The sequence below is a fragment of the Burkholderia sp. AU45274 genome (genome assembly GCF_030482505.1).
Classification (GTDB): domain Bacteria; phylum Pseudomonadota; class Gammaproteobacteria; order Burkholderiales; family Burkholderiaceae; genus Burkholderia.
Map to the genome: position 1 here is coordinate 167783 of NZ_JAUJQE010000009.1, position 56419 is coordinate 224201.

The window sequence follows — 56419 nt, forward strand, 5'->3', positions numbered from 1 at the left end:
TCATCCCGTCGGGGCCCGTCATCCCCCACTCGGTGCGCACGCGGTCGTACAGGCCGACCGACGGATGCGTGGCCGCGTCCGCATCGAACGGCGTGTTGAAGACCGTGCCGGCGTCGTCGAGCAGCGAACTATGCGCCTGCGGCTGCAGCGTGTTGCGCAGCGTCGCGTAGTTCGCGAGCGTGCCGTAGCCGCCCGCGCTCATCCCGTACACGAGCAGCCGGTTCGGCTTGCCGAAGCCGTGCGACGTCAGCCACTGCGCGACGGCCTGGATGTTCTTCAGCCCGCTGTAGTGCTGCAATCGCCAGTCGCCGCTCGGCGACGTGTAGTTGCGCACCGCGCTGCCCATGTGGATATCTCCGGTGCAATAGGGCACGAAAACCTGTGTCCACTGCTGCGTCTCGACCTTCGGTTCGCCGACGAGAATATGCGCGAGATCCATCCGCGTGAGCAGCGGCGACAGGAACGACGACAACAGGCTCTGGTTCGCGGTGCCGTTCATGTAGTTGTGCGGGATGCCGTCCGGGTTGAAGCCGCCGAGGCCGGCCTCGGCGCCGGTCGACGTCTGCGTGCAGGTGCCGTAGTCCCAGCACGCGCCGCCCGGCTCCATCATGTACAGCAGGTTGTCCGACTGCGCGCGATTGACGTAGAAGCGCATCGGCGTGCCGTTGCCGCACGATGCACCGGTGCTCTCCGGCAACGTCACTTCGTACCACGAATAATAGGGAATCGCCGGATCCGGCATCGTCGTATCGGCGGCGTGACCGTTCAGTGCCGCGCAACCGAGCAGCGTGGCAACGGCCGCGCGCAGCAAGCTTCGTGCTGTGGACATCTCCCCTCCTTGTCGATGGACATGACGCGGCCGCCGGGCTTCGCCTCGGCGTCGCGGATTCGGCGCTCAGTGCACGCCGGACGATGAAGCGCCGTCGAACAGCTGGACCCGCAACGCCTGCAGGCGCTGCGCGATTGCGGCTTGTTGCTGGTCGGGATCGGGAATGCTCGCCTGAACCTGCCGGACGACGTCGCGGCTCTGCTGTTCGTACGAGAGATAGCGCGGGTCCTGCGCCGGCGACGGGCCGACCGTCTGCCGCGCATAGGCGTCCCATTGCGCTCGCATCGACCGGATCGCCGCGCCGCGCGTCGCGGGATCGGCTTCGGTATCGGTGAGCAGCGCCGCGCTCAGCGCCTCGGCCTGCACCGGCACGATCTCGTTGCGCGCGACATGGTCGGGGAGTTCGTCGAGAATCCGGTGCGCGAGCGCGGCGCGCTCGGCTTGCGGCATGCTGTTGCGGCGATTCCCATACGCGGCAACCTCGTCGCGAAAGCGCGCGAACGCGACGATGCGCTGCACTTCGGCATCCGCGTCGGGGCGCCTCGCGAGGCTGCGGCGCAGCGCGTCGACGTCGAGCCGCCGCTCCTCGGGGCCGGGCGCCGCAGCACCGCTGCCGAACGTATCGGCTGTGGCTGGCTGCGCGCTCGCCATCGTGGTCGCTGCTGTGCCGGACGACGCGGCTTGCGCCGGTGTCGCCGCTTCATATCGCCAGACTGCAACGACGACCACGCCGATCGCCGCGATCGCGCCCGTGTGCCGCCAGCGTGCCCTGTTCTTCTTCACGTCGCCTCCTCGTCACGTCATGCCGTTCTTCGCCGGTGCATCCGCGAGTAGGTTCTAGGTCGAATCCGGCATCCCGTCAAAAGCGGCACTAGAACGCCGGCACTAAACCTGCTCGCAGCGGCCACGTCCCGCCAGACGTTTGAAACGCATTACGTGGTCGCTCGACCAAGCGCGCCATGTCGCGCGTCACGCCCGTCCGGCGGCGGTTCGGGCCGATACGTACCGTGTGCGCCGCGACACCAAGCAAGCGGCGATCCAGCCGCACGGCGCGCGGTGGTCACACATCGGCGTGACCGATACGGATGGCCGGATAAGACCCGTCGAACGACCCGCTGAGCGCTTGGTCGTGATTTTGGCCAGTCCTATGCTGGTTTCCGACACGCGCCGAACGGTCGGCGCGACGCCCACCCCACCCAGCCGAGCCCGTTCCATGAGCCGTGCAGACCTTCCGCATCGCGCACCCGCCGCCGTCCACGACTATCCGACCTATCGCGACGCGCTCGCGGGCCGCCGGCTACCTGCCGCCTTCGTCGACCTCGACTGCCTCGACGCGAACCTCGCCGACCTGAAGCGCCGCGCACGCGGCCTGCCGATCCGGCTTGCGACGAAGTCGGTGCGCTCGCGCGAACTGATCGGCGCGGTGCTCGCCGCCGGCCCGTTCATGCAGGGGCTGCTGTGCTACTCGGCCGCGGAAGCCGCGTGGCTCGCGGACGGTGGGTTCGACGACATCGTCGTCGCGTATCCGGCCGTCGAGCCCGACGACCTGCGCGCGGTGGCCGCCCAGCTCCGGCGCGGCCGCTCGATCACGCTGATGGTCGACGCCGCCGTACAGGTCGACGCGATCGACCGCGTCGCCCACGACGAACGCGTGACGATCCCGCTCGCGATCGATCTCGACATGTCGTCCGCGTATCCGGGCCTGTACTTCGGCATGTACCGCTCGCCGGTGCGCGACGCGGCCGGCGCACTCGCGCTCGCGAACCACATCGGCGAGCGACAGCACGTGCGGCTCGACGGGCTGATGGGCTACGAAGGACAGATCGCCGGCGTGGCCGACACGGCGCCTGGCAGCAGCGCCCGCAACGCGCTGGTGCGGCACCTGAAGCGCCGCTCGGCGCGCGAGATCAACGCGCGCCGCCAGGCGGCCGTGCAAGCGCTCGCGGCGGCGGGCCACGCGCTGCGCTTCGTGAACGGCGGCGGCACCGGCAGCATCGAGAGCACGCTCGGCGACGCGTCGGTCACCGAGCTTGCGGCCGGCTCCGGCCTCTACGCGCCGGCGCTGTTCGATCACTACGCGGCGTTTCGCGCGCAGCCGGCCGCCGGCTTCGCGCTGCCGGTCGTGCGGATTCCGCAACCGGGCATCGTGACCTGTTCGGGCGGCGGCTATGTCGCATCGGGGCCGGCCGGCAAGAGCCGCCTGCCGCGGCCGTGGCTGCCGGCCGGCTGCACACTGATCGACAACGAAGGCGCGGGCGAGGTGCAGACGCCCGTGCGCGTGCCGCGCGGCGTCGCACCGGCGATCGGCGATCCGATCCTGTTCCGACACGCGAAGGCCGGTGAACTGTGCGAGCGCTTCAACACGCTGCTGCTGATCCGCGGCGGCCGCGTGGTCGGCGAGGCGCTCACTTATCGCGGCGAAGGCAAGAGCTTTTTCTAGCGGGCCGCGCGGCCCGTCGTTCAAAACCGGTCAACCCGTTCAATCCATTCAAACGACAACCACGGAGACAAAGCCATGTGGCGCAACTGGTCGGGATATGTCTGCAGTCCTGATGCAACCGTGTCGACGCCTGCGTCGCCCGCCGGGCTCGCGGCCGTGCTGCGCGACGCGGCGGCCGCCGGCGCCACCGTGCGCGCGGCCGGTGCCGGTCATTCGTTCTCGCCGCTCGTGCAGACCGACGACGTGATCCTGTCGCTCGACGCGATGCAGGGCGTGATCGACGTCGACCGCGACCGGCGCGTCGCGCGCGTGCAGGCCGGCACGCGGCTGTGGGCGCTGGGCCCGACGCTCGCCGCGCACGGCCTCGCGATGGAGAACCTCGGCGACATCAACGTGCAGTCGATCGCCGGCGCGACCAGCACCGGCACGCACGGCACCGGCATCACGCTCGGCAACCTGTCGACGCAGATCGACAGCCTGACCTTCATGTGCGCGGACGGCAGCGAGATCCGCGCGAGCGCCGACACGCATCCCGACCTGTTCGCCGGCGGCCGGATCGGGCTCGGCGCGCTCGGCGTGCTGACGGAGATCGGCCTGCGCCTCGTGCCCGCGTTCAAGCTGCGCCTCGAGCGCGGCGGGATGCAGCTCGACGACTGCCTCGCGCAAGCGGATGCGCTGATCGCGAAGCATCGCTCGTTCGAGTTCTACTGGTTCCCGCATACGGACACCGTGCTGACCAAGGCGTGGGACATGACCGACGAGCCGGCCGACGCGGTGCACTGGGCAAGCCGCGCATCCGAGTCGTTCCTCGAGAACACGGTGTTCGGCGCGCTGTGCGGGCTCGGCCGGCGCGTGCCGTCGCTGTGCCCGGCGCTGAGCCGGCTGTGCGCATCGACGGTGTCGGCCGGCCGCCACGTGGATGCGAGCTACGCGATGCTGTCGACGGTGCGCCGCGTGCGCTTCAACGAAATGGAGTGGTCGGTGCCGGCCGAACGCGGCGCCGATGCGCTGCGCGAGATCCGCGCGTTCATCGCGCGCCGCAGCTTCCCGCTGATGTTCCCGCTCGAATACCGCTGGGTGCGCGGCGACGATATCTGGCTGAGCCCGGACTACGGCCGCGACAGCGTGCGCATCTCGGTGCACCAGTATCGCGGGATGCCGTTCGACGCGTACTTCTCGGGCGTGCAGGCGATCTGCCGCAATCACGGCGGGCGGCCGCACTGGGGCAAGGTGCATGCGATGAAGGCCGCCGAGCTGGCGGCGTGCTATCCGCACTGGGACGATTTCCTCGCATTGCGCGAACGGATGGACCCGCACGGCCGCTTCCTGACGCCGTACCTGCGCACGCTGTTCGGCCTGCCGCAACGCGCAAGCGCCAGTGCGAGCGCAGCCTCAGCCGCTCGCGCCACGCCGGCCCGCCGAGGGACACACCCGATGCCCGAAACGGCCGGCATCGTACAAGATCGGCCGCGATCCAACCAGGAGGCCTCGTGAGCACCGCCACCCTGCATGCCGCCGCACAGTCGCGCCCCGATCCGTCGACCGGCGCCGTCGTCCGCCTTGCGTTCGCGTTCGCCGCGGCCACCAACGGCCTGATCCTGTCGCCGTTCCTCGTCGCGGCCGTGATGACGCGCTTCCGGCTCGACGAAGGCACCGCGACCGCGCTCGTCAGCGCCGAGATCCTCGGCATCGCGATCAGTTGCGCGCTGCTGTCGCACCGGATCGCGCGCGCCGCGCGGCCGTTCACGCTGGCCGGCCTGGTCGGCACGATCGCCGGGCAGGCGCTCAGCGCGGTCGCGCCCGGCATCGTGTCCGCGGCGCTCGCGCGCGGGATGACGGGGCTGTTCGAAGGGATGCTGTTCGTCGTCGTCGCGTCCGGCGTGTCGCAGCGCGCGTCGACCGACCGCCTGTGGGGGCAAATCAACCTGCTCGCGGGCGTCATCAACGGCGGCATCCTCGTGCTGATCTCCGCGTTGCCGGCCACCTGGCTCGGGCGCGGGGTGTTCGCGCTGCTGGCGGCCGTCGTCGCCGTGCTGGCGCCCGCGATCCGCGGCATCGACGCATTCGCGAGCGCCTCCGCGCAGACCCACGTGCGGGCCGGCACGCTGCCGTGGCGGCCGGTGATCGCGATCTGGGTCGTGACCGCGCTCATCTACGGCGTGCAGGCGTCGCAATGGGCGATCGCCGGCTTCGTCGGCGAGCGTGCCGGGCTGTCGCCGACGACGATCGGCGTGCTGCTGTCGGTGTCGTCGCTGCTCGGCTTCGTCGGCGCGGCGATTCCGTCGCATCCGGCCAGCCACAAGCACCGCCTCGCGCTGATCTGGGCCGCGCAGCTCGCGATGATCGCGTCGATCGAATGGTTCTTCAGCGCGCGCGGCGGCAGCGCGTACTTCCTGAGCCAGTTCGTGCTGAACAGCGCGTTCTTCGTGATCGTGCCGTTCCTCACCGGGATGCTGTCCGACGTCGACCCGGACGGCTCGCTGGTCGCGCGCACGCTCGTCGTCACGTTCTTCGCGGCCGGCATCGGCACCGCGCTGTCGGGCGCGCTGCTCGGCCGCTTCGGCGGCGCGCGCGTCGCCCACGTGCTGTGCGTGGCCGTGCTGGCCGCCGCCCCGTTCGTGCGGCTCGCGCTGCGCCGCGCGGCGCCCGGCGCGGTGGCGCGCGCGTCGCCGTCGCCCTGACCGCAGTGCGACATGGCGTGGCCGCGACGCACCATGCGAATGGCCGCCGCGGCCGTGGCCCGTGCAAATTTGGCTTTCACCATTCGTTTCCGGCGGTCCGAGCCGCCACCCCTTTTCGATGCGGAGTCCAGAACAATGAATCGTCACGATAGCGTTCGCGCCGCGTGCTGCGCGATGATGATCCTGGCCAGTACCGGTGCGCACGCGCAAAGCAACATGACGCTGTACGGCGTGATCGATGCGGGCATCCGCTACGAAACCCACGGCGTGTCCTACGGCGCCGACGGCGCGCCGGTGTCGACGGGCCGCAAGATCTCGATGGCCGACGGCGGCGGCCTGACGGAAAGCTACTGGGGCCTCAAGGGGCAGGAGGATCTCGGCGGCGGGCTGTCCGCGCAGTTCAACGTGGAAAGCCACTTCGGCCCGAACAGCGGCGCGATCGTGCCGGCCGGCGCGCCGAACTTCTTCGAGGTCGCGTACGTGGGGTTGACGTCGACGTCGCTCGGCCAGCTCGCGCTCGGCCGCCAGTACAACGTGCCGTTCGAGATGGTGTCGCTGACTTACGGCTCGAACCTGTGGGCCGGCCCGCAGGATCCGTACTTCAACCTGTTCAAGCCCGAGCAGACGATGCTCGCGGGCTCGCGCACCAGCAACATGATCCAGTACGGCGCGCAGCTCGGCGGCCTGTACCTGCTCGCGCAGTACGCGCCGGGCGGCCATGCGGGCGGAGGCGTGCTCGGCGGCCAGGCCGGTGCGGCGGTCGCGTATGCGCCGGACAAGGGGCCGTTCACGGTCGGCGCATCGTTCATGCGCAGCTGGGACGACGTCACGCACGCGAAATTCGACATCTACGGCGGCGGCGGCTCCGTCACGCTCGGCAATGCGACCGTCAACGCCGGCTATATCGAGAACGCGCGCGACAACGACTTCACGTCGTTCGGGAACGGCCCGTTCAGCTCGACCGATCTCGCCGCGCTCGGCATCATCTCGCCCGCGCAGGTGGTCGATCCGTCGACGCCCGGCGGGTTCCGGCGCCGCAAGATGGCGCTCGCGGGGCTGACCTACCGGTTCACGTCGGCGTTCACGGCCGCCGTCAACGCATGGTGGACCACGCAGTCGGGCTACACGCCGGACTTCGACGGCCGCGCGCGCCAGTTCCAGGTGATCGCCGGCTACAGCCTGTCAAAGCGCAGCATGCTCTATGCGGAAGTCGACTACGCGATCTATCGCGGCGGCCTGGTCGGCGCGCAGCTGGTCGGCATCAATGGGCAGTCGCCGAGCACGAGCACCACGCAGCTCGGCGCGACGGTCGGCCTGCGCCACTATTTCTGACGCGGAGCCGCGCGGGATGTGGGCAATCGCGGCCGGGGCGGCACCGGGTTTCCGGCCGGGCGGGACGAGTACAATCCATGGAAAAAAATACGGAGCATCCATGGACGAACCCGACCGTTATACGACGGCGAATCTGCCGGTCCATCTGTTGCGGTGCCTCGCGGAGACAAGCAAGGAACTGGGCATCGACCCCACGCGGCTGTGCCTCGGGCTCGGCTTCGACGTCGCGGACCTGTCGAATCCGTCTTGCCGGATTTCCTTGCGCCAGGCGAGCACGATGATCCGCCGCGCGCTCGAGATGGCGCCGGGGCGGGCGCTCGGCCTCGAACTCGGCACGAGCGAGACGATCGCGTCGATCGGCCTGGTCGGCTACGCGATGCTGACGAGCCCGACGCTGAAGGACGCAATCGCGGTCGGGATGGAACTGCAGCGCCACACGGGGCCGCTGTTGCGCTTCGACGTGACGTCGGATGCACGCACGCTGTCGATCCGCGCGACCAACGTCTTCCTCGAACCCGACATCGAGGCGTTCCTCGTCGAGGAAGCGTTCGGCAGCTTCATGAAGATCGGGCGCTCGCTCGTCGGCCCCGCGTTCCAGCCGAAGGGCGTCGATCTCAGCTACCCGCCGCCGGCCTATGCGGAGCAATACGCGCGTGTGTTCCCGTGCCCGGTGCGGTTCGAACAGGAGCAGAACCTGTTCTCGTGCGACGCGGCGCTCGGCAACCGCCCGATCGCGACCCACGATCCGCTCGCGCATCGCCAGACGCTCGAATTCCTGCAGGACGCGCTGCCGCCCGAACCCGAAGGCACCGAATTTCTCGAATCGATCGAACGGATCATGCGGCGCGACCTGCGGCATGCACCGTCGCTCGCGGCGATCGCCGCGCAGCTGTGCATGAGCGAGCGCACACTCCGGCGGCGGCTTGCCGATCAGGGCGTGTCGTATCAGACGGTGATCGACACGATCCGCCGCAAGCGCGCATTCACGCTGCTGAGCAACCCGCGGCTGTCGATCGAGGACGTCGCGCACGAAGTCGGGTTCAGCGACGCGCACAACTTCCGGCGCGCGTTCAAGCGGTGGACGGGGCATGGGCCGAGAGAGGGACAGCGCACGCCCGCTTGAACGTCACGCGTGGCTGCGCGGGCCCCCTCCGATCGTTCTGTATCGGAGCGGCCCGCACCGATCACGGCATCTGCTCACCCAGGCGAAGCTGGTTCGTCACCTGCGTCACCCCGTCGACTTGCCGGGCCGCCTCCACGGCCATCGCGGCCTGCTGACCGTCGCTCACGCCACCGCGCAGCGTCACGACGCCGCTCCGGACGCGCACCATGATGCGCGTCGCATTCAGCCCGCGCGTGCGAGCGAGTGCGGCGCTGACACGACGCGTCAGGCGCCGGTCTTCGGCCCGCCGCGCGTTGTCCGCCGATACCCCGCTGGCAACGGTTGTCGACGCCGGATCCGATGCCGCTCGCGCGGCGCCGGCGACGGCCACGATGCCGAGTGCCACGACGATCGCGCCCCATCCACGTTGCAATGCTTTCATTGAGTCTCCCTTCACATACGGAAAATGACGGCGACCGACGCTCAGAACTTCGTCATCAGGCCAATCGATGCCCCCGTCATCCCGCTGCCGCCCGACCGCAAGCCGATGGCCGCGATATTGGTCGGATCGGTGCGGTACGCACCGGAGAAGCCGTTTCGATCGAACTCCGCATAGATCTCGGTGCGCTTCGACAGGAAGTATTCGACGACTGCGTACGTGGTGAGCTTGTGCCCGTCCGCGTCGCGCCGGTTGCCGAGATTGCTGCCGATGTCGTCGTACATGCCGGCCGTGAACTGCAGGAACGGTGTGGCCTGATAGACGACACCCAGCGCGGGAATCTTGTCGCGGCGATGCGGCCGATTCGCGTTCGCGCTCGATACGTCGAGGGCCGAGTAGCTCGCATAGAGCCGGCCGGCACCGATCTGCCAGGTCCCGCCCGCCATCCAGGTCTGCGCGTACTGCGTCGCGTCGGCGCTGTACGTCTTCGCGTAGGACGCGCCGCCGAGCACCGTCTGGTACTGGTACATCGCCGCAGCAGAAAAATTGGTTCCGGCGCGCATATTGCCCGCGACGCCGCCGGGCGAATAGCTCGCCGCGACACGCAGGCCGCCCAGTTCGCCGATGTACTTGATCGTGTTGTTGAAGCGGGAATCGAGCGTGAACGGATTGCCGCTCCACAGCACGCCGGGCTCGATGGCAAGCGACTGGCCGCGCCCGCCCGCCGGATCCACAATGATCCCGAAGTCGGTCGCCGCGTTGAACTGGCGCCCGAACGTCAGGCGCCCGAAGCCGCCCGTCACGCCCACGTACGCCGCCTGCGAAAACAGCGTGCCGGACGTCTTCAGTGCGCCGGTGCCGCTGCTGAAGGAACCATCGAGCACGAACAGCGCCTTGAACCCGCCGCCCAGGTCCTCCCTTCCCCGGATGCCGAAATCGTTGCCCGCGATCAGGTTGTTGTTGTACCCCACGGCGCCCCCGCCTTGCATGCCGTTGGTCCATCGAATCCCGCCGCCGATCTGCCCGTAGAGGGTCACGCTCGACTGCGCCATGCCGATGCCCGGCAATGCGCCGAGCAATGCCACCCATGCGAATGTCCTCATCCGTCTCCTCCTGCCAGTGCCTGGCTTTATGTGTTCGTCACCGCCTCACTTCATCATTCGCATACCGAAACGATTCACCGACAGCCACCGCGGGTTGCTACCGGTTACTGCCGGGATCGGCGTTCCGCACGTTCGCCGATTCCCGTCTTCCTGGATTACTCGGCGAGCTGCCCGACGTTCTGCACGAGCGAGCTGACGTATCCCGGCCCGCCCGCGCCGTCGTGCTCGACCTCGACATACCACGCGAGGTTGCAGCCCGCCCGCAGGTTCAGCGCGGCGTGCCACGCGCCGTCGCGCACCGCCATCGGCGTCGATTGCCACGTGGCGCTGCGCCAGTCCTGCGACACCGGATGAGACGCGTGGAACAGCCTGACACCCGACACCTGCTCCGGCTCGACGCGTGCGGCCACGTCCAGCCTTTCACCGGCAATCTCATGCCGGACCACCGGCGTGCCGGGAACGCGACGGCCGGCAAAGGTGCGGGCGAGCCACATCCGCCACGCCGCCAGATGCTTCGTGGAGACCCACGAATGACGCACGTTGTCGATGGCGAGATAGGCCTTGTCGCCCGCCATGTCGGTCATCATGCTGTTGGGCGCGCCGAGCGCGAAGAACTCGTCGTTCGTGCCGAGCGCGACGAGGTACGCAGCCTTGATCCGGTCGCGCCACAGATACGGATCGAAATGCATCAGCATCTGGAAGCCGACCGGATTGTTGAGTGCACGCAGCATCGTCTCCGCCCCCTGGAAGCCAGGCCCGGCACGTGACTCCGACGGCCCGGCGACGTACGGCCCGAACTCGGCAAACTTCGTCGCAAGGTGATACAGGTTGTTTCCGCCGTGGTAGCCGCACACCATCACGCCTGCCACCCGGTCCGGATCCGCGCCCGACGCAATGGCCACGCCGACCCCGCGTTTCGAATGGCCGAGCAGGACGGCCCGCTTCGTCCCGATGCCCGCGAGCGAATGCAGCAGCGTGATGGCGCGCAGATATGCCTTGGCGATCGGGTAGTACCCGTTCCAGGTCAGGTCGCCGGTCTCCAGCATCTTCTTCAGCGCATAGCCGGTGAAATCCGATTCGTCGAGGCCGAACGGGCAATCGGCCGGATTCGCGAAGATCATGACCGGCATCCCGAAATCGAGCGCGGTGCCTTCCGCGTATTCGCCCTCGGTATCGAGCGTCGAGCCGGGAATGACGCGCCGCGCCCACTCCCCGGGCTCGAAGGTCTGGCGTTCCGTGCCGATGATGCCCGCCGCGCCGTCGCCGTCGTAACCGTCAGGCACATAGATGCGGGCGGGATGCCGCCAGACGAGCCCATGCCATTGCTGGCTGGTGAAGGTCAGCTCGATGACGCGAACCCGGCGCCCGGCGCGATGCCGGCTCTCGCGCACGTCATCCGAGACGATCTCGGGCTGCAGCGTCGATTCGTCGAGCAATTCGGCTTGGTCGAAGAAGGGGGCCGGCCCCAGCACCGGCTTCGTGGCCGTGAAGGTCTGATTCATGAGCGTAGTTCCTGGTTGATGAGTGCCGCTTCGACGGCCTTGGGGCGGATGACGCAGGCGAACAGCAGCACCACGGCGACGAGCGCGAGCGCGACGAGATAGAGCGCCGGGTCGAGGCTGCCTGCCCGCACGCGAATCGCGCCGAACAGCGCGGAACTCACGCCGGATGCCGCGCCCATGCTCGAGATCAGCGCGACGCCGGCGGCGGCGGCGTCGCGCGGCAACAGGCGCGTCGCGATCGCCCAGAGCACCGGATAGGCGGACGCGATGCCGCAGGTCGCGACGATGGCGCCGGCCATGACGCCGGGCAGCGCACCGTGCGAGACGGCCATCGTGCACAGTCCGGCAATGCCCGCGCCGACCGCGACGATGAAATGCACGTGACGCTCGCGGCGCCGGTCCGAACGACGGCCGTACCAGACCATCGCGATCGTGCCGGTCAGGTTCGGGATCACGACATACAGGCCGACGTGCTGCAGGTTCGTGACGCCGGTCGCCTCGATGATGGACGGCAGCCAGAAAATCAGCAAGTTGGTCGCGCACCCGAGCGAGAACGTCGTGAAGCCCAGCAGATAGACGCACGGCTCCCGCAGCGCGGCGCGCAATGGATGACCGGCGGCATGCGGACCCTCGGGCGCACCCAGTGCCTGCTGCACGATGCGGCGCTCGTCAGGCGACAGCCAGCGGGCCTGTTCGGGGCCTTCGGGCAGCACCCGGTACGCGAGCACGCCGAGCACGACGCTCGGCACGCCTTCCAGCAGCATCAGCCATTGCCAGCCGCCGAGGCCGGCCACGCCACCCATCGAGTTCAATACCCAGCCCGACACCGGCCCGGTCACGAGCCCGGCCGCGGCGGCGGCCGTCATGAACAGCGCAATGACCTTCGCGCGGCGCTCGGCTGGAAACCAGAACGTGAGATACACCACGACGCCGGGGAAGAATCCCGCCTCGAACGCGCCGAGCAGGAAGCGCAGCGTGTAGAACTGGGCAGGTGTCCTGACGAACATCGTCGCGGCCGCGACCAAGCCCCACAACACCATGATCCGCAGCAGGGTGCGACGCACGCCGACCCGCCGCAGCATCAGGTTGCTTGGCAGTTCGAACAGGAGGATCCCGACGAAGAACGCCGAAGCCGCGACCCCGTATACCGCGTCGGTGAATCCGAGCGCCCCCTGCATCTGCAGCTTCGCGAGGCCGATGTTGTTGCGATTGACGAACGCGGCCAGGTAACACAGGAACAATAGCGGCACGAGACGCCTCGTGATGCGCGCGTACACCCGATCCGCCTCACTGCGCGCGGCCGTGCCGCCGCCGTCCGTCGAGCATTCCGTTCCGGTGTTCATGCCGATGCCCCTCCGTCAGGACGCGATGCGTGCACGCGGTAGCCCAAGCCCGGCGACAGCACGCTGCAGTCGCCGTCGGACAACATGACGGATTCGAGCGCGTCGTGGTTCATCGCGTCGTCGACGAACTCGACGATCGTGCGCACCTTCGCGCAGGCAACGCCGACGCCGGCGCACGCTTCCTCGAGATCGGCCGCGCGCCATTCGCGGATCGCGGTGGCCAGGGCGGTGCGCAACGCCGCCGGGTCGCTGGCGCGCAGGAACGCGGCCGGCCCGCCGGCATCGAGCGGCGGATCGAAATAGCGGGGATTGCGTGCGATGTCGGCGCGCCCCAGTACGCCGAGCGCGGCAGCCAGTTGCCGTGGTGTGTTGGCGCCCAGCGCGACCCAGCCGTCCCGGGTGGCGAACAGATCCGCCGCCGGACTGCCCGAGTAGCCCTGGTTGCCGACCCGTGGCGGCGCCACGCGGCCCGTGAGCGCCTGGCAGGCGAACGGATACATCAACTGCAACGCGGCGCCGGTCATCGACACGTCGAGATAGCGCCCGAGACCGGTTGTATCCCGCTCGCGCAGTGCGGCCAGGATCGCCATCGCGGCAACGAGCCCCGTCCCGGCATCGACCACCGGAAAGCCCGTCTTGACCGGCGGCTCGCCTTCGCGGCCGGCCATCAGCGTCATGCCCGTCGCAGCCTGGACGACGTGGTCGTAGGCGGGCCGGTCCCGCCATGAGCCGGCGTTGCCCCAGCCGCTGATCGCGCAATACACGAGCCCGGGATTCAGCGCGCGCAGCGGGCCATCGCCCAGACCGAAGCGGTCGAGCACGCCCGGTCGCAGGCTGTCGACCAGCACGTCGGCTTCGCGTGCGAGTTCGAGCGCCTGGTCGCGGTCGCCTGCGTCGCTGAGGTCCAGTTCGATGGAGCGCTTGCCGGCGTTCAGCGCAACGAAGCCCATCCGGCCATTGCCGCGGCGCATCACGTCGCCGCCGTTGCGATTCTCGACCTTGACGACCTCGGCGCCCAGTTGTGCCAGATGGAACGTCGCCAGCGGGCCCGCGATGACGTGCGTGAAATCCAGCACGCGAATCCCGGTGAGCGGTTTGAATGCCGTCATGTCCGCCCTCCCGTCGCCCCTTTCGCCCCTTTCGCTGCCGCCCGACGGCTCGGCGACCCGGCCGGCTGCCGTTGCCGGTTCCTTGCTTGCCCCAACCCCTTGCGCATGTCTCTCTCCATTAGGTCGAGTCGCTATTGTGGGTAGGTTGCGCTTTCATGAAAATTGAAGATTCATGAACCAGCCTTCCGAAAACATGAATCCTGACCTGATTTCCGGACGACGCAATGCAGGCAATTTCCTGCGGCTGCGGCACTTGCGCATGCTTGAGCTGGTCGCGGACGGCGGCTCGCTCGCCGCGGCCGCCCGCACGCTGCACCTGTCCCAGCCGGCGATCACGAAAATGCTGCAGGAGATGGAAGCGGTGTTCGGCACGATGCTCGTGACGCGCGGCGCACGCGGCGGACGGCTGACCGCCGACGGCGAAGCCGTCCTGCAGCGCCTGCGGATCGCACTCGCGCAATTCGACGTCGCGCTGGCCGGCGACGGCAACGACGAAGGCCGGCCGCTGCTGCGCATCGGCATGCTGCCCGTGGTCAGTGTCGCGCTGTTGCCGCAGATCATGCGGCACCTGACACGGGACGCTCCGGCGCCCCGGCTCACGGTCATGGAATCGAACGTCTCGGGGCTGCTGGACGCGCTGTCCGCCGGGCGGATCGACTGCATCATCAGTCGCCCCGACGCGGAAGCGTTATCGAAGCTCGACGGGCTCGATGTGACGATCCTGCCCGTGTACGAAGAACCGCTGGCGATCGCGTGCCCGCTCGCGCATCCGTTCGCCGATGCGCGACGCATCTCGACGGAGCAGTTGCAACGCGAAGCCTGGATCATCCCGCATGCCGGCACCGACACGCGCCGCGCCTTCGACGCGCTGTTCGTCGATCACGGCCTGATGCCCCCGCGCCCACTCGTCGAATCGATGTCGTTTCACACGAACCTGCAGATGGCCGACGCGCTCGGCGCATTGACCGTCGCGCCCCAGTCGGCCGTGCTGCACTACGCGCGCATGGGCGTGATCCGCAAGGTCGTCGGTTTTCCGGTCATGCCGGTGGGGGAGATCGCGCTGATCCATCTCGCGACGATGGCCGGCCTGCCCGCGCTGCAGCGATTTCGCGACGCGGTCGAAGCGGCCGCGCAAGCGCGTCGTTGATGCGCGGTTATCGCGGGGCGGCTTGCATCCGCGTCATCGAGAGGGCCACTCGATGTGCAGTCGGCTCACGCCGAAGTTGCCAAGGGTCGCTGCACACGCATCACTGCGCGTCGCCGATCCCGCCCATCAGCATCACCAGTTGCTCGCGCAGCCACCGGCTGCCCTGGTCCTGATCGGCGCTGCGATGCCAGTAGCAGAAGTATTCGAGGCCCGGCATCTCGAACGGCAGTTCGAGAATCCGCGCCGGATAGCGTTGCAGCAGCCGCAGCGGCGCGGTCAGCGCGAGATCGCCGCGCATCGCGATCAGCGGCGCGACCATGTAGTGCTGCACGCGCATCTGGATCGTGCGGCGCAGCCCGAGCCGCGTCAGCTCCGCGTCGACGTGCCCGCTGCCCTTGCGGCGGCTCGACACGTGGATGTGCCCCATCGCAAGGTAGTCGTCCATGGTGAGCGAGTCGCCCTTGAACGGGTGATCGTCGCGGATCATGCACGCATAGCGGTCGCGCACGAGCAGCGCCTGGTGCAGGTGCGGATCGCCGATCAGCGGCGCGTCGATCGCGAGGTCGACGGAGCCGTTCGCGAGCGCGGTCGCGACTTCGCGGCGGTCCATCGTGTAGCTGCGCACGTGCATGCCGGGCGCATGCGTCTGCAGCAGTTCGCCGAGCGCGGGCAGCAGCAGCGCCTCGGTCAGGTCGCTCATGCTCATCCGGAACACGCGCGTCGACGACGCCGGATCGAACACGTCGCCTTCGTGCGCGCTTGAATCGAGCAGCTGCATCGCCTCGCGCACGCGGCCGACGATGTTCTCGGCCAGCGGCGTGGGCATCATCCCGGCTGGCGTGCTGACGAACAGCGGATCGTTCAGGGTCTTGCGCAGCCGCGCCAGCGCGTTGCTGACGGCCGGCTGCGTGATGTTCAGCACCTCGGCCGCGCGCGTCAGGTTGCGCTTGGTGTAGATCGCGTCGAATACGACGAACAGGTTCAGGTCAATCTTCGAAAGGCGCATCGCCGGATCTCCTTGCCGGCATCTTACGGCGTGCGCCTCTCGTTCGTCCACGGCCCTGCGCATCGTGGCGCGATGCTCAGCCGCGCAGCGGCGGCGTCAGGTACGCGGCCGTCGAACCCGGCTCGCCGTCCTTGATTTCCATCCGCGCGATCGCCTGCAGGTGCACCTCGTCCGGGCCGTCGGCGAAGCGCAGCGCGCGGCCCCAGGTCCAGTGGTCGGCGAGCGGCGTATCGGGGCTCAACCCCGCGGCGCCGAACACCTGCATCGCGCGGTCGCACACGTCCGTATAGACGGTCGGCACCAGCGCCTTGATCATCGAGATTTCCTTGCGGGCAGCCTTCGCGCCGACCTTGTCGATCATCCACGCGGCCTTCAGCACCAGCAAACGCGCCTGCTCGATCTCGATGCGCGAGCGCGCGATCCATTCGCCGACCGTGCCGTGCTTGTTCAACGGCTTGCCGAACGCGACGCGCGATTGCGCGCGGTCGATCATCAGCTCCAGCGCAAGCTCGGCCGCACCGATCGAGCGCATGCAGTGGTGGATGCGGCCCGGCCCGAGGCGGGCCTGCGCGAGCGCGAAGCCGCTGCCTTCCTCGCCGAGCAGGTTGCGCGCCGGCACGCGCACGTTGTCGAACGTGATCTCGCAGTGCCCTTCCGGCGCGTAGTGATTGACCACCGTGATGTTGCGCACGATCGTCACGCCCGGCGTGTCGCGCGGCACGAGGATCATGCTCTGCTGCTGGTGCGACGCGGCCTCGGGATCGGTCTTGCCCATCACGATGAAGATCTTGCAGTTCGGATGCGCGGCGTTCGTGATGAACCACTTGCGGCCGTTGATCACGTACTCGTCGCCCACGCGCTCGATGCGCGTCGTGATGTTGGTCGCATCCGACGACGCCACGTCGGGCTCCGTCATCGCGAACGCCGAGCGGATCTCGCCGCGCAAGAGCGGCTTCAGCCACTGTTCGCGCTGCTCCGGCGTCGCGAACATGTGCAGCAGCTCCATGTTGCCGGTGTCCGGCGCGTTGCAGTTGAACACTTCCGACGCCCAGCCCACCCGCCCCATGATCTCGGCGAGCGGCGCATATTCGAGGTTCGTCAGGCCCATGCCGGGCTCGTCGTCCTTCAGGTGCGGCAGGAACAGGTTCCACAGCCCTTCCGCCTTCGCGCGTTCCTTCAGCTCCTCCATGAACGACACGGGATACTGGCCCGCATGCACTTCCTCGTTCCACTGGCGAATGCGCGGCACGATGTGCGCGTCCATGAATGCGCGCACGCGGCTGCGCAGTTCTTCCACTTTCGGGGTGTAGCCAAAATCCATGATCGACTCCTCGATTCCGTTCGTCCGGTTCGGTCAGAAGGCCGAGACACCGCCGTCGACGGCGACGGCCTGCCCGGTCAGATAAGTGTTTTCCTTCGCGCACAGCGTCAGCATCGTCGCGACGATTTCCTCGGGCCGGCCGAGCCGCTTCATCGGCGAGCCCTGCGCGAGAAAATCCTGGCGATCGCCGATATCGCTGTCGGTGACCATCGGCGTCGTGCTGTAGAACGGGCATACCGCATTCACGCGGATGCCGTGGCGCGCGTATTCGATGGCCGCCGTCTTCGTGAGCCCGACCACCGCATGCTTGGACGCCGCGTAGGCCGCCAGCTTCGGCGCGCCGCCGAGCCCGGCCATCGACGCGACGTTCAGGATCACGCCGGCGCGCTGCGCGAGCATCTGGCGGATCTGGTGCTTCATCCCGAAGAACACGCCCTTCGCGTTCACCGCGAAGCTCAGGTCGAGATCGGCTTCGTCGGTATCGATCAGCGCCTTCATCGGCGGTGCGATGCCCGCGTTGTTGATGCCGACGTCGAGCCGGCCGAACCGCTCGGCGGCCGCCTGTACCAGCGCGGCCACCTCCGCCTCGACGCGCACGTCGCAGCGTTGCGCGATCACGTCGGCGCCGGCCGCGCGCAGCGGCGCGGCCACGCGTTCGAGCGCTTCGGCATTCAGGTCGCCGAGCGCGACACGCGCGCCCATCGCGGCCAGCTCGCTCGCGAGCAACGCGCCGAAGCCGCTCGCGGCGCCGGTGATCATCACGGCTTGCCCGGCATAGCTGTCGATCTTCATCGCGCGCTCAGATCGTCAGGCCGCCGTCGACGACGATGCATTCGCCGTTCGTGTAGCTCGCCGCGTCCGACACGAGATACAGCACCGTGCCGGCCATTTCGCGCGGCTCCGCGTGGCGGCGCAGCGGGATCTTGCCCATCCAGGTCTCGTAGATGTCCTTGTCGGCGAACAGCGCGCCCGCGAACTTCGTCTTCGTGAGACCCGGCAGCAACGCGTTCACGCGGATGCCGAGCGGACCGCACTCCTTCGCGAACGCCTTCGTCATGTTGACGACCGCGGCCTTCGTGATCGAGTAGATGCCCTGCCGGTCGCCCGGCTGCAGCGCGTTCACCGACGCCGTATTGACGATTGCGCCGCCGCCGTGCGTCTTCATCAGCTTGCCGGCCTCGACCGACATGAAGAAGTAGCCGCGGATGTTCACGTCGACCGTCTTCTCGTACGCGGCGAGGTCGGTATCGAGGATGTGCCCGAAATACGGGTTCGCGGCCGCGTTGTTCACGAGGATGTCGAGACGGCCGTGCTTGCCGCGGATGTGCTCGAACGTCGCGGCGATATCCGCGAGCCGCCCGACGTGGCAGGCGAGCGCCTCGGCGCGGCCGCCTGCCGCGACGATCTCGTCGGCGACGGTCTGGCAGTCGGCGAGCTTGCGGCTCGACACGATCACGTGCGCGCCCTGCTCCGCGAGCAGTTTCGCGATTTCCTCGCCGATGCCGCGGCTCGCGCCCGTCACCAGGGCGATCTTGCCCGTCAGGTCGAACAGATTCGTTGCCATGTTGCTGTGCTCCTCCATTGATGTGGTGTCCTGCCCGGCCGCTTCAGCGATGCGCGTCGATCACGCCGACGGCCAGCTCGGCGAGCCGCCCGGCCATCGCGCCGACGCGCAGCGCCTGCTCGCTCGACGCATTGCCCTGCAGCGCGCGCGCCTTCACGCCCTGCGCGATCGACGCGAGCCGGAAGAAACTGAACGCGAGGTAGAAGTGCCAGTCGCGGATCGGCTCGATGCCGCGCAGTTCGCAATAGCGCGCGACGATCGCCGCTTCGTCCGGCACGCCGAGTTCGGCGCGATCCTGGCCCGCGAGCCCGCGCACCTGCCCGCCGGACGGTAGCCGCAGGCACATGCAGAGATACGCGAGATCGGCGAGCGGATTGCCGAGCGTCGACAGTTCCCAGTCGAGCACGGCCTGCACGCGGTAGCTGTCGCGCGCGAACATCAGGTTGTCGATCCGGAAATCGCCATGCACCAGCGTCGGCCGGCCCGTGTCCTCCGGGCACGCCTTCGGCAGCCAGTCGATCAGCGTTTCCATCGCGTCGAGGCGCTCGGTTTCCGCCGCGCGGTACTGCTTCGTCCACACGCCGATCTGGCGCTCGAAGTAGTTGCCGGGGCGGCCGTAGTCGGCGAGGCCCACTGCCTCGACATCGACGTCGTGCAACGCGGCCATCGTCTGCAGCAACGCGTCGTAGCAGGCCGCGCGATCGGCCTTCGGCAGTTCCGGCAGCGCGGGGTCCCAGAAGATCCGGCCGTCCTCGTAGCTCATCACGTAGAACAGGCTGCCGATCACGTCGCGGTCTTCGCAGAGGTGAACCGGATGCGCGACCGGCACCGCGGTGCCCGACAGCGCGGTGAGCACGCGGAATTCGCGGTCGACCGCATGGGCGGACTTCAGCAGTTCGCCCGGCGGCTGGCGGCGCAGCACGTAGCGGCCGCTCTTCGCGTGCAGCAGGAAAGTCGGATTCGACTGGCCGCCGGCAAACTTCTCCGTGTCGACCGGGCCTTCGAAGCCCGGCACGTGCGCTTCCAGATAGCGCGTGAGGCGGGCTACGTCGAGTTGCTGGGTAGGGTTCGTCATCGTCGCGATCGTTCGTGGGTCAGCCGTAGGTTCGCAGCGCGTGTCGTTCGGAATCCTCCAGATGCGGGATGCCGTTGAACGACGCGAGGTGGAACGCATCGGCGTTGAAGAAAAACTGCGAAAGACTGCTGTTGCGGATCTGCAGGTTCAGCGCGATCGCGCTCGACGGCGGGGCGGCCAGCACCTGCTGCACGGTGACCGCGATCGGCCCGCCGGAGCTCACCGCCAGCACGCGCTGGCCGCCGCCGTGGCGAATGGCCGCGCGGGCGTCGGCCACGCGCTGCTGGAAGTGCGCCCAGGTCTCGGGGGCCGACTCGCCGAGCTTGTCTTCCGACCAGAGCTGCAGCACCTGCCGCAGCGCGCGGAAATGCTCCTTCATCGAGCCGGCCGCGAGGCGGGCGATGTCGGGGTAGTCGTGCGCGGCGGCCGCGAACAGCCCGTGGAAGTCGTATTCGTTCAGGCCCGGGTGGCGGTCGACCGGCGCGCCTTCGCGGCCCATCCCGCGCAGGATCGCGTCGACCGTCTGCGCGTGGCGGTTCAGCGTGCCGCAGATCACGCGATCGAATGTGAGCGCTTGCTGCGCGAAGTATTCGCCGAGCCAGACGCCCTGCTGCTCGCCCGCCGCGGACAACCGGTCGTAGTCGTCCGTGCCGAAGGACGCCTGCCCGTGCCGTACCAGAAATAGTTCAGCCATCGCATGCCCGCCAGATCAGAAGGATTCAGCATAGGGGGCGAGGACGCATTTTTAAACTTTATTTTCTGAATCCGGGGGTATTCATTCCGTGAATCCGCCCCCCTGCGGGCCTTGCCGCTGTTCGGCGCGCGCCGTCGCGGCACGCGCATTGCTCCCCTCACTCTCGGCGGGAGAACCGCGAAGTCCAATCCGTTCCAGGAGGGGTGCGATGCTCGGTACGATCCTTATCATCATTCTGATTCTCCTACTCATCGGTGCATTTCCTGCATGGCCCCACAGCCGAAGCTGGGGCTATTGGCCCTCGAGCACCGTCGGGCTGGTCGTCGTCATCGTCGTGATACTGGTGCTGATGGGCCAGATCTGACGCAGCCGCGCGCCAGCCGGGCAGGCAGAGGCCCGTTTGAAACAATCGCTGCCGGCCCGGCCGGAACGTGCGCATACCCGCACCGGGAGGGCCGGCAGTCGATTTACGGGCATGACGCGCACCGCGCGTCATTGATCACGATGATCCACGAGACACATACCCGATGACCTCCGACAGCGAAACGAAGCCGGACCAGGCGCCCGGTTTGGACGGGTGGTGCACGTTCGACGATCCGTCACGCGAGTGCGATATCCATCACGCCCGCATCCCGGCCGAACTCGAAATCGCAATCCACCCCGAGCATAGGTGAGTTGCGGCGGCTTCCGTTTCCACGGATCGAGAAGCGGTGTGCTACCGGATCGTGCGCTGCATGACGATCACGTCGCCGGAAAACCTCGGATTCACCGTGCGACGAATTTCATCGAAGCCTTCGCGCTGCCAGAAGGCCTGGGCGCGAGGATTGGTCGATATGACGGCCAGTTGCGCGGTGCGGTAGCCCCATTTCCTCGCCATGTCGACGAGCATCCCCAACGCGGCCTTGCCGTAACCGCGCCGCTGATGCGCTTCCGAGAGCAACAGCAGACCGATCCACAGGCAGTCGTCGTCCGGATAGGCCCGGATGACATCCGCGCAGCCGATCATGTGCTCGCCGACGCACAACCCGAACACCGATTTGTCGGCCGCCGCCTTGGCGGCTGGCTTGCCGTTGAAAAAATCGTCGACGTCTTCCTGGGTCGGCAAACGGCCTTCGACGCATTGCGCGTACGAAGGCGCTTCGGTGAAGACACGCCAGACGTCGGCGCGGTCGCTGGCCGACTCGCCGGAAAGCGGGTGAAGGGTGAGCATCAGCATCGGATGGCCGCTGGAGACAGGAGAGCCGATTTTAGGGCGAACGGCGTTCCTTACGCGTTACGCTTCCGGAACACACCGCAGCCCGCTTGCACGCAGCCTCCGCGCCCGCCGCTGCCGATCGCGCTCGACACGCGATGACCACCGCCCGACCTCTGCTCGACGGCGTTTCCCATGCGGTAGTATGGCGACTCGATGGAAACCCCGATGGACTCACACGAATGGCCCTGCCTGATCTCCCGCCCCCTTCCAGCGCCGGCCAGGACGCCCAGGCGCTCGTCCTGATCGCCGAAGACGAACCCGAGATCGCCGAGATCCTGACCGCCTATCTCGCGCGCGGCGGCCTGCGCACCGTGCACGCGGCCGACGGCCGCCGCGCGCTGGAACTGCACCTGCAGCTCAAGCCCGACCTCGTGCTGCTCGACGTGCAGATGCCGCACGTCGACGGCTGGAAGGTGCTCGCCGAAATCCGTCATCGCGGCGACACGCCCGTGATCATGCTGACCGCGCTCGACCAGGACATCGACAAGCTCACTGGCCTGCGCATCGGCGCCGACGACTACGTGGTGAAGCCGTTCAATCCCGCCGAAGTCGTCGCGCGTGCGCAGGCGGTGCTGCGCCGTTCGATGGCCGGCGCCCGCCAGGAAGAGCAGCGCGTGCTGCGGGTCGCGCCGTTCGAGATCGATCTCGAACGCCATGAAGCCACGCTCGAAGTGGGCGGCGAACGGCACACGCTCGTGCTGACGCTCACCGAGTTCAAGCTGCTCGCGCAGCTCGCGCGCGCGCCGCGGCGTGTGTTCAGCCGCGCCGAGCTGATGGCCACCTGCCTGCCGGAAGGCGACGCGCTGGAGCGCACGGTGGACAGCCACGTCAGCAAGCTGCGCAAGAAGCTGGACGACCTCGGCGTGCAGGGCGTACCCGTCAGCGTGCGCGGCGTCGGCTACAAGCTCTGGAGTTGACGTGAAGCTCGACGGCCTGAGCCGGCAGATCGCGCTGACGATGGCCGGGATGGTGTTCGGCGTGACGCTGCTGATGGTGCTCACCGCCATCCTCTTCTACTACGTCGCGTTCAATTACTGGCCCGCGCATTTCAACACGAAGAACTGGCTGCCGACCGCACCGGAATGGCTGTGGCTGATCGCGACTACGTCGGTCGGCCTCGCGCTGTCGGTCGCAGTCGCCGTCAATCTCGCGCGCCGCATCCTCGTGCCGCTCAATTCGGTCACGGACAGCATTCGCCGCGTCGCGCGCGGCGATCTCGACGCGCGTGCCGTGGCAGGCGACCGCTCGCTGCATGAAGCCGCGCTGCTCGCCGACCACTTCAACGCGCTCGCCGACGAGCTGAAGCGCGTGACCAACGAACAGGCGATCTGGAATGCCGCGATCGCGCACGAGCTGCGCACGCCCGTCACGGTGCTGCGCGGGCGCCTGCAGGGGCTCGCCGAAGGCGTGTTCAAGCCCGACGAAGCGCAGTTCCGCAGCCTGCTCACGCAGGTCGAAGGGCTGACGCGGCTGATCGAGGATCTGCGCGTGGTCAGCCTCGCGGATGGCGGCCACTTGAGCATCGAGATCCGCGACGCCGACCTTGCCGCCGACGTGCGCGCCGTGGTCGACGTGTTCGCCCATGCGCTGCAGGCCGCCGGCCAGCATCCGGTGCTCGATCTCGACCCGCGGCGCATGCGCTGCGACCCGGTGCGGATTCGTCAGGCGCTGCTCGCGCTGCTGGAAAACGCACGCCGCCACGCGGTGCCCGGCGCGATCCGGATCCAGACGCGCATCGAAGATGGGATGTGCCGGCTGCGCGTCGAGGACGACGGCCCCGGCATCCCGGCCGATTTCGCGCCGCACGTGTTCAAGGCGTTTCGGCGCATCGACGAGTCGCAGCCCGGCGGCAGCGGCCTCGGGCTCGCCGTCGTCGCGGCGATCGCCCATGCGCACTACGGCGAAGCCGTCTGCGTGCCGACCGGCGCGGGCGGCACGCGGTTCGAAGTACAGTGGCCCGAGAATCTCGCGCCGACGGCGGAACACGCGCGCTTCCCGGCCTAGTAAATGACCTGACATCCATCGAGTTCCATCAAGGAACGCAAATACCCTTGATACCCGCACGAATCCTAGGTTTCTCGCATATCAAGTTCGCGACCTGTAGCTGGCGATATTTCCAACAGGCGGCATGGTCTAGCGCTACCGCTACAGACTGACCGGCAAATACGAGAAGCTCACGCTGGACAAGTACCCAGCGCTTACGCTCAAGCCCTCAAGACTCATGCGCGATGGCGCATCGCAAATGGCAACAGTTGGCGAGTCGTCCGCACAGAAAAAACAGCGCGCCAAGGTCGCCGGCCCGGAAAGCACCACATTGAATCAGTTTGCCGAACGATACTTCAAGGAGATTCAGCGGCGCGACCGCAAGAACACTACGATGTCGCGCCGCTAGTTCGACTCAATATGGGCCGATAGGAAAACTGATGTTCGGATGCAATCAAACGTCAGCGCACTCATGTCGAAACCAGCATGCAGAAAATAACGATCAACAAAAAACGATATTCGTACGAAAAACTGGCGAATCCCGTATTTTTTCATACGCACCCCATATTCAAGCGCCCATCAAATGTGACAACCTAAATCCGCAATACTCGCCAAAACGACTTGCACTCAGAAATCTGGCTAGTGGCTACGGCGGAGATTTTTCTCAATAATTGGAGATTCATCGATGAACATGCGCGCAAACATAAACGGAAAATCTCAGATCGTAGTTGGAGATCTTACGCCCCATGGAGGGGTCACCATCTCCTGAAATCCTTTCCATACTTGGAATGACATTCCCACTGTGCGAATCGGCGACATTGTCACATGCCCAGAATGTTCGCCCCACATTTTCAAGGTCGCTCAAGGAGTGGCAAGCTTCACCGACAATGAGTTACCAGTGGCTACAGAAGACCACCTACAACTTGCGGCGCGAAGCTCATTGCACGCGCTGCTCCTGCTAGCCCGGCAATTGCCCATACCGCCTTTGTAAGCGGTTCGGGATACGACGAACAATTCATCTTGCACGATCTGGACAGCAATCCAATTCCGGATATGCCATATAAAATCACACAGCAGGCTGTTATTTATTGGAGAGATTTTTGAAATACAACAAAAAAACTACAAGAGGAAAATCAAATTGACGACCAATATTGAACAAGCAACCAAGACAGAGGAGAAGGGGAAGAAATACTTCCTCGAAGGTCGTTACCCGCTCTTGAGCCATGTTCCGACGAGACAATCCGCGCCGTATAGATAGATGCTAGACTGCGCTCAGCCCGAGATTTTTCACCATTTGAATGGTGGATTATTTCCCCAAAATATACAGCCAAGAATATGGCAAATGTCAAAAGACTGCCTTACTACGAAATCAGTCCTGCGGTGCTTCCCTTTGCTACGGCGACGTGGAAAGCTCATGTTGGTTCGCAAGGATGTGTGCCTATCAACACGCCTCAATGCATCTCATACGCTCGGCTTGCGCCAGGTGAAGCCCCCCCACCACCGCCACCTAAGCCCACCCCTGAACAGGTCGAGGCTGAGGCTGCGTTCAAGAAGCTGCTTGCGGCACAACCCAAAGCATCTCCCAAGCCTCCTGCACCTCCCAAAGAGGCTGCTGATGCTGAGGATCATGACAAGATTCCTGAGTTTGACTTGCAGGATGTCCCTGTTGGTATGGAAAAAATGGGTTGGTTCATGGCGGCCAAACTTGCCAGAAGATGGTTTGCCGGTCCCAGTCATATCTACAACGACAAACCTGACTCCGAACAGCCTTTAGATGACATCAGCATCACGCTTAACTGGGCGTTGAAGTATGGCAAGGTAAAAAGCAGATTAAATGAGTTATTTTCAAAAGACATTTATTCTGAAAAAGCACTTGCCCTCATCAAAAAGAAAATTCTTCAGCACGTCACTACCGCGTTCACTGAAACAGCAAGCCAAAGTCCAAACCTCAGCTTCGACATAACCATTGGAACTGACATCAGGCAGTTTCATATAAATTGGCAAATTCAAAGGAAGAAGATCACTACCTTTGACACCCTTAGCGGAACCACCCTAACCGATCTATCAGCCACGCTGGGAAACTTCCTCATCTACGCTGCCATTGGTAGGGTTGAAGTCACGAATGAAAAATTCTTCAAATATGAAAAGCAATCCCACGAATACTGCATTGATTCAGTGGCGAAGCTTACCCATATTTACATCTACATAAAGGATAACTACTCATTCAATGACGACGACCCATCAAAGAGTCAATACCTCGGTCATTGGAATAAAGCAGGCATGATTACCTCATATTTAGAAGCAGCCAATGATTTACTCGGTCAAGTTAAGCCCGAGCTAAAAATTAGGATAAGCGGTGATAAAATTGAAGAGGATGAAATTGACTGGGACTACCTCTCAGTCAAGAAAGAGACCGATAAACCAGTTGATACACGCCGTGGATTTTTTGGGAAACTGGTAAAGAAAAACGTATACTGGCCCGTTTACAACCGAACCTATAATGAGTGGCGCTCGAAGCATAATAGAGGCGAAGATTTTATGATTTACAGTAAGCCTCAACTGTTCAAGCTCACGAAACCCATCACCATCAAACTGGGAACCATATGCCGTCCGTACGACAGTATTTCTATCGGTCAGTGAAAAATGTCTTTCTGATCGCCGGATCAATTGCTGCGCTGATTATTGCATACTTAGCCATCGATTGGCTTTTACCAAACAGCATGCACAATGGACTCGTCATCGCCTCTCTTTACTTCATCAAAGAGATCGGCGTTACAATTCTCTTTTTGATTGCACTGTTTTTTGGATACAGAGCATACCGCATTTATAAGACGGAAAAATCGTTCCCCCATGAACTTCTCAAGATGCTGCCAATCATCATTTTTTGGCTCGCCATTGTTATTTTTGGGGCAAACTTCTTTATGGGAAGCGACAGCTACAACTGCACAAAGCACAACTACAATCAGCAACTGAATGGTGGCATCAAAGAATTTCAAGGGGAAAAATATACTATCAACATCTGTGGAAGCGGGGTTAATAATAGCCACTTCCTCGGCGATAACATGGATTCCGTTCAATTGACCGTGCTCGATGCACAAGGTCAAGTTCAGGTCAAAAGGAATTACAAGGTCTTTTGGGATGGGCAGCCGGGTCATGAACCTCTGACCATCGGACCAAACAGCATTACCTACCAAGATGATGATAAGCAAGCGGACTATACGATCACCATGCCACCGACTTTAATCGAAAAACTCAAGGCGCGACTGCCATTTTAGAGTCGCTAACACAACCTGGACATGAGACTGCGAACGTCATATCGTCGCGGCATGGCGACACGCAAAATCAGTAGCGAGTTGTGGGCGACGCTGGAACCGTTGATTCCGAAGTTCACGCCACCTCCCAAGGGTGGACGGCGGCGCACGATCGATGATCGAGCAGCGCTGAACGGCATCCTGTATGGACTGCAGACCGGTATTCCTTGGGAAGACCTCCCTCAGGAGTTGGGCTTTGGCAGTGGTATGACGGGCTGGCGACGTCTACGAGATTGGCGGGACGCCGGCGTATGGGAGCGGCTGCATCTGGCGATGACATGAATCCATGTCCAAGTTTATGTCCAAGCGTCTAAATCGACATCGAGAAATCGCTTTAAATGCAATAGTGTAGGCGGCTTTCTCTTGCTTCTGCATCGAGACGCCGCACGCCTTTACGTCGTTAAACCATCACCCGCCCGGTTCGCGCCCGACCTGTTCGAGCGGCGGGTTGAACCCGAGCACCGTGTACTCCCGCACGGACACCGTTCCTTTCCCCGCCGCGCCCTGCACGACGACCGCGCGCACCGCACCGGCCCGGTCGAATGTCAGGCGGGTGCCGAGGGTCGCGTTGCGCAGCGCCTCCAGTTCCTCGATGCGCGCGATCGCCAGCTTGCGCACCGCGCCGGACACGTACACCGGCAGGAACACCAGCGCGATGAAGATCGACACCGCGTCCTTCCAGGCGGTGTCCAGCACCGGCTGCCCCGACAGCACGAGTGACAGCGAGGTCGCCGCGACGAAGATCGCGAGCACGGTCGCGCCCACGCCGAGCGACGAGAACCGCTCGGACGCCTTCTTCATGCGCGCCTTCACGAGCGCACGCGTGGTCGCGGCGGGCACCAGCCATTCGCGCTGCGCGCCGTAGTACCCGGCGAAGCCGAGGAACAGCGTCGCGACGGCGCTGATGCCGATGGCGGTGTACAGCGCGTCGAACAGCATGCAGACGAATTCGAGCACGAACACGATCACCGGCGGCCACAGCAGCAGACGGAACGAATAGCCGTCGCGGCCGTGCCCGCGGATCCACCATTTCACCGGCGGCAGGTCCCAGAAGCGGCTCTCGCGGCGGAGTGAAAGTTCTTCGTCGTCGGTCAATTCTTCACCTGTGGTGCTCCGTTGCGTCGGGTTCGGCTGATGCAGATGATGCGGCTGATGCCGCTGAAACGGGAATGAATACCTGGGGTTATCGATTGATCCCAAAGATTCATTAGACAGTGTCTCCGCCGCCGCGCGATGCTGGCCCGGCCAGTGAACGCGGCGTCATTGTCACGCCGCGCACGAGAATGGAGTGAGACACATGCCTAACGACCACCGTCAACGGCGCCACACGCTGTGGCTGCTGTGCGCGCTTTCTTTCATCCTCTACGTCGACCGCGTCAACCTCGCGACCGCGGCCGGCGCGATCAAGGCCGACCTCGGCCTGTCGAATACCGAACTCGGCGTCGCATTCTCCGCGTTCGCGTATTCGTATGCAATCTGCCAGATCGGCGGCGGCTGGATCGCCGACCGGTTCGGCGCCCGCATCACGCTGATCGGCTGCGGGCTGATCTGGGTCGTGTCGACCTTCGCCACCGGGCTCGTGCACAGCCTCGGGCTGCTGTTCGCCGCGCGCCTGCTGCTCGGCATCGGCGAAGGCGCGACGCTGCCCGCCCAGGCCCGTGCGATCACCCACTGGTTCCCGCGCGAGCGGCGCGGCGTCGTGCAGGGTTTCACGCATTCGTTCTCGCGGCTCGGCAACGCGGTCACGCCGCCGATCGTCGCCGCGCTGATGACCTGGCTGTCGTGGCGCGCGGCGTTCTTCGTGATCGGCGCGGTCACGCTGGTGTGGCTCGCGTGGTGGATCGTCGGCTTCCGCGAACATCCGCTCGGCGACGAAGCCGGCACCGGCCGCACGCGCACCGCCCGCCCTGCGCCGCCCGCTGGCCCGACGCCGTGGGGGCCGCTGTTCCGCCGGATGGCGCCGACCATCTTCGTCTACTTCTGCTACGGCTGGACCGCGTGGCTGTTCTTCACGTGGCTGCCGACGTTCTTCCTGAACGGCCAGGGCCTGAACCTGAAGTCGACCGCGCTGTTCGCGTCCGGCGTGTTCTTCGCGGGCGTGGTGGGCGACACGCTCGGCGGCTGGCTGTGCGACCGGATCTACCGGAAGACCGGCAACCTCGCGCTGTCGCGCCAGAGCGTGATCGTCGCGAGCTTCGTCGGCGCGCTCGTGTGCCTGCTGCCGCTCGCGGTCGTGCATTCGACGGCCGGCGTCGCGCTGTGCCTGTCGGGGTCGTTCCTGTGCCTCGAACTGACGATCGGGCCGATCTGGGCCGTGCCGAGCGACATCGCGCCGACCCACGCCGGCATCGCGAGCGGGATGATGAACGCGGGCTCCGCGATCTCGGGGATCCTGTCGCCGATCCTGTTCGGCTATCTCGTCGATCGCACGGGGAGCTGGACCGTGCCGTTCATCGGCTCGGTCGCGATGCTGCTGATCGGCATCGTCGCCGCGCTGCGGATTCGCCCGGATCGCTCGTTGGCGGAATCGAGGTCGGCGCTCGCTGACGCGCCTGCGGCGCCGTCGGTGCACTGAGGCGGGTCGTCGCGGTTTCGCCTGCGTCGGCCGTCTCGCCGGCATCGCAATCACGCTTCGTTGCGTTCCGCGATGGTGGTGCATGACCGACTCGGCTTGCGCGGTTGGCTTGGTTAGCTTGGTTAGCTTGGTTAGCTTGGTTAGCTTGGTTGGCTTGGTTGGCTCGGTTAGCTCCGCTGATCCGGCTGGTTCGGCTGGTTCGGCTGGTTCGGCTGGTTCGGCTGGTTCGGCTGGTTCGGCTGGTTCGGCTGATCCGGCTGATCCGGCTGATCCGGCTGATCCGGCTGATCCGGCTGGCTCGGCTGGCTCGGCTGGCCGGGGTAGCGCGGCTGGCCAGGTTGACTCGGCCTGCTCGGCTGGTTCGGCCGGCTGGGCTGATTCGGCCAACGCGGCTGATTCGGCCACCTCGGCCGGCGCGGCTGGCTCGGCCGCCTTGGCTGGCAAACCGCGCCGTTACTCGCCGCCATCATCTCCGGCTCCTTCGCGGTGAAACAGCGCAAGAAACTGCTGCGCGGGAATGCTCAGCGGCCGGTCGCGCCGCACAAGGCTGCCGTACGACGGCAGCTTCTGTTCGAGCGTGTAATCGATGATCGCGACGAGCCCGTGCTCCGCATTGCGCTGCGCCACCGTCAGCGGAATCACGCCAAGCATCGTCGAACGGTCGACGAGGTTCATCGTCGTCAGGATCGACCCCGTTTCGACCAGCCCACGCGGCATCGGCTGGTGCCGCGCGTTGAACTCGCGCTCGACGACCTCGCGCGCCGGGCTGCCGGCCGGCTGCAGGATCCACGTGTAATCGAGCAGCGCGTCGAACGCCACCGGCCCCGCCCCCGCGAGCGGATGGTCGCGGCCCGCGATGATCGCGAGCGCCTCGTCGTCCACCACGCGGAAATCGCAATCGGTCCCGACGTGGCGCCCGATCACCACTTCCAGCACACCTTCGCGCAGCTGCGGCATCAACCGGTCGCTCGTATCCACCGCGATGTCGATCGCCAGCAGCGGGTAACGCGCCTTCAACTGCACCAGCGCCTCGGTGAGCCGTCCCGGCGACGCCGCCATGATGCTGCCGATCGCGAGCCGCCCCGCGCTGCCGAGCTGCAGTTCGCCGAGCTCGCGGTTCAACGCCTCGACACTGCCGCGGATTCCGCGGAAATAGCCGAGCACGCGCTCGCCGGCCGGATTCAGCACGAGCCCGCGCCCGACGCGATCGAACAGCCGCTGGCCGAGTGCGCTCTCCAGCTCGGCCAGCATCTTCGTCGCGGCCGGCTGCGTGAGGCCCATCTGGTCGGCCGCCGCGCGCAGCGTCGAGCATTCGTCCACGGCCAGCAGCAGCGCGATCTGCCGCATGCGCAGCCGGTTCAGCAGCTGCGGCGTCGAGTCTCGTCGGTCGATCGAGCCCATCTTTGATTACTCCAGGTTATCGATTCATCAAGAGTTTTCAATTTACCGACTCATTCCGTCTACCTAGCATGAACCCGATAGACAAACGGCCAAGCGCCGCCACCGGAGACACCGCATGAACACCCCCTCGCCCGCCGCCGCCCTGCCCGTCGTCGCGCTGACGCTCGGCGACCCCGCCGGCATCGGCGCCGAACTGATCGCGAAACTGCTCGCCCGCCCCGACGCCACTTCCCGCGCGAATCTCGTGCTGATCGGCGATCGCTGGCTGTGGGAAGCCGGCCAGCGCGTCGCGGGCGTGACGGTCGACGTCGAACCCGTCGAATCACTCGCCGCCGCGCGCGGCCGGCCGTCGACCGAACGCGCCGCGTTCGTCGCCCTCGACACGATCGATCCGGCCGACGTCACGGTCGGGCAGCCCGGCGCGGCCGGCGGGCGCTCGACGCTGACCGTGCTCGACCTGTGCCTTGACGCCGCGCTCGCGGGCGAGATCGACGCGATCTGCTTCGCGCCGCTGAACAAGTACGCGATGAAGCTCGGCGGGCTGAAGCACGAGGACGAACTGCACCACTTCGCCGAAGCGCTCGGCGTGACCGGCTACTTCTGCGAATTCAACACGCTCGGCGAGCTGTGGACCGCGCGCATCTCGTCGCACATTCCGCTGAAGGATGCGCCGGGCTACCTGAGCATCGAGCGGATTGAACAGGCATCCGAACTGATCTACCGGTCGCTGCTCGCCAACGGCGTCGCCGCGCCGAAGGTGGCGATCGCCGCGTTCAACCCGCACGGCGGCGACGGCGGCAGCTGCGGCCGCGAGGAAGTCGACATCATCGAGCCGGCGGTGCGCCAGCTGCAGTCGCGCGACTGGCCAACCGACGCGCCGTTCCACGGCCCGTTCCCCGCCGACACGATCTTCCTGAAGGCGCAGGCCGGCGACTACCAGGCGATCGTCACGATGTACCACGACCAGGGGCAGATCGCGATCAAGCTGCTCGGCTTCTCGCGCGGCGTAACGGTGCAGGGCGGGCTGCCCGTGCCGATCACGACGCCCGCGCACGGCACCGCCTACGACATCGCGGGCCGCGGCACGGCCGACGTCGGCGCCACCTGGCAAGCGCTGCAGATCGCGTGCCGGATGGGCGCCGCGCGCCGCGCACAGCCCATTTCCGCCTGACCCGACCGCCCCGCCGGCCGACCGCTTCTCAACACGACAACATCACACCGAACTCCGGAGACACCCGATGAAGATCCGTTCCGTGCGCGCCCGCGTCTTCCAGTGGAAAGGCAAGACCGTGCCGCCCCAGGGCAACTTCTGCTCGAACGCGATGGACCTGCTGTACGCGCCGCAGGAAACGATGAGCACGTTCCGCTTCCATTCATGGACGGTCGTCGAAGTCGAGACCGACGACGGCATCGTCGGCCTCGGCAACGTCGCGCTCGCGCCGCACGTCGCGAAGGTGATCATCGACCAGTACCTCGCGCCGCTCGTGATCGGCCAGGACCCGTGGGACTACGAATACCTGAACCAGCGGATGTACCGCGCGACCCACGCATGGGGCCGCAAGGGCATCGGCATGGCCGCGATCTCGGCGGTCGACATCGCGATCTGGGACATCCTCGGCAAGAGCGTCGGCAAGCCCGTGTTCAAGCTGCTCGGCGGCCGCACCAAGGAAAAGATCCCCTGCTACTACTCGAAGCTCTACCGCACCGACCTGAAGGAGATGCAGGACGAAGCGCAGCGCTACCTGAAGGAAGGCTTCCGCGCGTTCAAGATGCGCTTCGGCTACGGGCCCGCGCACGGGCAGCAGGGCGTGACCGAGAACCTGAAGTCGGTCGCGGCGATCCGCGAGGTGATCGGCTACGACAACGACCTGATGCTCGAGTGCTACATGGGCTGGAACCTCGAATACGCGAAACGCATCCTGCCCAAGCTCGAGAAATACCAGCCGCGCTGGCTGGAGGAACCGGTGATCGCCGACGACATCGACGGCTACGCGGAGCTGAACCAGCTCACGCGCATCCCGATCTCCGGCGGCGAGCACGAGTTCTCGCTGTACGGCTTCAAGCAGTTGCTCGATCGCAAGGCCGTGTCGGTCGTCCAGTACGACACGAACCGCGTCGGCGGGATCACGATGGCGCACAAGATCAACGCGCTGTGCGAGGCGTACAGCGTGCCGGTGATTCCGCATGCGGGCCAGATGCACAACTATCACCTGACGATGAGCACGCTCGCGTCGCCGATGAGCGAGTACTTCCCGATGTTCGACGTCGAGGTCGGCAACGAGCTGTTCTATTACATCTTCGACGGCGAGCCGGTGGCCGAGAACGGCTTCGTGCAACTGCGCGACGACGTGCCGGGCCTCGGCCTCACGCTGAAGACCGAATTCCTCGACCAGTTCGACATCGTCGAGTGAGGCCCGCCATGCACGCACGCTACCAGGGCGTCTTTCCGGTTGTGCCGACGATCTTCGACGCGACCGGCGCGCTCGATCTCGACGGCCAGCGCCGCTGCCTCGAATTCATGATCGATGCCGGCTCGCAGGGCCTCTGCATCCACGCGAACTACTCCGAGCAATTCGCGCTCGGCGACGACGAACGCGACCTGATCACGCGCGCCACGCTCGAGCACGTCGCAGGTCGCGTGCCGGTGATCGTCACGACGTCGCACTTCAGCGCGCGGATCTGCGCGGAACGTAACCGGCGCGCTCAAGCACTCGGCGCGGCGATGGTGATGGTGATGCCGCCGTATCACGGCGCGACGTTCCGCGTGCCGGAGGCGCAGGTGCGCGCGTTCTTCCGCGAAGCCGCCGACGGCCTCGACATTCCGCTGATGATCCAGGATGCGCCCGCGAGCGGCGTCGCGCTGTCCGCGCCGCTCCTCGCGTCGCTCGCCCGCGAGATCGACGCGGTGTCGTACTTCAAGATCGAGACGGCCGGCGCCGCGTCGAAGCTGCGCGAACTGATCGCGCTCGGCGGCGATGCGATCGAGGGGCCGTGGGACGGCGAGGAAGGCATCACGCTGCTCGCCGATCTCGATGCCGGCGCGACCGGCGCGATGACGGGCGGCGGCTATCCGGACGGGATTCGCCGGATCACCGACGCGTATCTCGCCGGCCGTCGCGACGAAGCGGTCGAACAGTACGCGCGCTGGCTGCCGCTGATCAACTACGAGAACCGTCATTCGGGATTCCTGACCGCGAAGGCGCTGATGCGCGAAGGCGGCGTGATCGCGTGCGACGCGCCGCGCGCACCGTGGCCCGAGCTGCATCCGCAGGTGCGCGCCGGCTTGCTCGACGCGGCGCGGCGGCTCGATCCGCTCGTGCTGCGCTGGGGGCGCTAGGCGCGAGGCACCCGGCATCGGTTCACCCGTGCAACGCCGCAAGGCGTTGCGCACCGGCGCGTCACGGCGTGACATCGGTCCATCAGAAGACCGCCGCCGCCATCACCAAGATTGGAGACACCATGACCCTGTTGAACCCGGCCACCCCGGCCTACGAAGCCGGCGAAGCCATCCCGCGCCGCCGCTGGCTGCGCGTGATCCCGCCGCTGCTGCTCGCCTGCATCATTTCGTACATGGACCGCGTGAACATCGCGTTCGCGATGCCCGGCGGGATGAACGCCGATCTCGGCATGGACGCGACGATGGCCGGCCTCGCCGGCGGCATCTTCTTCTTCGGCTACCTGTTCCTGCAGATTCCCGGCGGCCGGCGCGCGGCGCTCGGCAGCGGCAAGACCTTCATCGCATGGTCGCTCGTGAGCTGGGCCGTGCTGTCGGTGCTGACCGGGCTCGTCACGCATACCTGGCAACTGCTGACGCTGCGCTTCCTGCTCGGCGTGGCCGAGGGCGGGATGCTGCCGGTCGTGCTGACGATGGTCAGCCACTGGTTTCCCGACCGCGAGCGCGGCCGCGCGAATGCGATGGTCATCATGTTCGTGCCGCTCGCCGGCATGATCACCGCGCCGCTGTCCGGCTTCATCCTCGCCGCGTACGACTGGCATCACCTGTTCTTCAGTGCGGGCGCGCTGTCGCTGCTGTGCCTCGTCGTGTGGCTGATGTTCGCCGACGACGGCCCGGAGACCGCGCGCTGGGTGTCGCCGCGCGAGAAGGCCTACATCCTCGACGCGCTGCGCGAAGAACAGGAACGCAAGCGCGCGGCCGGCACGCCGGCGGCCGCGTCGTTCGGCGAGCTGCTGCGCAACCCGACGATCTGGCTGCTGATCGCCATCAACTTCTGCTATCAGGTCGGCATCTACGGCTATACGATGTGGTTGCCCACCCTGCTGAAAAACCTCACGCATACCGGGATGGGCAAGATCGGCCTGCTCGCGATGCTCCCGTATGTCGCGATGGTGATCGGCATGTTCGTCACGTCGTATTTGTCTGACCGAACCGGCAAGCGCCGCCTGTTCGTGCTGCTGCCGCTCGTCGGCTTCGCCGCGTGCCTGGCGCTGTCGGTGCTCACGCATGCGTCGATGGCCGTGTCGTTCGCGTTCCTGATCGGCTGCGGCTTCTTCCTGCAGGCGGCCGCCGGCGTGTTCTGGGCGATTCCGCCGAAGCTTTGCAGCGTCGAGACGGCCGGCAGCGCGCGCGGCCTGATCAACGCGCTCGGCAATCTCGGCGGCTTCTGCGGCCCGTATGCGGTCGGCGTGCTGACCCAGCACGTGAGCGCGGCGGCCGGCGTGTACAGCCTCGCGATCACGCTCGCGGTGGCCGGCCTGCTCGCGCTGACGCTGCCGAAACGCTGCGAGGACTGACACCGGATACACGAATACGCAGGCTTGCTGACGAATCGACGGAGACCCCACCATGAACGACATCCTGTTGCTGGTGCAGAAATGCGCCCACACCTTCAGCTTCTACGACCTCGACACCAAGACCGCGCTCAAGCACGTCGTGCTGCCGAACTTCCCGCACGAGTTCACCGTCGACGTGAACGAGCGTTTTGCTTACGTCGGCATCTTCGGGATCGAGACCGCGTGGTCACGCGGCCATGACGGCGATCACCGGATCGCCGAGATCGATCTCGTCGAACGCACGCATACGCGCATGCTCGACCTGTGGCCGTACTACCGGCCGCACGGGATGGCGAGCGACCGCGACGGCCGGCTGTACGCGATGAGCGAGGCGCACGACATGCTGCTCGTGTTCGACGAGCCGACCCGACAGCCCGTGCCGAACATGGCCGTGCCGTCCGGCGGCGTGAAGACGCACCTCGTCACGCTCACGCGCGATGCGAGCCGCGCGTACGGCGTGCATCTGCTGTCGAATACGGTCACGCAATTCCATCCGCGCGACGCGACGGTCGCGCCGCGCGCGGTGATGCCCGGCCCGCGCCCCGAAGGCAATGCGCTGTCGAGCGACGAACGCACGCTGTTCGTCGCGAATCGCGGCGACGACACGCTGGTCGAGATCGACACCGACACGATGACCTGCGGCCGCCGCGTGAAGACGCGCAGCGATCCGAACCGCATCTACCGCACGAGCGCGCCCGACGGCCGCGACCTGCTGCTGCTGACCAATTCGGGCGAGCAGTCGATCTCCGTGTTCGATGCGCGGCAGCTCGAGGAGATCGAACGCATCGCGCTGCCCGCGAACCCGACCGCGCTGTCGTTTCATCCGTCGCGGCGCGTCGCGTACGTGTCGTTCCAGGACGACTACGTGCGCGAGCTCGATCTCGATACGTGGCGTTTCGTCGGTGCATTGGCGACGCTGCGCGAGCCCGATGCGTCGTACGTGCTCGCGGGGGCGCGCTGACATGCACGACGCGTCGCCGCCCGACGGCATGCCGGATGCGCTCGTCGATGCACATCATCACCTGTGGCGACTCGATGCCGGTGCGCACTATCCGTGGCTGCAGGCGGACTACGATCCGGCGCGCTTCATGTTCGGCGACTACGCGGCGCTGTGCCGCGATTTCGGGGTGGACGAATTCCGGCACGCGGCGCAGGGCGCACCGATCGTCGCGAGCGTGCACGTCGAGGCCGAACGTGCGCGTGATGAGGCGCTGGCGGAAACGCGCTGGCTGCATGAAGTCGCCGAGTCGCATGGGCTACCGTCGGCGGTCGTTGTGTGGGTCGATCTGCTCGCGGGTGACGCGGATGAGCGGCTTGCCGAGCAGGCCGCGTGGCCGCGCGTGCGCGGCGTGCGCTTCAAGCCGTGCACCTCGGCCGCGCCGGATGCGTCAGTCGACGGGTCGGGCACGCTGCGCGATCCGCGCTGGCCGGCCGCGCTGGCGCGCCTCGCCGCGCATGGGCTGTGCTGGGATCTGCGCGTGCCGTTCTGGCATCTCGAGGAAGCGGCTTCGATGCTCGCCGATGCACCGGATGTCGACGTCGTGCTCGAACATGCAGGGCTGCCGTGGGATCGCTCGGACGCGGGCCTCGCGCGATGGCGACGCGGCATGGAGGCGCTTGCCGCGTCGCCGCGCGTGGCCGTGAAGATCTCCGAACTCGGCCTGCGCGACGCGGTGTGGAACGAAGCGGACAACGCACGGATCATCCGCGACACGATCGCGATCTTCGGCGCGCAGCGCTGCCTGTTCGCCAGCAACTTTCCGGTGGCGGGGCTGCGTGTGTCGTATCCCGCGCTGCTGCGCACGTTCGCTCGTGCGATGACGCATCTCGATGATGCCGAGCGCCGCGCGGTCTGGCATGACAACGCAGTGCGGGTGTACCGGATCGCGCTCGACACGCCGCACGGGCCGACGCGCGGATGAAGCCGCGCGCGCGACAAATGCACCGGCTCAAGCGCAATAAACAGGTAGGTGGAGAAAATTCGCGTGGCGTAATTGTGTTTCCGCCAGCGAAAAGGGCCGGTCAGTACATCGACCGGCCCTGCGATATACGATCACTGCCCCGCAGCAGCCTCGATCACGTCCGTGTCCCACTTCCCACGTCGCGTTGCCTCGGCCAGCATCCCCAAGGTCAGCGGCCGCCGCTCAGGGTGCCGGAGGCGCTTGACGAACAACCCGATAAGTGACGAAAGCAGTTCCTGACCTTCGGGGCCAAAATAGCGCCGGTACGGGAATCCTTGGGCGTCGACTCCGAATGTCTCTGCCCACCTGTCGATGAACTCCACCCCATCGAGACCCGTGACGCCGAGATCCTGCTCAAGCCGGGATTCCGGCTGCAGGTTCAGCTTGCCACCGAGCAGCGGTCGACCGAGTTCTTCGCGTGTGAAGGCTTCCAGGCGTTCCCAGGTATCGTCTTTCATGGTTCAGAGCACCCGGTCCTCGGGCTTTACGAATCGGTTGTAGGTCGACACGGTGTTGCGCATGATCAGCTAGGCGCCGCGCGCCAGGAACACCTCACCCACGACGGGGATCGCCCGACCGACCCACGCGCCGAGGCGGCGAGTGAAGGCGATCCGAATACCGGACAAGCCGACACCCATGATCATCGGCAGGCGAAACGGCAACGTTTGAGGAAACAACTTCCGAGCTGCAAGGGAGGCGACGGACGTGCCCGGCGTAGCGCCAGCGAACTTGCCAGGGACGGGGACGTCGGCCTGACCGAGAAGCATCGCCGACGCAGCGGCGAGATCGTCCAGGCCGAGGTGCTTGCGTGTCTCGTCGAACGCGACCAAGGCGAACACGTCGACGGCCGCAAATCCCGCCAAGTGCCGTACGTGTACCTGTTTTCACTCGTTCATTTTTCTCCTGATCCAGCAAGGGCGCTGCTCTCTCAGCGGGTGCCCCTGCGAAGGCGACACTTTACCGCATCGCCTGGAACAGCCTGACCAGCCGGGTTCCCCCCCACCACCACATTTTGTGCATCGCACGACCAACCCTGAGCAAAAAGTATCGGTTGGCGTTTTCTTTTGATGTGGTGCCCGCATCGCCCCCGTCACACCATTGTTCCTGCCGTCATCGACGGCATTCGAACAAGCAGAATCAAGGAGACACGGGTGAACAAGATGCGAATCGTCGCAGCCGGCCTGCTGCTCGGCGCCTGTCTGCCGGGCGTCGCGGCCGCGCAGGTCTGCAAGGTGCCGACCCTCCGGGTGCTCGCGCAGAAGAGTCTCGGCCTGTCGGTGATGGAGAAGTCGCTGGCCGACTACGAGAAGAAGAGCGGCACCAAGGTCGAGATCAGCTATTTCGGCGAAAACGACCGCCGCGCGAAGTCGCGGCTCGACGCGTCGACCGGCGCGGGTTCCTACCAGATCTACTACGTCGACGAGGCGAACGTCGCCGAATTCGCGTCGGCCAACTGGATCGTGCCGCTCCTCAAGTACTACCCGAAGGAATACGACTACGACGACTTCCTGCCCGGCCGCCGCGCGGTCGCGAGCTACAACGGCGTCGCGTACTTCGCGCCGCTGATCGGCGGCGGCGACTTCCTGTTCTACCGCCGCGACCTGCTCGACGCCGCGCACATCCCGGTGCCGAAGACGCTCGACCAGCTCGTCGCCGCGATCAAGAAGCTCAACGCGCCGCCGAAACTGTACGGCTGGGTCGCGCGCGGCCAGCGCGGCTCCGGAATGAACGTGTGGCGCTGGTCGCCGTTCATGCTCGGGATGGGCGGCGCGTGGACCGACAAGGGCGGCCAGCCCGCGTTCAATTCGCCGGCCGCCGTGAAGGCCACGCAGCTCTACAGCGACCTGTTCAAGTACGCGCCGCCGGGCGCGGCGACCTACGACTGGAGCAACGCGCTCGAAGCGTTCCGCTCGGGCAAGGTCGCGTTCATGATCGAGTCGACACCGTTCGCGGACTGGATGGAGGATGCGAGCAAGTCGAGCGTGGCCGGCAAGGTCGGCTACACGCGCCCGCCCGCACCGCTGCCGTCGGCCGCCTATGGCCACGGCTTCGCGATCTCGGCGGTCGGCGCGAAGGACGACTGCACGCGGATGGCCGCCGGCCGCTTCATTGCGTGGGCGACCAGCAAGGACCAGGAGCAGGCACGGCTGCGCAACGGCGTGTTCAGCGACTACAACCGGTCGAGCACGATCGCGAGCCCGTACTTCAAGCAGCACGTCGCGCCGCAGATCCAGGCCGGGCTGAACGACACCAACCCGGTCACGCAGGTGACGATCTGGCGCACGCCGCAGTGGCCGGATATCGGCGACAACCTCGGCATCGCGCTCGAGCAGGTGTTCACCGGCACGCAGACGGACGTGCGCGGCACGCTCGACGACGCGGACCAGTACGCGAAGGACGCGCTCGAACATGGCGCTCGCAAATGACGGCGCCGGCGGACGCGCGCTCGGCGTCCGTCCGGCCCCTTCCCCGCCTTCCGCACCGTCCGCCCGGCGCGGCCGCGCGCGCCGCGACCGCACGAGCCTGCCGTGGGTGTTCCTCGCGCCGACGCTCGCGCTGCTCGCGGTCCTGAGCCTCGTCCCGACGGTCGCCGCGATCAATCTCGCGCTGCGCAACCGCGTGCTGCGCTATCCGGACAGCGAATACGTCGGCCTGCGCAACTTCGTGCGGCTCGCGTCCGACCGGCGCTTCCTGAACGCGATCGAGGTGTCGGTGCTGTGGGAAGTCGTCACGGTGGCCGGCGCGGTGCTGGTCGGGATCGCGCTGGCCGTGTTCCTGTTCGAGCGCGTGCACGGCCGCTGGCGCCGCCTCGCGTCGCTGGTGCTGATCATGCCGGTGCTGCTGCCGCGCGTGTCGGCCGCGTTCATCTGGAAGTTCATGTACGCGCCGCTCACCGGCATCCTGAGCTGGCTGCTCGGCATGCTCGGGATCGAGAACACCGCGTTCCTCGCCGATCCGCATCTCGCGCTGTACGCGGTCGCGCTGGTCGACGTGTGGCAATGGGGGCTGTTCTTCGCGGTCGTGATCCTGAAGCTGCTGGAGACGCTGCCGCCCGAGCCGCTCGAAGCCGCGCGGCTCGACTACGCGACCACGTGGCAGGTGCATGCGTACATCACGTTGCCGATGCTGAAGGCGCCGCTCGTGAGCCTCGTGTTCATCAAGATGGTCGAATCGCTGCGCTCGTTCGACCTGATCTACGTGATGACCAAGGGCGGCCCCGGCATCGCGACCGAAACGCTCGACCTGTACGCGTACCAGCAGGGCATCGGCCTCGCCGGCAAGGTGTCCTATGCGTCGGGCATGGCCGTGCTGATGATGGTCGCGACCACGCTCGTCTTCACGCTCATCTGGAAGAGGGTCAACAAATGGGACGACTGATGGGCCGCCGCGGCACCGCCGCGACCGTTTCGAACCTGTCGACCGTGATGATCGCCGGCGCAATCCTGCTCGTCGCCGCGTTCCCGCTGTTCTGGGCCGTGCTCAATTCGCTCAAGCACCTGCTCGACATCGTCACGCCCGTGCCGCGCTTCATCTTCACGCCGACGCTCGCGAACTACGAGCAGGTGCTGTCGAGCCCCGAGGTGCTGATCGGGCTCGGCAACAGCATCGCGATCGTCGGCGCGGCCGTGCTGATCGGCGCCGTGCTCGGCGTGCCGGCCGCGTATGCGATCGCGCGTTACCCGATACGCGGCAAGCGCGACATCCAGTTCTTCCTGCTGTCGCTGCGCTTCCTGCCGCCGGTCGCGGTCGCGTTGCCGCTGATCGCGATCTGGGTCGATCTCGGGCTGTACGACACGAAGCTGTCGATGATCGTCACGTACCTGCTCGTCACGCTGTCGACCATCACGTGGCTGTCGATCCCCGTGTTCCGCCGGCTGCCGCGCGAGATCGAGGAAGCCGCCGCGCTCGACGGCTACGGCCCGTACGCGGTGTTCTGGCATATCGCGCTGCCGGTGTGCGCGAGCACGCTGCTCGGCGGCATCGTGTTCAGCTTCGTGCTGGTGTGGAACGAACTGATGATCGCGCTCGCGCTGACGTCGTCGCGCAGCGCGACGCTGCCGGTGGTCGCATCCGCGTTCACGTCGCTCGGCCAGGAAGTGCCATGGGGCGTGATCAACGCGTCGACGGTGCTGCTCGCGCTGCCGCCGCTCGTGTTCGTCGGCATGCTGAGCCGCCTGCTCAATTCGATGGTCAAGGGAAAATAAGGAGGATGTGTTGAAAGCACTCGTACTCGAACGCACGCGCGAGCTCGCGCTGCGCGACATCGACCTGCCGCAGGCGGTCGGCCCTGGCGACGTCCGGATCAAGGTGCATACGGTCGGCGTCTGCGGCAGCGACGTGCATTACTACGTTCACGGCGGCATCGGCCCGTTTCGCGTCGACGCGCCGATGGTGCTCGGCCACGAGGCGTCCGGCACCGTCGTCGAGACCGGCGCCGGCGTCACGCACCTGCGCGTCGGCGACCGCGTGTGCATGGAGCCAGGCGTGCCGCGCCTCGATTCGCCCGCGACGCTGCGCGGGCTCTACAACCTCGATCCCGACGTGCGCTTCTGGGCGACGCCGCCCATCCACGGCTGCCTGACGCCGTTCGTCGTGCATCCGGCCGCGTTCACGTACCGGCTGCCGGACAATGTGTCGTTCGCCGAAGGCGCGATCGTCGAGCCGCTGTCGATCGGCCTGCAGGCCGCGAAGAAGGCGGCGATGAAGCCGGGCGACCTCGCGGTCGTGATCGGCGCCGGCACGATCGGCGCGATGACGGCGCTCGCCGCGCTCGCCGGCGGCGCCGCGCGCGTGATCCTCGCCGACGTCGTGCCCGACAAGCTCGCGCTGTTCGCCGGCAACCGCGCCGTCACGACCGTCGACGTGCGCACGCAGTCGCTCGCCGACGTCGTGGCCGAAGCCACCGGCGGCTGGGGCGCGGACGTCGTGTTCGAGGCCAGCGGCAGCGCGAACGCGTATGCGGGCCTCGTCGACCTGATGTGCCCGGGCGGCTGCGCGGTGCTGATCGGGATGCCGGTCGCCCCGGTGCCGCTCGACGTGGTCGCGCTGCAGGCGAAGGAGGGCCGCATCGAATCGGTGTTCCGCTACGCGAACATCTTTCCACGCGCGCTCGCGCTGATCGCGTCCGGCGCGATCGACGTGAAGCCGTTCATCTCGCGCACGTTCCCGTTTTCCGAAGGCGTGCGCGCGTTCGAGGAAGCGGCGAGCGGCCACCCGCGCGACGTCAAGATTCAGATCGAAATGGATTGAGCCATGGCCCAGATCATCTGCAAGGCTTTGTCGAAGCACTACGACGGCGGCCCCGCCGTGCTGCACCCGCTCGACCTCGAGATCGCCGACGGCGAATTCATCGTGCTGCTCGGCCCGTCCGGCTGCGGCAAGTCGACGATGCTGCGGATGATCGCGGGCCTCGAGGCGATCACCGGCGGCGAGCTCGTGATCGGCGACGCGGTCGTCAACGACCTGCCGTCGCGCGAGCGCAATGTCGCGATGGTGTTCCAGAACTACGCGCTGTACCCGCACATGACGGTGTACGACAACATCGCGTTCGGCCTGCGGCGCCTGAAGGTGCCGGCCGACGAGATCGACCGCCGCGTGCGTGACGTCGCGCGCATCCTGAGCCTCGACGCGCTGCTCGACCGCCGCCCGCGCGCGATGTCGGGTGGCCAGCAGCAGCGTGCGGCGATCGCGCGCGCGATGATCAAGACGCCGGCCGTGTTCCTGTTCGACGAGCCGTTGTCGAACCTCGACGCGAAGCTGCGCACGCAGTTGCGCGGCGACATCAAGCGGCTGCATCGGCGGCTGAAGACGACCACGCTGTACGTCACGCACGATCAGTTGGAAGCGATGACGCTGGCCGACCGCGTCGTGCTGATGCGCGGCGGCCACATCGAGCAGATCGGCACGCCGGCCGAGCTGTACGGGCAGCCGCACACCGTGTTCGCCGCCGGCTTCGTCGGCACGCCCGCGATGAACTTCGCGGACGGCGTGATCGAGCGGGTCGGCGCGAACGTGCTGCTCGACTGCAACGGCGCGCGCTGGCCGCTCGCGTCGCCACGCTTCGCCCGGTTGCACGACGGCCAGCAGGTGAAGGCCGCGATCCGCCCGAACCACCTGCGGCTCGTCACCGAACCGGATCCGACCCCGGGCACGCTCGCACTGACCGGCACGGTCGAGCTCGTCGAGCTGCTCGGCGCCGAGGCGCTCGTCACGCTGGACTGGCGCGGCCAGCCGTGCGCGGCCCTCGTGCCGGCCCCGATGGCCCCGGCGCCGGGGGCCGTGGTAGCGTTCCGCTTCGACGAAGAAGCCCTGCATCTGTTCGACGCCGGCACCGAGCGCAACGTCGCGCTGCCGGACGCGAACCCGATCGCGCACGCGGCGCCGCCGGCGGCCGCGACGCGCACCACGCCGCCCGCCGCGACGGGCTGGTCGATGTCCCGTTCGTAGCACGCCGGCACGCCCCCGACGGAGCACACGATGAACCCGGATCTCGAGATCGTTCCCACCCACCGCGACGAATCGTTCCGCGCGTGGGTCCACGACTATCCGCACTCGGTCGCGAAGTGGCACTTCCATCCCGAGTACGAGATTCATCTGATCCAGTCGTCGCACGGCAAGATGTTCGTCGGCGATCACATCGGCGATTTCGGCCCCGGCAACCTGATCGTCACCGGGCCGAACCTGCCGCACAACTGGGTCAGCGAACTCGCCGACGGCGAACGCGTGCCGTCGCGCGACGTCGTGCTGCAGTTCTCGCGCGATGCGATCGAGAAGATGGTCGGCGCGTTCAGCGAGCTGCAGCCGGTGATCGAGCTGATCGACGACGCGGCGCGCGGCGTGCAGTTTCCCGACCGCGTCGGCCGCGACGTCGCGCCGCTGATGCTCGAACTCGCGAACGCGCACGGCTGCCGGCGCGTCGAGATCCTGATGTCGCTGTTCGACCGGCTGTCGTCGTGCCGCGAACGGCGCGTGCTCGCCGGCCCCGGCTACCGCAGCGACGCGCAGCACTACATGTCGTCGACCATCAACCAGGTGCTGTCGTACCTGCAGCAGAACCTGCCCGGCATGCTGCGCGAGACCGACGTCGCCGCGTTCGCCGGGATGAGCGTCAGCACCTTCACGCGGTTTTTCCGCCGCCATACCGGCTCGTCGTTCGTGCGCTACCTGAACCGGCTGCGCATCAACGAGGCCTGCGAGCTGCTGATGTTTTCCGACCTGACGGTGACCGACATCTGCTACCGGGTTGGCTTCAACAACCTGTCGAATTTCAACCGTCAGTTTCTCGCGATGAAGCAGGTGCCGCCGTCGAGGTTCCGCGCGCTGCACCGGCTCAATGAACCGCACGGCCGCGACGACGCGCCGCCCCCGCGACGCACGCCGCCGCGCGCCCCAGACAGGATGCTTCACACGTGACATTTCTCGGCATCGATCTCGGCACGTCCGAGGTCAAGGTACTCCTCACCGATTCCCGTTCGGTCCCGCTCGCGACCGGCTCGGCCGCGCTGTTGATCAGCCGCCCGCATCCGCACTGGTCGGAACAGAGCCCGCAGGCGTGGTGGCACGCGATGCTCGACGCAATCGCGGCGGTGCGCGCCGCACACCCGGCCGGCTTCGCCGCGCTGCGCGGCATCGCGCTCTCGGGGCAGATGCACGGCGCGACGCTGATCGATCGCGCGGACCAGGTGCTGCGCCCCGCGATCCTGTGGAACGACACGCGCGCCGGCACCGAATGCGTCGAACTCGAGGCGCTGGTGCCGGAATCGCGCGCGATCACCGGCAACATGGCGATGCCCGGCTTCACCGCGCCGAAGCTGCTGTGGCTCGCGAAATACGAGCCCGCCGTGTTCCGCGCGGTGCACAAGGTGCTGCTGCCGAAGGACTACCTGATCTGGCGCCTGTCCGGCGAATTCGTGTCCGAGATGTCGGATGCATCGGGCACGCTGTGGCTCGACTGCGCGCGCCGCGACTGGTCCGACCGGATGCTCGCCGCGACCGAGCTGACGCGCGCGCAGATGCCGCGCCTCGTCGAAGGCAACGCGCCCGCCGCGCAGCTGCGCGACACGCTGCGGCGCGAATGGGGCATCGCGGGGCCCGTGACGATCGCCGGCGGCGCCGGCGACAACGCGGCCTCCGCGATCGGCATGGGCGTGACGGGCGCCGGCAGCGGCTTCCTGTCGCTCGGCACGTCGGGCGTGCTGTTCGCCGGCAACGACCGTTTCGCGCCGAACCCGGACGCGGCCGTGCACGCGTTCTGCCACTGCGTCGAAGGGCGCTGGCACCAGATGAGCGTGATCCTGTCGGCCGCCGCGAGCCTCGACTGGCTCGCCCGCGCGCACGGCACCACCGCCGGCGTGCTCGCCGCGCGCGCCGAACGTGCAGAGCCGGCGCGTGCGCCGCTGTTCCTGCCGTATCTCGGTGGCGAACGTACGCCGCACAACGACGCACATGCACGCGGCGTGTTCTTCGGGCTGTCCAACGAGCACGCCGCGGACGAGCTCGCTTATGCGGTGATGGAAGGCGTCGCGTTCGCGATGGCCGACGGCTACGACGCGCTGCGTGCGGCCGGCACGACGCTCGACGCGGTGTCGTTCATCGGCGGCGGCTCGAAGAGCGCGTTCTGGGCGCGGCTGTGCGCGAATGCGACCGGGCTCGCGATGCAACGCCACGCGGACGGCGCGGTTGGTGCGGCACTCGGCGCGGCGCGGCTTGCACGCCTGACCGCGACCGATGACACGCTCGCAGAGGTCTGCGTCGCGCCGCCCGTCACGGAGACGGTCGCGCCCGATGCCGCCATGGTCGATCTGCTGGCGGGGCGGCTGGCGCGGTATCGGCGGCTGTATCACGCGCTGCGCGACGAATTCGCGGCGGCCGACTGACTGACGCGCGGCGCGGTCGGCGTCTTCGTCGATTCACGTCAACACGCGAACGCGCTTGACCCGGCCCTTGGGATCGCCTTTATGCTGGGCGCAACGAATCGACGACCCGAAGGTGACCCATGAGCGATGTCACGCGCGGCCTGAGCGCATCGGAAGCCGCGATGCGGCTTGGCGTATCGGCCAAGGCGCTGCGGCTGTACGAGCGGCAAGGACTGGTCACGCCCGGGCGAACGGTGGCCGGATACCGCGCCTACGGCCCGGACGATCTGGCGCGTGCGGCCGAAGTCGCGGCGCTTCGCGCGCTCGGCTTGAGCCTGGCCCAGGTCGCGAACGTGCTGGGCGGCGACGCCCGCAGCCTGAGCGACGCCCTGGCGACGCATGAAGCGGCGCTCGGGCGCGGCATTCAGGATCTGGTCGGCAAGGTCGACAAGGTTCGCGCGATCCGCGCCGATCTTGCCCGCGGCCGCATGCCCGACGACGGCGAACTGACGCGCCTGCTCGCTCCGGCGGCCGCGGGCGTTGCGTTCAACCTCCCTTGGCCGTGGGACGGTGAATGGTTCGAATTTCGCGATATCCGCCCGTTGAACTACATCATCGGTTCGCTGGGCAGCGGCAAGACCCGTCTCGCGCATCGGCTCGCCGACGCGTTGCCCGGCGCGACGTTCATCGGGCTGGACCGGCTGGAAGACGACGGCGCGGCTGCCTTCGCCGCGTTGCGGGCCGATCCGGCGCTGAAGGCGCGGGTCGAACGCACGGCGGCATGGCTCGCGGATGAAGGCGCCACGGCGTCTGCGGCGCTGACCGTGCTGCTCGCCGGACTCGAGGCAGACGGCGTGGGTGCTTTGGTCGTGGACATGATCGAACAGGATCTCGACCAGCCGACGCAGGCAGCGCTGATTGCGTGCCTTCGGCAGCGTGCCAGAGCCGACGGCATGAGGCCGCTGTTCATGCTGACCCGCTCGTCGGCGATCCTGGACCTGTCGGCCGTCGGCCCCGACGAAGCGATCATTCTGTGTCCCGCGAACCATAGCCCGCCGGCCCGCGTCGCGCCGTACCCCGGCGCACCGGGATACGAAGCCGTGGCTACCTGTCTTGCGTCGCCTGCGACCCGAGCGCGGATCGCACGGCGACCGGAGGCGGGGTAGCGGCATCGCAATTTCGCTACAAATAACTCGTCGTAAACGATGCGAAAACCGCCGAAACACCATCTTGAAAATCGCCGGGAGCTTTGGGCGAAAGAAGTACGGACACGTCGGTGCGCGAGAAAAGTAAGCTTGTACGGTACTGCTCTATCCGCGCAACAACATCATATCTATGCGGTAGATTCCCCGGCTGGTTTGGTCCCGGCCGTGCTCCGACTGCAAATCCGGCGGCGCGAAGAATAACTTCGGCGTCGTCAAATGAACTTCCGAGCGGAATGTAGCGCACTGCGAGCCAAGTAATGTCCCCGGCTTTATCTATCTCTTGGGTCGAGCCGCTTTTGGGGACCTTCTGGTACGCCTTGTCGATTTCAATGCGAAACCTCTTTCCCAGTACTTCGAGGTCTTGCCAAGGGGATGCGAGCGACGCCCAAGGTGCGAGCGCAAAATAAAGCGGCACCCATAATCCCGCGTGTATCGCAGTGCGTCGTTGGGAGACCCGCTTCCGACTTTTTGCCATTGCCACTCCCGATTCGCAGGATCAGTCGCATCGCAACGCGGATGGTTCTCACCGGAACATCGCGGGCGATTGCGTTGGAGCATGCGTCCGTGGAGCCCTGGTGTCAACGTTCTAGCCCCAACTGTTGGAAGACCGCTTGTGGCCGAGAGCCGCCGCCGATGATGCGAACCAGGCCGGTTAAGTCAGCTCGGTCGAAAGGCGGAAAGCATGGTGCCAGCCACCCATGAGGCACGAACTCGGACGACGACATCACGGGGTGTTATCGACCATGCGTAGAACAGTCGCGGTAACTCTGTCACACAATCGCAAAATCGTGGCGCCAGTCGCACGTACTCCGGCGCCCCGCGGGTTCGTCATCCACCACACCCGGTTCACACACGAACGAGCCGATACAGGCGCCGAACCAGCGTCAACGCCTGCTGCGCCGACGTCAGGTTCGTGAAACCGAGCAACATGCCGGGTGGCATCCGGCCGCCCGGGCTCCAGTCGTTCAGCGGCTGAACGGACAAGCCCTGCAGGTCGGCCATGCGTGCGACGGCGCGATCGTCGACCGCCGTGCGCCAATAGGCCACCACATGCAGGCCGCCCGCACGGGGCGGAACGTGCAGCGCATCACCAAACACCTTGCCCAACGCATCGATCAACCACGCGCGGCGAGTGGCATAAAGCGCCCGCATCTTCTTCAGATGGCGCGCGAAGTGCCCTTGCTCCATGAAATCGGCGACGACGGATTGCATCAGCATCTGGCCGCTACCGCCGAGCCAGCCGGCGGTGTCGCGAAAGGCCGCGACCTGCTCCTCCGGAACAACGAGATACCCCAGCCGCAAGCCCGGATACAGCACCTTGCTGAACGACCCGGTGTAAAGCACGCGCTGGTGGTGATCCAGGCTCTTGAGCGCGGGCAACGGGCGACCGTGGTATCGGAACTCGCTGTCGTAATCGTCCTCGACGATCCAGGCCCGCTGCTGCCTGGCCCAGTCGAGCAAGGCCAGGCGTCTCGGCAGCGACAGCGCGACACCGAGCGGGCTTTGATGGGTCGGCGTCACCACGGCAAAACGTGCATCGGCCGCCCGGCGCAGCCCCGTTTCCACGCACAGTCCGTCGTCGTCGACCGGCACGGACACGAGCCGCATCCCCGCGTGCTCGAGCACGCGGCGCGCGTGGATATACCCGGGATCCTCGAACCAGCCGGCGTCGCCGGGACGCAGCAAGGTCCGGCAGATCAGGTCCAGCGCGCCGCGATACCCCGCGGTGATGAAGATCTGCCCGGCCGAACAGTCGATGCCGCGCGACACGCCGAGGTACGCGGACAGCGCACGCCTGAGCCCGTCGTGACCTTGTGGCGGCGCGTAGTCCAGCGACGGGGTCGCCATCGCCCGCACATGACGGCCGGTGAGCCGTATCCACGGCATGCGCGGAAACGCATCGAGCGCGGGAATGCCCATCTGGAACGGCTTCGGCCCGCTCGCCGTCGAATCGCCGCGCGGCGGTTCGTCCGGCCGGGGCGCCGCGGCACGCGGCTGCCGGCCATCCGGCAGTTGGGGCGACACGACGGTGCCGGCCGGCCCATGTGCGACCAGGTACCCTTCGCCGATGAGGATCTGATAGGCCGCTTCGACGGTGCCGCGTGCCAGATTGAGTTCGCTGGCCAGGCTCCGTACCGACGGCACGCGCTTGCCCGGCGCCAGCTTGCCCGTCTCGATCGCCTCGCGGAAGCGCCGGACCAGTTGCCGATAGACCGGCATGTCGAGATGACGGTCCGGCATCAGATCGTCGAATTTCATGTCCCAGTCAAATAGTCACTTTTTGGACCTTCAGGATACGCCATCCGATTCGTACAGTAACGACGTTACCGTGGAGCAATCGTGATGCCAGAGATCCATTTGAAACGCGCCGTGACGGACGCGGAATACCGGTCGACGTTCGACGTGATGCGAGAACTACGCCCGCACCTGACCGATGTCGATGCGTTCGTGCGGCAGATGCACCGCCAGGCCGAACAAGGCTATGTGCTGCTGACCGCACGGCACGGCAGCCCGGACGGCGCGGTCGTCGCGCTGGCGGGATACCGTCACCTCGAAAACACGCTGTACGGGCGCTTCGTCTATGTCGACGATCTGGTCGCGACCGAACACGCGCGCAATCAACGGCTGGGCGAGCGGCTGCTCGATGCGGTGCGCGACGACGCGCGGCAACACGGCTGCCTGCAGCTGGTACTCGATACCGGGCTCTCCAACGCGCTCGCGCAGCGTTTCTATTTCCGCCAGGGGCTGCTGTCCCGCGGCGTGCATTTCAGTCAGTCACTACAGGCGCTCTGATGAACAACCTTCTTTTTGTCGATGCCAGTCCGCATGGCAGTCATTCGCTGGGCGCACGCATTGCGCACGAAGCCATCGCGCAATGGCGGGCGGCCCGCCCCGATGCGCGGGTCGTGTCGCGCAGCCTCGGTCAACCCGGATTGCCTTCGCTATCGGCCGACTATGCGCATGCGGTGGTCACGAGGCAGCCGGATTCCGATCCCGTACTGGCGTACTCCGAACAACTGATCGCGGAGGTGGAACACAGCGACGGCGTGTTGATCAGCACACCGATGCACAACTTCACGGTACCTGCCGCGCTGAAGCTGTGGATCGATTTCGTGCTGCGTATCGGCCGCACGTTCACGGCCACGCCGGAAGGCAAGTTCGGCCTGCTCGCCGATCGCCCCGTGCTCGTGCTGGTACGCTCGGGCGGCATCTGCACCGGCGCAGCGGCACGGCAGCCCGATTTCCTGACCCCGTACCTGAAGCAGGTGCTCGCCGTCATCGGCCTGTCGACGGTCGATTTCATCTACCTCGAAGGCATTGCGCCGAGCGACGCCGCCATCGATGCGGTACGCGGCCAGTTGGCCGCATCGAACCTGCTGGCGCGACGCGCGACGGAAACGGAAACGGCATGAATTCGCCACGCCGCGGTACGCATGCAAGACCCGATGCGTACCGGGGGCAGCGAATATCGCGCATCCCGCGCCGCGCACGTCGCCCGTCAGGATGCCAGCCGTCCCATCCGGCGCGCCATCGCCGGGCTCACCGCATGCACCGGATCGAACCCGAAGAAGTCGAGCACGTGGCGCGCGACGTCGTCGCGATCGTTGTCCGCGCAGATCATGTGATAGCTGTTCTCGAGCACGATCCCGCGCGCATCGGGCATTGTCTCGAGCAGGAAATCGGCCGAGCGCAGGCTCGTCAGTTCGTCCTCGCGCGCATGCAGCACGAGCGTCGGGCACGGCGTGCCGGCCGCGGCCTCGAGCGCCCAGTCGCGCATCCGGTCGACCTGCCGCACGCACGCGAGCGGCACCCATGCGTAGTGGAAACTGTCCTCGCGCTCGAACTTCTTCTTCACGATCGCGCGGATCGTCGCGTTCTTGATGCCGAACGGCTCGCCTTCTTCCACACGCATCCGCTCCGCCACACCCGGCACGCGGTACAGCACGTGCCGCAGCGCGCGGTACCACGGCGTCGACCACCCGTCGATGAACACCGGCGTGGCCAGCAACGCGAGCCGGCCGCGCGCATGCTGCACGCGGTGGCATAGCAGCAGCGCGACCAGCGCGCCCATGCACATGCCCGCGACATGCAGCGTGTCGTACTCGTTTTCGAGCACGCGATACTGCTCGGTCACCGCGTCGAGCCACGCCTCCGCGCGCACGCCGACCAGATCCTCGGGGCGCGTGCCGTGCCCCGGCAGCGTGATCATGTGCGTGTCGGCACCCGCGCGCCGCATCGCCTTGTGCAACGAGCCGAGATCGTATTGCGTGCCGCCGAGCCCGTGGATCAGCAGGACGCCCGTGCGGCCCGTCATGACGTGCGTTCGCTCATTCGTCCGCCGCCGGCCACACGCGCTCGAGTTGCCAGACACCCGCCACCACCGTCACGTCGACATTCGAATCGAGCAGCGGCGCGCCATGATCGGTGATCGTCTGCGTGCCGCCGTCACGCTGCACGATGCGCAGCGACAGCGACGCGCGATCCTCGCCCGCGATCTCCGCATCCCAGTAGTCGCGCAGCGCATCGCGGTCGCCCGGCTGCACGCGTTCGAGCACGAGCGGCACGCTCGCGATCTGCGATGCATCCACGCCGACGCCGAACACGCGCTCGACGTCGCCGCTCCACTCGATCCGCCCCGACTCCGGATCGAGCACGTACGCGATCTGGCCGGCGCTCGCGAGCGCGAGCTCCATGTTGTTCTGCAGGACGGCCGCATGCTCGTGCACGCGTTCGCGCGTCGTCTTCAGCGTGCTCGCCGTCAGCACCAGCAGCGACGCGACCGCCAGATAAAGCTGCGCCTCGAGCAGCGCACTGCCGTAATGCTCGTGAAACGACGCGAACGGGCCGTCGCCCTGCGCGGTCTGCTCGATCACGATCAGCGCGAGCACCAGCACCGACGACGAGCCCGCGCGGCCGCCGAGCAGCAGCGTCACCGCGACGGTGAGGAACAACGGGATATACGTCAACGCGAAGCCCGCGCCGGTGCCGAATTTCCGCGACGTGTCGCCGTCGAAGATCACGAGCGCGACGCCCACGACCAGCACGAACGAGACCATGCCGAGCACGAGGTCGAAGCGCTCGTGATCGCCCGAGCGGTGCGCGCGAAAGCGCGACCATGACGCGAGCACCGGCGTGACCAGCAGCACGCCGACGAAATCGGACGCGGCCCACACCGACCACACGTCGAAGAACGGCGCGCCCTTGACCACCGTGTACCAGGCCGCGCCGCCGATCGCGCCGACCACGCCCGCGATCAGGCCGGCGAGGATCACCGAGCGCAGGAAATACAGCCCTTCGAGCGAGAAGCGCACGCGCTGGACGAGCCATACCGCGAGCGCGGCCGCGCCGACCTCGTCGACCGTGAACAGCACCGCGTTGACCAGGCTGGCCTGTTCGATGGCGCTCAGCGCGAGCTGCCCGACCAGGAACGCGCCGGCCAGCGTCAGCCATTCGCGCATCGGCCGCAGCATGAACGCGCCGACCGTCACGCCGGCCGGCAGCCAGATGTAGCCCGTCAGCCGGACGGGGCCGTTGAACCGGTGCGAGATGTAGCCGGTCGCGAGATACAGCGTCGCCCAGAGCAGCGCGGCGACGAGGCCCGGCCGCGATCGTTTGGTGTCCATCGAGAATCCCAGTGTGCTGCGCCCGCGGTCGGCAGGCGCGCGATGTGCGAATGATATGCGGACGGGGCGGGCCGGGGAATACCGGGGCCGGAAGCACTTGCGAGGCGCCGGCGCGCCCGCGCGCTGGCGGTTGTGACCGGGCCAGGATCGGAAAAGTTCGGCGTGTGCCGGGTACGGTCGGGACACGTCAGAACGTCGTCTTGGCCGGACGGCCAAAATCGCCCGCGGTCGGTGGATCGCATCTAGCATGAAAGATATTCGAAAGCATCTGCTTCAAGTATCGTCCACGTCATCCGCCCACTTTCCGCATGACCCTACGCCATGAAAACCGTACCGGCCCGGCCGATCCCGGCCCCCTCTGCGCCATGAGCCGTTTTCGCGCCACCTACGACGGGCCCGCGCTCGAATCGTCGGAAATGGACGTGCGCGAACTCGCGCCCGCACTGCTCGCCATCGGGGATCTGCTCGACGCATCGACCCGCGCGCTGTGCGGCAATCAGGTGCGGCCGCGGGTGAACGTGCGCGGCAGCTTCAAGACCGGCAGTTTCGGCATCGACTTCACGCTCGCGACGTCACTGCTCGGCCGCATGCGCGACATGCTGAGCGGCAACGAAGGCACGGCGCTCGCCAATGCGGTCACGATCCTGACCGCGCTCGGCATCGCCGCGCCGAAGGCGGGAAAGGGGCTCTTCGCCGTCCTCAAATGGCTGCGCGGGCGCGAGATCCTGCAGGTGCAGATGCAGGACCACACCGCCATCCTGCACGTCGAAGGCGACACCCTCGAAATCGACCTGCCCGTCCTCACGCTGCTGCGCGACGTCGGCGTGCGCCATGCGACCGAGCAGGGTTCGCCCTTCGCGCGTGCCACCCCGAATGAACGCGCTCGCGTGATGGCAGACGCAATCCGCCTGCGCCCGGCGTCCGCTGCCGGCCTGCCATTCCTGCGGACGCTGCGCCGGCTCACGATGAACGCGCACCTGCAACGGGTCGGCACACCGACCGACGACACAGCGCACGACCACCTCATCCGCTGATGCGGTACACGCGCCGGCGCCCTTCACGCGTCGCCGGCCGACTCCTCGACGATCCAGTCCATGAACGCCTGCACTTCCGGTCGTTGCGTGGCACCGGGCCGCGTGACCGCGTAGTAGGCGAACCGCGCGGGCCACGGTAGATCCAGCACCTGCTCGAGTCGCCCCTCGGCAATTTCGGCACGGGCGTATTGCTCCGGCACCAGCGCCAGGCCCTGCCCGGCTTCCGCGGCGCGAATCAGCAGGAAGTCGTCCTCGAAGGCTGAGCCGCGCGCGGCACGCGGCTCGTCGGCCACACCGTGCGCGGCAAACCAGAGCGGCCAGTCGGCCCGGTCGGCGTCATGCAGCAGCGGATATTTCAGGCAATCGCCGGGCGCCTTCAACCCGGCGCGCTTCGGGATCAGCCCGCGACCGGCCACCGGCACCAGCACGGGCGCCATCAGCCGCTCGACGTCCAGCCCCGGGTAGTCGCCCAGGCCGTGACGCACAGCCACGTCCACGCGATCGCGTCGAAGGTCCGCCAGCGCGGACGTCGCCTCAACATGCACCTCGATATCCGGATGCCGCTGGTTGAAGCGCCCGAGGCGAGGGACCAGCCACGAGGCGGCGAAGGTCGCCACGGTGCTGACGGTCAGCGTCCGGCGCCCCTTGCTCGCTTCCAGCGTCTCCACCGCCGCGTCGATCCGCGCGAACGCATCACGCAACGACGGATGAACACTCGTGCCGGCTTCCGTCAGGCGCAGCCCTTGTCGCGTCCGCTCGAACAGCGTCACGCCGAGCCGGTCTTCCAGCAACCGGATCTGCTGGCTGATCGCGCCGGGCGTGACATGAAGCGCCTCGGCGGCAGCCTTGATGCTGCCGCGCTGGCCGACTTCGACAAAGGTACGCAGCGCCTGCAACGGGGGAACAGCGGTCATGGGATTTAGCCTGCCTAAACTCATCGGGCATAAATTATCGCTTTTCCCGTTGCAACGCGTAGCCGAACATTCCGCAAGCGCACACGAAACACGCGCGCCATCAGATTTAGTCCGTCTAAATCAAAACCGCCATGATCGATCCCGGCGTCGGCCGGTCGCCCGACAGCGTCAACGCAGCGACCGCGCGCCAGGACTCGCTCTTCCCGAACCGCCACACCGTCACTGACCATGCATGCCATGAATGCCTCGCAAGCGCCTACCGGCGCGGTGAATCCGGCCTTTTCCGCCCACCCCGGTTATCGGCGCATGTTCGCCGCGAACCAGCTGACCCTCGGCATCTTCCTGCCGCTGCGCGCCTACGACGGCGACATGCGCGTCCTGACCGGGCAGGCCGACCTCGTTACGGAAATCGACCGCCGCGGCTTTGCCGCCGTATGGGTACGCGACGTGCCGCTGTTCGACCCGTCGTTCGGCGATGCGGGGCAGGTCTTCGACCCGTTCACCTACCTGTCCTTCCTCGCCGCCCGAACCACGCGCATTGCGCTCGCCACCGGCAGCGCAATCTTTTCACTGCGCCATCCGATCGACCTGGCCAAGGGCGCGGCCACCATCGACCGGTTGTCGGGCGGCCGTCTCGTCATGGGCATCGCGTCCGGCGACCGGCCCATCGAGTTTCCCGCCTATGGGCTCTCGCATGCATCGCGCGGCGAACGGTTCGCGCACGCAGTCGCCTATTTCCGCAAACTGATGCGATCAGGAAACCTGACGATCGAATCACCGCTCGGCAGCTTCGACGGTGCGGAACTGCTCCCGAAGGCAACCA

54 protein-coding genes and 4 pseudogenes (2 of these 58 cut by a window edge) are annotated in these 56419 nt (G+C 66.8%); 35 read left to right on the plus strand and 23 right to left on the minus strand.

Features of this window, described 5'->3' with window-relative positions; all coding sequences use genetic code 11:
• On the minus strand, nucleotides 1–829 hold the 5' portion of the coding sequence (locus tag QZM35_RS28310; RefSeq protein WP_089428597.1) for a pectin acetylesterase-family hydrolase. The gene continues 548 nt to the left of window position 1, outside the view; only the first 829 of its 1377 coding nucleotides appear in the window; it begins with the start codon at nucleotides 827–829; its stop codon lies off the left edge, out of view.
• Nucleotides 830–895: 66 nt separating this feature from the next.
• The gene (gene plcR / locus QZM35_RS28315; protein ID WP_301777270.1) at nucleotides 896–1612 is read right to left on the minus strand and encodes a phospholipase C accessory protein PlcR; all 717 of its coding nucleotides are present in this window, start codon (nucleotides 1610–1612) and stop codon (nucleotides 896–898) included.
• Nucleotides 1613–2042: 430 nt separating this feature from the next.
• On the opposite strand from plcR, the gene QZM35_RS28320 reads away from it, so the two are divergent.
• From QZM35_RS28320 to QZM35_RS28340, 5 genes are all read left to right on the plus strand, one after another.
• The gene (locus QZM35_RS28320) at nucleotides 2043–3269 is read left to right on the plus strand and encodes an amino acid deaminase/aldolase (RefSeq protein WP_301777271.1); all 1227 of its coding nucleotides are present in this window, start codon (nucleotides 2043–2045) and stop codon (nucleotides 3267–3269) included.
• A 75-nt stretch (nucleotides 3270–3344) separates the two neighbouring features.
• Nucleotides 3345–4763, plus strand: coding sequence for a D-arabinono-1,4-lactone oxidase (locus QZM35_RS28325; RefSeq protein ID WP_301777272.1), 1419 nt, complete (start codon nucleotides 3345–3347; stop codon nucleotides 4761–4763).
• The gene (locus QZM35_RS28330; protein WP_301777273.1) at nucleotides 4760–5950 is read left to right on the plus strand and encodes an MFS transporter; all 1191 of its coding nucleotides are present in this window, start codon (nucleotides 4760–4762) and stop codon (nucleotides 5948–5950) included. The genes QZM35_RS28325 and QZM35_RS28330 overlap by 4 nt, the downstream gene beginning before the upstream one ends.
• Nucleotides 5951–6085: 135 nt before the next feature.
• Nucleotides 6086–7282: a porin gene (locus QZM35_RS28335; RefSeq protein WP_301777274.1), complete on the plus strand. Its 1197-nt coding sequence runs from the start codon at nucleotides 6086–6088 to the stop codon at nucleotides 7280–7282.
• Between the two features lie 100 nt (nucleotides 7283–7382).
• On the plus strand, nucleotides 7383–8405 hold the full coding sequence (locus QZM35_RS28340; protein ID WP_089428603.1) for an AraC family transcriptional regulator: 1023 nt from the start codon (nucleotides 7383–7385) through the stop codon (nucleotides 8403–8405).
• A 61-nt stretch (nucleotides 8406–8466) separates the two neighbouring features.
• On the opposite strand, the gene QZM35_RS28345 is transcribed toward QZM35_RS28340, so the two are convergent.
• From QZM35_RS28345 to QZM35_RS28365, 5 genes are all read right to left on the minus strand, one after another.
• Nucleotides 8467–8826 carry a BON domain-containing protein gene (locus QZM35_RS28345; protein WP_089428604.1) on the minus strand — a complete coding sequence of 120 codons (360 nt, stop codon included), beginning with the start codon at nucleotides 8824–8826 and terminating at the stop codon, nucleotides 8467–8469.
• Between the two features lie 41 nt (nucleotides 8827–8867).
• On the minus strand, nucleotides 8868–9926 hold the full coding sequence (locus QZM35_RS28350) for a porin (RefSeq protein ID WP_089428605.1): 1059 nt from the start codon (nucleotides 9924–9926) through the stop codon (nucleotides 8868–8870).
• Nucleotides 9927–10081: 155 nt separating this feature from the next.
• Entirely contained in the window at nucleotides 10082–11428 is a 1347-nt protein-coding gene (locus QZM35_RS28355) for a PhoPQ-activated protein PqaA family protein (protein WP_301777275.1), read from the minus strand.
• Nucleotides 11425–12771 carry an MFS transporter gene (locus QZM35_RS28360; RefSeq protein ID WP_301777276.1) on the minus strand — a complete coding sequence of 449 codons (1347 nt, stop codon included), beginning with the start codon at nucleotides 12769–12771 and terminating at the stop codon, nucleotides 11425–11427. The genes QZM35_RS28355 and QZM35_RS28360 overlap by 4 nt, the downstream gene beginning before the upstream one ends.
• On the minus strand, nucleotides 12768–13880 hold the full coding sequence (locus QZM35_RS28365; protein ID WP_174975502.1) for a CaiB/BaiF CoA-transferase family protein: 1113 nt from the start codon (nucleotides 13878–13880) through the stop codon (nucleotides 12768–12770). Before QZM35_RS28365 ends, QZM35_RS28360 begins: the two co-directional genes overlap by 4 nt.
• Nucleotides 13881–14052: 172 nt before the next feature.
• On the opposite strand from QZM35_RS28365, the gene QZM35_RS28370 reads away from it, so the two are divergent.
• The gene (locus tag QZM35_RS28370; RefSeq protein WP_089428609.1) at nucleotides 14053–15027 is read left to right on the plus strand and encodes a LysR substrate-binding domain-containing protein; all 975 of its coding nucleotides are present in this window, start codon (nucleotides 14053–14055) and stop codon (nucleotides 15025–15027) included.
• Between the two features lie 100 nt (nucleotides 15028–15127).
• Here QZM35_RS28370 and QZM35_RS28375 read toward each other — a convergent pair whose 3' ends face one another.
• The 6 genes from QZM35_RS28375 to QZM35_RS28400 all read right to left on the minus strand — a co-directional run bounded on the left by QZM35_RS28375 (nucleotide 15128) and on the right by QZM35_RS28400 (nucleotide 20687).
• On the minus strand, nucleotides 15128–16033 hold the full coding sequence (locus tag QZM35_RS28375) for a LysR family transcriptional regulator (RefSeq protein ID WP_301777277.1): 906 nt from the start codon (nucleotides 16031–16033) through the stop codon (nucleotides 15128–15130).
• A gap of 76 nt (nucleotides 16034–16109) precedes the next feature.
• Nucleotides 16110–17354 carry an acyl-CoA dehydrogenase family protein gene (locus QZM35_RS28380; protein WP_301777278.1) on the minus strand — a complete coding sequence of 415 codons (1245 nt, stop codon included), beginning with the start codon at nucleotides 17352–17354 and terminating at the stop codon, nucleotides 16110–16112.
• A gap of 33 nt (nucleotides 17355–17387) precedes the next feature.
• Entirely contained in the window at nucleotides 17388–18146 is a 759-nt protein-coding gene (locus QZM35_RS28385; protein WP_301777279.1) for an SDR family NAD(P)-dependent oxidoreductase, read from the minus strand.
• 7 nt (nucleotides 18147–18153) lie between these two features.
• Nucleotides 18154–18918, minus strand: a complete 765-nt coding sequence (locus QZM35_RS28390; RefSeq protein WP_301777280.1) for an SDR family oxidoreductase — start codon at nucleotides 18916–18918, stop codon at nucleotides 18154–18156.
• Between the two features lie 43 nt (nucleotides 18919–18961).
• Nucleotides 18962–19993, minus strand: a complete 1032-nt coding sequence (locus QZM35_RS28395) for a phosphotransferase (protein WP_089431960.1) — start codon at nucleotides 19991–19993, stop codon at nucleotides 18962–18964.
• A 19-nt stretch (nucleotides 19994–20012) separates the two neighbouring features.
• Entirely contained in the window at nucleotides 20013–20687 is a 675-nt protein-coding gene (locus QZM35_RS28400) for a histidine phosphatase family protein (RefSeq protein ID WP_174975506.1), read from the minus strand.
• A gap of 208 nt (nucleotides 20688–20895) precedes the next feature.
• On the opposite strand from QZM35_RS28400, the gene QZM35_RS28405 reads away from it, so the two are divergent.
• Entirely contained in the window at nucleotides 20896–21051 is a 156-nt protein-coding gene (locus QZM35_RS28405; protein ID WP_089428615.1) for a DUF3309 family protein, read from the plus strand.
• A gap of 163 nt (nucleotides 21052–21214) precedes the next feature.
• Nucleotides 21215–21361, plus strand: a complete 147-nt coding sequence (locus QZM35_RS28410) for a hypothetical protein (protein WP_174975507.1) — start codon at nucleotides 21215–21217, stop codon at nucleotides 21359–21361.
• 41 nt (nucleotides 21362–21402) lie between these two features.
• Here QZM35_RS28410 and QZM35_RS28415 read toward each other — a convergent pair whose 3' ends face one another.
• Entirely contained in the window at nucleotides 21403–21903 is a 501-nt protein-coding gene (locus QZM35_RS28415; RefSeq protein ID WP_301777281.1) for an N-acetyltransferase, read from the minus strand.
• Nucleotides 21904–22121: 218 nt separating this feature from the next.
• On the opposite strand from QZM35_RS28415, the gene QZM35_RS28420 reads away from it, so the two are divergent.
• The 7 genes and pseudogenes from QZM35_RS28420 to QZM35_RS28450 all read left to right on the plus strand — a co-directional run.
• Nucleotides 22122–22859 (plus strand): response regulator, encoded by a 738-nt coding sequence (locus QZM35_RS28420; protein ID WP_301777282.1) that lies wholly within the window; start codon nucleotides 22122–22124, stop codon nucleotides 22857–22859.
• Nucleotide 22860: 1 nt separating this feature from the next.
• Nucleotides 22861–23946, plus strand: coding sequence for an ATP-binding protein (locus tag QZM35_RS28425; protein ID WP_089428618.1), 1086 nt, complete (start codon nucleotides 22861–22863; stop codon nucleotides 23944–23946).
• A gap of 238 nt (nucleotides 23947–24184) precedes the next feature.
• A complete protein-coding gene (locus QZM35_RS28430; RefSeq protein WP_174975508.1) occupies nucleotides 24185–24334 on the plus strand; it encodes a hypothetical protein in 150 nt (49 codons plus the stop codon).
• A gap of 393 nt (nucleotides 24335–24727) precedes the next feature.
• Entirely contained in the window at nucleotides 24728–24916 is a 189-nt protein-coding gene (locus QZM35_RS28435; protein WP_254600297.1) for a hypothetical protein, read from the plus strand.
• A gap of 344 nt (nucleotides 24917–25260) precedes the next feature.
• Entirely contained in the window at nucleotides 25261–26565 is a 1305-nt protein-coding gene (locus tag QZM35_RS28440; protein ID WP_089428619.1) for a DUF6402 family protein, read from the plus strand.
• Nucleotides 26562–27200, plus strand: coding sequence for a hypothetical protein (locus QZM35_RS28445; protein ID WP_256976832.1), 639 nt, complete (start codon nucleotides 26562–26564; stop codon nucleotides 27198–27200). The genes QZM35_RS28440 and QZM35_RS28445 overlap by 4 nt, the downstream gene beginning before the upstream one ends.
• Before the next feature lie 51 nt (nucleotides 27201–27251).
• Nucleotides 27252–27503: pseudogene (locus QZM35_RS28450) on the plus strand (transposase); the annotation flags it as partial.
• 141 nt (nucleotides 27504–27644) lie between these two features.
• Here QZM35_RS28450 and QZM35_RS28455 read toward each other — a convergent pair.
• Complete coding sequence (locus QZM35_RS28455) at nucleotides 27645–28331, minus strand: hypothetical protein (RefSeq protein ID WP_089428621.1); 687 nt, start codon at nucleotides 28329–28331, stop codon at nucleotides 27645–27647.
• Nucleotides 28332–28533: 202 nt separating this feature from the next.
• Here QZM35_RS28455 and QZM35_RS28460 point away from each other — a divergent pair, with 202 nt between their 5' ends.
• Nucleotides 28534–29811, plus strand: a complete 1278-nt coding sequence (locus QZM35_RS28460) for an MFS transporter (RefSeq protein WP_301777283.1) — start codon at nucleotides 28534–28536, stop codon at nucleotides 29809–29811.
• Nucleotides 29812–30264: 453 nt separating this feature from the next.
• Here QZM35_RS28460 and QZM35_RS28465 read toward each other — a convergent pair whose 3' ends face one another.
• The gene (locus tag QZM35_RS28465; protein ID WP_089428624.1) at nucleotides 30265–31212 is read right to left on the minus strand and encodes a LysR family transcriptional regulator; all 948 of its coding nucleotides are present in this window, start codon (nucleotides 31210–31212) and stop codon (nucleotides 30265–30267) included.
• Nucleotides 31213–31327: 115 nt separating this feature from the next.
• Between QZM35_RS28465 and QZM35_RS28470 the strand changes: the two genes are divergently transcribed.
• The 6 genes from QZM35_RS28470 to QZM35_RS28495 all read left to right on the plus strand — a co-directional run bounded on the left by QZM35_RS28470 (nucleotide 31328) and on the right by QZM35_RS28495 (nucleotide 37925).
• Nucleotides 31328–32383: a 4-hydroxythreonine-4-phosphate dehydrogenase PdxA gene (locus tag QZM35_RS28470; RefSeq protein WP_301777284.1), complete on the plus strand. Its 1056-nt coding sequence runs from the start codon at nucleotides 31328–31330 to the stop codon at nucleotides 32381–32383.
• Nucleotides 32384–32450: 67 nt separating this feature from the next.
• The gene (locus QZM35_RS28475; protein ID WP_089443636.1) at nucleotides 32451–33623 is read left to right on the plus strand and encodes an L-rhamnonate dehydratase; all 1173 of its coding nucleotides are present in this window, start codon (nucleotides 32451–32453) and stop codon (nucleotides 33621–33623) included.
• An 8-nt stretch (nucleotides 33624–33631) separates the two neighbouring features.
• Nucleotides 33632–34549 carry a dihydrodipicolinate synthase family protein gene (locus tag QZM35_RS28480; protein WP_301777285.1) on the plus strand — a complete coding sequence of 306 codons (918 nt, stop codon included), beginning with the start codon at nucleotides 33632–33634 and terminating at the stop codon, nucleotides 34547–34549.
• 122 nt (nucleotides 34550–34671) lie between these two features.
• Nucleotides 34672–35964, plus strand: coding sequence for an MFS transporter (locus QZM35_RS28485; protein WP_039344369.1), 1293 nt, complete (start codon nucleotides 34672–34674; stop codon nucleotides 35962–35964).
• Between the two features lie 52 nt (nucleotides 35965–36016).
• Complete coding sequence (locus QZM35_RS28490) at nucleotides 36017–36964, plus strand: YncE family protein (RefSeq protein ID WP_089431954.1); 948 nt, start codon at nucleotides 36017–36019, stop codon at nucleotides 36962–36964.
• A gap of 1 nt (nucleotide 36965) precedes the next feature.
• Nucleotides 36966–37925 (plus strand): amidohydrolase, encoded by a 960-nt coding sequence (locus tag QZM35_RS28495; protein ID WP_301777286.1) that lies wholly within the window; start codon nucleotides 36966–36968, stop codon nucleotides 37923–37925.
• A 131-nt stretch (nucleotides 37926–38056) separates the two neighbouring features.
• Here the strand turns inward: QZM35_RS28495 and QZM35_RS28500 are convergent, their stop codons facing one another.
• Together QZM35_RS28500 and QZM35_RS28505 are read right to left on the minus strand one after the other, a co-directional pair.
• Nucleotides 38057–38422 (minus strand): DUF1493 family protein, encoded by a 366-nt coding sequence (locus QZM35_RS28500; RefSeq protein ID WP_089428631.1) that lies wholly within the window; start codon nucleotides 38420–38422, stop codon nucleotides 38057–38059.
• A 3-nt stretch (nucleotides 38423–38425) separates the two neighbouring features.
• Nucleotides 38426–38817 (minus strand): annotated as a pseudogene (locus QZM35_RS28505) (STM2901 family protein).
• Nucleotides 38818–39115: 298 nt separating this feature from the next.
• Here QZM35_RS28505 and QZM35_RS28510 point away from each other — a divergent pair.
• The 8 genes from QZM35_RS28510 (at nucleotide 39116) to QZM35_RS28545 (ending at nucleotide 47985) form a co-directional block, all read left to right on the plus strand.
• Entirely contained in the window at nucleotides 39116–40390 is a 1275-nt protein-coding gene (locus QZM35_RS28510) for a sugar ABC transporter substrate-binding protein (RefSeq protein ID WP_089473862.1), read from the plus strand.
• A complete protein-coding gene (locus tag QZM35_RS28515) occupies nucleotides 40374–41342 on the plus strand; it encodes a carbohydrate ABC transporter permease (protein ID WP_301777288.1) in 969 nt (322 codons plus the stop codon). The genes QZM35_RS28510 and QZM35_RS28515 overlap by 17 nt, the downstream gene beginning before the upstream one ends.
• Nucleotides 41342–42169 carry a carbohydrate ABC transporter permease gene (locus QZM35_RS28520; protein WP_301777322.1) on the plus strand — a complete coding sequence of 276 codons (828 nt, stop codon included), beginning with the start codon at nucleotides 41342–41344 and terminating at the stop codon, nucleotides 42167–42169. The genes QZM35_RS28515 and QZM35_RS28520 overlap by 1 nt, the downstream gene beginning before the upstream one ends.
• Nucleotides 42170–42179: 10 nt before the next feature.
• Nucleotides 42180–43214 carry an NAD(P)-dependent alcohol dehydrogenase gene (locus QZM35_RS28525; protein ID WP_089428634.1) on the plus strand — a complete coding sequence of 345 codons (1035 nt, stop codon included), beginning with the start codon at nucleotides 42180–42182 and terminating at the stop codon, nucleotides 43212–43214.
• A gap of 3 nt (nucleotides 43215–43217) precedes the next feature.
• Nucleotides 43218–44411 (plus strand): ABC transporter ATP-binding protein, encoded by a 1194-nt coding sequence (locus QZM35_RS28530; protein ID WP_089431949.1) that lies wholly within the window; start codon nucleotides 43218–43220, stop codon nucleotides 44409–44411.
• 30 nt (nucleotides 44412–44441) lie between these two features.
• Nucleotides 44442–45377, plus strand: coding sequence for an AraC family transcriptional regulator (locus QZM35_RS28535; protein WP_301777289.1), 936 nt, complete (start codon nucleotides 44442–44444; stop codon nucleotides 45375–45377).
• On the plus strand, nucleotides 45374–46840 hold the full coding sequence (gene xylB, locus QZM35_RS28540; protein ID WP_301777290.1) for a xylulokinase: 1467 nt from the start codon (nucleotides 45374–45376) through the stop codon (nucleotides 46838–46840). Before QZM35_RS28535 ends, xylB begins: the two co-directional genes overlap by 4 nt.
• Nucleotides 46841–46959: 119 nt before the next feature.
• A complete protein-coding gene (locus QZM35_RS28545; protein ID WP_301777291.1) occupies nucleotides 46960–47985 on the plus strand; it encodes a MerR family transcriptional regulator in 1026 nt (341 codons plus the stop codon).
• 16 nt (nucleotides 47986–48001) lie between these two features.
• Here the strand turns inward: QZM35_RS28545 and QZM35_RS28550 are convergent, their stop codons facing one another.
• Nucleotides 48002–48439 (minus strand): hypothetical protein, encoded by a 438-nt coding sequence (locus QZM35_RS28550; protein ID WP_143329857.1) that lies wholly within the window; start codon nucleotides 48437–48439, stop codon nucleotides 48002–48004.
• A gap of 431 nt (nucleotides 48440–48870) precedes the next feature.
• Nucleotides 48871–50283 (minus strand): PLP-dependent aminotransferase family protein, encoded by a 1413-nt coding sequence (locus QZM35_RS28555; protein ID WP_301777292.1) that lies wholly within the window; start codon nucleotides 50281–50283, stop codon nucleotides 48871–48873.
• Between the two features lie 84 nt (nucleotides 50284–50367).
• On the opposite strand from QZM35_RS28555, the gene QZM35_RS28560 reads away from it, so the two are divergent.
• Nucleotides 50368–50817 carry a GNAT family N-acetyltransferase gene (locus tag QZM35_RS28560; RefSeq protein ID WP_089431944.1) on the plus strand — a complete coding sequence of 150 codons (450 nt, stop codon included), beginning with the start codon at nucleotides 50368–50370 and terminating at the stop codon, nucleotides 50815–50817.
• Nucleotides 50817–51437, plus strand: coding sequence for an FMN-dependent NADH-azoreductase (locus QZM35_RS28565; RefSeq protein WP_174976005.1), 621 nt, complete (start codon nucleotides 50817–50819; stop codon nucleotides 51435–51437). The genes QZM35_RS28560 and QZM35_RS28565 overlap by 1 nt, the downstream gene beginning before the upstream one ends.
• Before the next feature lie 86 nt (nucleotides 51438–51523).
• On the opposite strand, the gene QZM35_RS28570 is transcribed toward QZM35_RS28565, so the two are convergent.
• Nucleotides 51524–52339 carry a carboxylesterase gene (locus QZM35_RS28570; RefSeq protein ID WP_174976006.1) on the minus strand — a complete coding sequence of 272 codons (816 nt, stop codon included), beginning with the start codon at nucleotides 52337–52339 and terminating at the stop codon, nucleotides 51524–51526.
• Nucleotides 52340–52352: 13 nt separating this feature from the next.
• Nucleotides 52353–53648 carry an MASE1 domain-containing protein gene (locus QZM35_RS28575; RefSeq protein ID WP_089428642.1) on the minus strand — a complete coding sequence of 432 codons (1296 nt, stop codon included), beginning with the start codon at nucleotides 53646–53648 and terminating at the stop codon, nucleotides 52353–52355.
• Between the two features lie 308 nt (nucleotides 53649–53956).
• Here QZM35_RS28575 and QZM35_RS38195 point away from each other — a divergent pair.
• Nucleotides 53957–54511 (plus strand): annotated as a pseudogene (locus tag QZM35_RS38195) (hypothetical protein); the annotation flags it as partial.
• 27 nt (nucleotides 54512–54538) lie between these two features.
• Nucleotides 54539–54679 (plus strand): annotated as a pseudogene (locus QZM35_RS28580) (GNAT family N-acetyltransferase); the annotation flags it as partial.
• Between the two features lie 26 nt (nucleotides 54680–54705).
• On the opposite strand, the gene QZM35_RS28585 reads toward QZM35_RS28580, so the two are convergent.
• Nucleotides 54706–55596, minus strand: a complete 891-nt coding sequence (locus QZM35_RS28585) for a LysR substrate-binding domain-containing protein (protein WP_089428643.1) — start codon at nucleotides 55594–55596, stop codon at nucleotides 54706–54708.
• 306 nt (nucleotides 55597–55902) lie between these two features.
• On the opposite strand from QZM35_RS28585, the gene QZM35_RS28590 reads away from it, so the two are divergent.
• On the plus strand, nucleotides 55903–56419 hold the 5' portion of the coding sequence (locus QZM35_RS28590; RefSeq protein ID WP_218828885.1) for an LLM class oxidoreductase. The gene runs 443 nt beyond the window's last position; 517 of the gene's 960 nt are visible here — the first part of the coding sequence; it begins with the start codon at nucleotides 55903–55905; the stop codon falls past the right edge of the window.

Bases quoted from the DNA above. Each gene is read 5' to 3' on its own strand.
- QZM35_RS28565 (WP_174976005.1), top strand. From the start codon at position 50,817: ATGAACAACCTTCTTTTTGTCGATGCCAGTCCGCATGGCAGTCATTCG.
- QZM35_RS28410 (WP_174975507.1), top strand. From the start codon at position 21,215: ATGACCTCCGACAGCGAAACGAAGCCGGACCAGGCGCCCGGTTTGGAC.
- QZM35_RS28415 (WP_301777281.1), bottom strand. From the start codon at position 21,903: ATGCTGATGCTCACCCTTCACCCGCTTTCCGGCGAGTCGGCCAGCGAC.
- QZM35_RS28470 (WP_301777284.1), top strand. From the start codon at position 31,328: ATGAACACCCCCTCGCCCGCCGCCGCCCTGCCCGTCGTCGCGCTGACG.
- QZM35_RS28350 (WP_089428605.1), bottom strand. From the start codon at position 9,926: ATGAGGACATTCGCATGGGTGGCATTGCTCGGCGCATTGCCGGGCATC.
- QZM35_RS28375 (WP_301777277.1), bottom strand. From the start codon at position 16,033: ATGCGCCTTTCGAAGATTGACCTGAACCTGTTCGTCGTATTCGACGCG.
- QZM35_RS28465 (WP_089428624.1), bottom strand. From the start codon at position 31,212: ATGGGCTCGATCGACCGACGAGACTCGACGCCGCAGCTGCTGAACCGG.
- QZM35_RS28575 (WP_089428642.1), bottom strand. From the start codon at position 53,648: ATGGACACCAAACGATCGCGGCCGGGCCTCGTCGCCGCGCTGCTCTGG.
- QZM35_RS28460 (WP_301777283.1), top strand. From the start codon at position 28,534: ATGCCTAACGACCACCGTCAACGGCGCCACACGCTGTGGCTGCTGTGC.
- QZM35_RS28325 (WP_301777272.1), top strand. From the start codon at position 3,345: ATGTGGCGCAACTGGTCGGGATATGTCTGCAGTCCTGATGCAACCGTG.
- QZM35_RS28380 (WP_301777278.1), bottom strand. From the start codon at position 17,354: ATGGATTTTGGCTACACCCCGAAAGTGGAAGAACTGCGCAGCCGCGTG.
- QZM35_RS28400 (WP_174975506.1), bottom strand. From the start codon at position 20,687: ATGGCTGAACTATTTCTGGTACGGCACGGGCAGGCGTCCTTCGGCACG.
- QZM35_RS28500 (WP_089428631.1), bottom strand. From the start codon at position 38,422: ATGAAAGACGATACCTGGGAACGCCTGGAAGCCTTCACACGCGAAGAA.
- QZM35_RS28555 (WP_301777292.1), bottom strand. From the start codon at position 50,283: ATGAAATTCGACGATCTGATGCCGGACCGTCATCTCGACATGCCGGTC.
- QZM35_RS28365 (WP_174975502.1), bottom strand. From the start codon at position 13,880: ATGACGGCATTCAAACCGCTCACCGGGATTCGCGTGCTGGATTTCACG.
- QZM35_RS28340 (WP_089428603.1), top strand. From the start codon at position 7,383: ATGGACGAACCCGACCGTTATACGACGGCGAATCTGCCGGTCCATCTG.
- QZM35_RS28570 (WP_174976006.1), bottom strand. From the start codon at position 52,339: ATGACGGGCCGCACGGGCGTCCTGCTGATCCACGGGCTCGGCGGCACG.
- QZM35_RS28440 (WP_089428619.1), top strand. From the start codon at position 25,261: ATGGCAAATGTCAAAAGACTGCCTTACTACGAAATCAGTCCTGCGGTG.
- QZM35_RS28515 (WP_301777288.1), top strand. From the start codon at position 40,374: ATGGCGCTCGCAAATGACGGCGCCGGCGGACGCGCGCTCGGCGTCCGT.
- QZM35_RS28475 (WP_089443636.1), top strand. From the start codon at position 32,451: ATGAAGATCCGTTCCGTGCGCGCCCGCGTCTTCCAGTGGAAAGGCAAG.
- QZM35_RS28490 (WP_089431954.1), top strand. From the start codon at position 36,017: ATGAACGACATCCTGTTGCTGGTGCAGAAATGCGCCCACACCTTCAGC.
- QZM35_RS28585 (WP_089428643.1), bottom strand. From the start codon at position 55,596: ATGACCGCTGTTCCCCCGTTGCAGGCGCTGCGTACCTTTGTCGAAGTC.
- QZM35_RS28530 (WP_089431949.1), top strand. From the start codon at position 43,218: ATGGCCCAGATCATCTGCAAGGCTTTGTCGAAGCACTACGACGGCGGC.
- QZM35_RS28320 (WP_301777271.1), top strand. From the start codon at position 2,043: ATGAGCCGTGCAGACCTTCCGCATCGCGCACCCGCCGCCGTCCACGAC.
- QZM35_RS28520 (WP_301777322.1), top strand. From the start codon at position 41,342: ATGGGCCGCCGCGGCACCGCCGCGACCGTTTCGAACCTGTCGACCGTG.
- QZM35_RS28420 (WP_301777282.1), top strand. From the start codon at position 22,122: ATGGCCCTGCCTGATCTCCCGCCCCCTTCCAGCGCCGGCCAGGACGCC.
- QZM35_RS28345 (WP_089428604.1), bottom strand. From the start codon at position 8,826: ATGAAAGCATTGCAACGTGGATGGGGCGCGATCGTCGTGGCACTCGGC.
- QZM35_RS28355 (WP_301777275.1), bottom strand. From the start codon at position 11,428: ATGAATCAGACCTTCACGGCCACGAAGCCGGTGCTGGGGCCGGCCCCC.
- QZM35_RS28385 (WP_301777279.1), bottom strand. From the start codon at position 18,146: ATGAAGATCGACAGCTATGCCGGGCAAGCCGTGATGATCACCGGCGCC.
- QZM35_RS28545 (WP_301777291.1), top strand. From the start codon at position 46,960: ATGAGCGATGTCACGCGCGGCCTGAGCGCATCGGAAGCCGCGATGCGG.
- QZM35_RS28360 (WP_301777276.1), bottom strand. From the start codon at position 12,771: ATGAACACCGGAACGGAATGCTCGACGGACGGCGGCGGCACGGCCGCG.
- QZM35_RS28370 (WP_089428609.1), top strand. From the start codon at position 14,053: ATGAACCAGCCTTCCGAAAACATGAATCCTGACCTGATTTCCGGACGA.
- QZM35_RS28335 (WP_301777274.1), top strand. From the start codon at position 6,086: ATGAATCGTCACGATAGCGTTCGCGCCGCGTGCTGCGCGATGATGATC.
- QZM35_RS28405 (WP_089428615.1), top strand. From the start codon at position 20,896: ATGCTCGGTACGATCCTTATCATCATTCTGATTCTCCTACTCATCGGT.
- QZM35_RS28535 (WP_301777289.1), top strand. From the start codon at position 44,442: ATGAACCCGGATCTCGAGATCGTTCCCACCCACCGCGACGAATCGTTC.
- QZM35_RS28430 (WP_174975508.1), top strand. From the start codon at position 24,185: ATGGCAACAGTTGGCGAGTCGTCCGCACAGAAAAAACAGCGCGCCAAG.
- QZM35_RS28390 (WP_301777280.1), bottom strand. From the start codon at position 18,918: ATGGCAACGAATCTGTTCGACCTGACGGGCAAGATCGCCCTGGTGACG.
- QZM35_RS28485 (WP_039344369.1), top strand. From the start codon at position 34,672: ATGACCCTGTTGAACCCGGCCACCCCGGCCTACGAAGCCGGCGAAGCC.
- QZM35_RS28480 (WP_301777285.1), top strand. From the start codon at position 33,632: ATGCACGCACGCTACCAGGGCGTCTTTCCGGTTGTGCCGACGATCTTC.
- QZM35_RS28560 (WP_089431944.1), top strand. From the start codon at position 50,368: ATGCCAGAGATCCATTTGAAACGCGCCGTGACGGACGCGGAATACCGG.
- QZM35_RS28395 (WP_089431960.1), bottom strand. From the start codon at position 19,993: ATGACGAACCCTACCCAGCAACTCGACGTAGCCCGCCTCACGCGCTAT.
- QZM35_RS28495 (WP_301777286.1), top strand. From the start codon at position 36,966: ATGCACGACGCGTCGCCGCCCGACGGCATGCCGGATGCGCTCGTCGAT.